Consider the following 57,671-nt stretch of genomic DNA (forward strand, 5'->3'; position numbering starts at 1 on the left):
CGTCTCGCTCGATGTGCGGCCGGGCCGCGTTCTCGGCCTGGTCGGCGAATCCGGCTGCGGCAAGACACTGACCGCGCTCTCGCTCATCGGGCTGCTGCCGCCCGGCATCCGCCCCCAGGCCGGTGAGGTGCTGTGGAACGGCCACGACCTGACTCGCCTGTCGGAGCGGGAGTTCATGCGCATCCGCGGCCGCGAGATTGCGCTGATCTCGCAGGAGCCGATGCGCGCGCTCGACCCCATGTTCACGGTCGGCTACCAGCTGGGCGGGGCGATCCGCCGGCTGCAGAAGGTCGGCCGCGCTGCCGCTCGCGCCGAGGCCGCCGCCCTGCTCGGCAAGGTCGGCATCGTCGACGCACCCACCGTGCTGCGGCTGTACCCGCACGAGATCTCCGGCGGCATGGCGCAGCGCGTGGCCATCGCGCTGGCCCTCGCCGGCAGACCTCGCCTGCTGGTGGCCGACGAGCCGACCACCGCGCTCGACGTGACCGTGCAGGCCGAGATCCTCGACCTCTTGCGCAGCATCATCGCCGACACCGGAATGTCGATGGTCCTCGTCACGCACGACTTCGGTGTGGTCGCCGACATCTGCGACGACGTCGTCGTCATGTACGCGGGTGAGGTTGTGGAGAGCGGGTCGGTGCATTCCGTTCTGGAGGGGCCGCAGCATCCATACGCCATGGCCCTGCTCGCCGCCGACCCGCACGCCGGCGTCGAGGCCGAGTCGCAGAGGCTCGCATCGATTCCCGGCCAGGTGCCGCAGCCGAAAGACTGGCCAGACGGATGCCGCTTCGCGGACCGCTGCCGCTTCTCGACCGAGGCGTGCCGACGCCCGATCGCGCTCACCCCACGCCGCTCTGCCGAGGGCGAGGTGCGCTGTATCCGCTCGGCCGAGCTGACGGCAGCCGGAGTGACGTGGGCCGCGGCACCGGCGGGCGTCGAGCCCGAACGCGTGCGCATCGAGCCCGAACGCGTGGGCGCGGCTGAGGCAGCGCAAGCCCCCACCCGCAGGGCAGAGCCAGAGGAGGCACGACTGTGACCATTCAGAAGGCGCCGGCCGCCGCTCCCGCCGCCACGGAGACGGCCCCGGCCCTGCGCGTGAGGGACCTCGTCGTGCGCTACGGCCGGGGACGGCGCGCGGCCGCCGAGCCCGCGGTCAATGGCGTGACGTTCGACATCGCCTCCGGCGAGACCGTCGGTCTCGTGGGCGAATCGGGATCGGGCAAGACCACGATCGGCAAGGCCATTCTCGGGCTGCAGCGTGTGACCGAGGGCAGCGTGCAGTACCGGGGCCGCGACATCACGCATGCATCGCTCGGCGAGCGCCGCGACCTGGGCGGCGAACTGCGCGCGGTCTTCCAGGACCCGTACTCCTCTTTCAACCCCCGGCGCACCATCGGAGCCTCGCTGATCGAACCCCTGCGCCTTCGGGGAGTAAGCAGAGCGGATGCCGTGGGCCGCGCCCGCAGCATGCTCGAACGCGTCGGGCTGCCCGCCGACGCCGTCGACCGCTACCCTCGCCAGTTCTCCGGCGGCCAGCGACAACGCATCGCCGTGGCGCGCGCCCTCATCTGCGACCCCTCCCTCGTGGTGTGCGACGAGGCGGTGAGCGCGCTCGACCTGTCGACGCAGGCACAGGTTCTCAACCTGCTGGCCGACCTGCGCGACGAGCGCGGGCTCAGCTACCTCTTCATCGCCCACGACATCGCGGTCGTGCGGTTCCTCGCCCAGCGCGTGCTCGTTCTCTACCGCGGCCAGGTGATGGAGAGCGGGCCGGCTGCCGGCGTGACGGATGCGCCCAAGCATCCGTACACCCAGGCCTTGACGGCGGCTTCGCCCGTGCCGCGCCCCACGGAGCAGGCCGAGCGCCGGGCCAGGCGGGAGGTCCTCGTGGTCGGTGGCGCGAGCGCCGCCGCGCCGACCAGTGTGGGCTGCCCGTACGCGGCGCGCTGCCCGCTCGCGACCGAGCTCTGCCGCACCGAACGGCCGGCGCTGCGCCCCATCGACGACCGGCTCGTCGCCTGCCACTACGCGAGCTGAGGCGGCACGGCGCGCCACGCGCGCTCATGAACGGCCACCCGCATCCGATCACACTTGAGGAGAAGCATGACCACCATCACCGCTCCTGACGGACCGTACGTCTTCCCGTCCTTTCGGGAACCGGCGTGTTCCGGGCGCATAGAGGTCCCTGAGGGCGCGACGGCCCACGTTGGACTGAGCTACATGCTCAGCGACGGCTATCGCGAACTCGGGATGGACGTCTACGTTCCAAGCGATCGCACGCAGCCCGCTCCGTGCGTGATCTGGATCCACGGCGGTGCCTGGCTGAACGGGGATCGACGCTACGTGCCTGATATCTGGCCTGCCGGGGAGCCGTTCGGCTCTTTGATTCGTCGGGGATACGCCGTGGCGACGATCGACTACCGGCACTCGCGAGAAGCCGCGTTTCCCGCTCAGTTGCATGACGCGAAGGCCGCCGTTCGCTACCTGCGGCATTTCGCTGAGGAGCTCGGTATCGACCCGACGCGGCTGGCTGTCTGGGGCGAATCGGCCGGGGGCCATCTCGCCGCGTTGGTCGGGCTGGTCGGCACCCGTGCGGACCTCGAGGGTGGCGTGGGCGTCGGCGGCAAGGACAGCGCCGTTTCCGCCGTCGTCGACTGGTACGGGGTGAGCGACGTTGCGGCGATGCCGTCGCTCGTGGACTCTCTTCCGAATGACGCAATGGCTTCGAACCCCGGGGTGACGATCGAGGAGCCGATCGACGTGATGCTGGCCGGCGCACACGATCGCGCGGCCGCGGAGCGCGACTTCTCGCCGGTGAGCCACGTCTCTGCGTCTGCTCCGCCATTCCTCCTCGTGCACGGTGACGCAGACCGGCTTGTGCCGGTCGAGCAGAGCAGGCAGCTGCACGATCGCCTCCGCCAGGCGGGGGCGTCGGCCGCTCTCCACATCGTGCCCGGGGCTGACCACGTGTGGATCGGTGCCGAATTCGAACCGCTGGTCGCCGAGGCCATCGACTTCCTCGACTCTGTGCTCAGATAGGGGCTCGGACAGGGCCGCGGTCGAGCCGACCTGACCTGGCCTGCTGCGGCCGCGCGGCTACGCCGTCTGCTGCCTGACCAGGGTGCTGTAGACCCCGGCGCTCGGCTTGGCCGTGCGTTCGAACGTCTCACGGTTCACCTCGTGCAGGCCGAGCTGGCTCGAGTAGCCGGCGACCCATTCGAAGTTGTCCATCAGGGTCCAGTGGCAGTAGCCGAGCACCGGCACGCCGTCATCGATCGCCTCGAGAAGGCCGGCGAGCGAAGGCTCGATGAACGCGGCACGCACCGCGTCATCCGCGGTGCTGATGCCATGCTCGGTCACGCAGACCGGAACGCCGCTCACCTCGTGGGCGTAGCGCGCGGCGCCCTTCAGCGACTCGGCGTCGACCGCCGAGCCCATGCCGTTGAGCGTGGCGCCGGCCGCCGCCGGCAGCTGGCCGTCTGGCCCGAACCAGACGCGCTCGTAGTTCTGCACGCCGATGAAGTCGTCTTCACTCGCCAGGCGCAGCCAGTGGTCGTAGACCTCGGCACGCTTGCGATCCCGCAGCGCTTCGCCGCCGGCCGCCGCGCAGTCGTCCGAGATGGCGATCGAGAGCCCGACCTTGAGCTGTGGCCGCCGAGCCTTGATGGCGGCGCGTGCCGCACGGTGGGCCCGCGTCATGGCATCCTGCATCGCCTCGAAGTCATCGGCGACCATCACGTTGCCCGAGCGGTAGCGCTCGACTCCCGCGGCCTCGCTCGCCGCGTCGAGGGTCGCACGGGTGAGCTCGGCGACGAAGTCCGGCAGGCCGGCCCACGAGAGCATGCGCGGCAGGTTGGGCTCGTTGAACGTCACGGCCGCCGCGATCCGATCGCCGAAGCGGTCCATGACCACACCGCAGAAGCGAGCGAACAGCTCCGCCGAGTTCGGGTCGAGCCAGGCCCCGCGGGAGGCGAACCAATGCGGCAGGGTGAAGTGGCTGAACGTCACGAGCGGCGCAAGGCCGCGCGTGACGCATCCGTCGACGATCGCCTCGTAGTGGGCGAGTGCCTCGTTGTCGAACTCGCCTTCAGCGGGCTCGATTCTGGCCCACTCGACCGAGAAGCGGTACGCGTTCAAGCCCATGCCGGCGACGAGGTCGAGATCCTGTTCCCAGAGCTCGTAGCTGTTGCACGCAGGGCCGGAGGGCTCGGAGAAGACCGTGGGGGAGACGTTCTCGAGGAACCACGTGTCGCTGCCGCGATTGAAGCCCTCGCTCTGGTGGCCGGCGGTGGCGACCCCCCACAGGAAGTCTTCGGGAAAGGGGCCGAGGGCCATGGCGCACTCCTTGCGTCGATGAAAGCAGAGACCGACGGATGCGCGGGGCCGCTCACATCGTCGGGGAGACCCCTCCACCCTCGCCGAGGCCACCCCCGCCCCGCAGCAGGGTTTCCGCCCAATGGAACGCCGCTCTGCGGGTTGAAGAAGCGCGAAGCGCTGTCTCGAAACCCTGTCGGCGGATAGGGTTTCGAGACGCCGCTTCGCGGCTCCTCAACCCGCTTCGCGGTTTCGAGACGCCGCTTCGCGGCTCCTCAACCCGCTCAAGGCGCGGCGGCCGCCTCGCGCACGATGGCGACGAACGTCGTGAGCGCGCTGCCGGCGAACGCGTCGCTGCGCGTGCACAGCACGAAGCGCGAGGGCGCCAGATCGTCGATCGGCACGAAAGCGATGCCCGGCCTCGAGTACGCCTCGCGCACGGCCGCGCCGGCGATGTTCACCCCGACGCCGGCCGCGCAGAGCTCGATGATGCCCTCGATGTCGGTGGCCTGCGATCCCATGCGCAGCCGGGTGCCGTCCGGCCGAGGGTTGACCAGCCACGCGTCGGTCCGCTCCGGCGTCATGCCCGAGACCGTGATGTAGGTCTCGGCCGAGGTCTCGTCGAGCCGCACCGAACGACGGCCGGCGAGCGGGTGCGCGTCTGAGACCACGAGCACGCGCGGCTCGGTGTATACGACCGTCACGTCGACGTCGTGCGGGATCGGCTGCACCTCCTCGGGAATGAACACGGCGTCCACCCGTCGCTCGCGCAGCGCGTCGAGCTGGTTCACGAAGTCGAGGCGCTGCATCTCGATGCGCAGGCCCTCGATGCGCCGCGTGGCCTCGCCGATGATCCGGGTCGTCAGCGCTCCGCCCATGCCGACGACGAAGCCGAGTCGCAGCAGCGGCTGGGCCTGCCGCTCCAGCTGCTCGATCCACTCGGAGACCGCGGCGCCGGCATCGACCGCCCGCGTCGCGAGAGGCACGAGCGCGCGGCCGGCATCCGTCAGCTCGACCGCTCGTGACGTGCGTACGAAGAGCGGCCGTCCCACCTGCTGCTCGAGGCGCAGAATCTGCTGGCTGAGCGACGGCGGCGAGATGTGCAGCGCCTCGGCGGCGCGAGCGAAGTGCAGCTCGCGGGCGACGGCGAGGAAGTAGCGAAGCGCGTGTGACGAGACCTCCACGCGCCCACCTCTCTTCCGCCTCAGATGTCGAGCGCCTTCGTGCGCTCGGGCGGCGGGCCCACCACCACGACGTCGAGTTCGGCCTGCACCCGACCGAACGCCTCGCCGGGGAAGTACGGCTCGCCGCCCTCATAGTAGACGTGCTCATCGGTCGGCTCGAACATGTACTCGAAGAACTTCTCGAAGATCGCCGGCGCGAGAATGCCCACCATCTGCGTGCGGTTGCTTCCCCAGGCATACGAATGGATGGTGCCCGCTGGCGCGTGCACGAAATCCCCCTTCGTCAACAGCACCTCGCGGCCGTTCACGTGCAGCCACACCCGGCCGTCGAGGCAGAGGAAGTTCTCGGTGTGCCGGTTGTGGAAGTGCAGCGGGATGTACGGCGCCGCCGAGCCGGTGGATTGCATGGTGAAGTAGTCGGAGCCGGTGTTGCGGCCCCGCGAGAGGTACGTGTTCATCTGGTTGTAGCCGACGCGGCGGTCGCCCTCGCCCGCCGTGAGGAAGTAGGGCTCAACGCCGGCGGGCAGCTGCGCATCGTGGCTGAGGCGGGCATCCGTCTTCTCGAGGTCGGGGAACGTGACGCCGAACTCGGCTCCGGCCTCGGCGAGCTGCTCGAGGGAGACGGCCCGTTCGCTGCGCTGCGGGTGCACGTGCGCGTCGACCGGGGTGCCCAGGCGCTCGACGAGCTCGATGGCGCGGCCGGGCATCGACCATACGAAGAAGCGCGTGTAGTGGCTGAGCATGCGGTAGGCGAAGGGCGTGCCCGCGGGCACGACGACCTCGTCGCCGGCGGTGAGGATGCGGCCTTCGCTGGGCAGCCAGAACTCGAGGCGGCCGTCGAAGACGATGAACGTCTGGCTCTCGCCGGCGACGCTCGTGAACGGGATCTCGAGTCCGCGCCCTCCCGAGACGTAGGCGGCGCTGAAGAGATCGGTGTCGCGGCGGCCGGCGATGACCGTCACCAGTTGGCCGTTCAGCTCGTAGCGCGAACCCTCGCCCGCGGCCATGTAGTACGGCAGCACCTCGCCAGGGCGCTGGTTGACGATGGGGGCGGGAGGATTCGAGGACATCGGTGTCACCGGGCTTTCTATTACGGGTGGGCTGGTTGTTGCTGAGGTTGGTGTGGGTGCTACGGATGCCGCGCGAGCGCTTTCGAGAAGAAGTCGCGAATCACGTCGAGCGAGGCGGGCGGGCCGGCAGCGGCCTGCGTCGTGCCGTCATGGGCGTGCAGGATGCGGCACGCGGCATCCGGTTCGGCCTCGAGGCGGCCCGAGTCGAGAGTGATGCCGGTCTCTGGCCCTGGCTCGGGGGTGTCGGCCGGGTTGAAGAAGCCGTGGCCGAAGCCTTCGATGAGATAGAGGGTCGCGTCGTGCCCCCGCGTGGCGAGGGCGTCGAAGAGTCGCTCGCTCTGCGATGGCGGCATGAGCGGGTCCGCGGTGCCGTGCATGATGAGGAAGGGCGGCGCCGCGTCGGCGACCTGCAATGCGGGGCTCGCCTCGCGGGCGGCGGCCAGATTCTCGGCCACCGGCCCGCCGAGCAGGGCTTCCGTGGGCGGCACGGCCTGATCAGGCGTTGTGAGGTCGGCCGGCCCGTAGCCGTCGACCACCGCCTGCACGGCAGCCGAGACGTCGGTGTCGGTCTCGCCCGGCAGTGCCTGCCGCCACGAGGTCACGCCCGCGAGCGCGGCGAGATGGCCGCCGGCAGACGAACCCCAGAGACCGATGCGGTCGGCGTCGAAGCCGAGGTCGGATGCGTGGGCCCGCACCCAGCGCACGGCACGGCGCACATCGTGCAGCGGGGCGGGGAAGCGGGCCTCGCCGCTGAGGCGGTAGTCGATCGAGACCATGGCGAAGCCGTCGGCGGCGAAGTGCCGATCGAGGTGCGGGGCGCCGGTGCGGTCGCCCATGCGCCAGGCTCCGCCGTGCAGCCAGATGATCACGGGAAGGGGGCCGTCAACGTCCGGACGCACGATGTCGAGGAGCAGCCCGGGGGCGTACTCGATGCCGGAGAGTCGCGTGACCTCGTGCATGGTGCCTCCCTGCGCCGTTGCTCCAAGCGAAGCGTGCTTCGCGGGCGAAGTACAGGTCTATCTGCCAACCGAGCATGAGGAATGTCCACATGATCCCGCCGACGCATTCGGGGAGAATGAGCGAGAGCGAGCGCGCAGAGAGAGCGCACCTCAGCTCAGCCGACGCGAAGGAGCGCACGTGGAATCGCTGGCCGACGCCCGGTGGATCGAGCCGTTCGAGCCGCAAGACCCCGGAGCGGGCCTGCGGCCGGCGTATCTTCTGCGGCGCTCGTTCGTGCTGACCGAGGCCCCGACCCAGGCGCGCGTCGACGCGACGGCGCACGGCGTCTATGAGCTCTTTGTGAATGGTCAGCGGGTCGGCGATGAGGAACTGGCTCCCGGCTTCACCGCGTATCGCACCCGGCTGCAGGTGCAGTCGTGGGATATCGCCGGGCTGCTTCGGCCCGGCCACAACGTGATCGGTGCGATCCTCAGCGACGGGTGGTTCCGGGGCAGGCACGGGTTCGTCAGGCATGCCGACGGCTTCGGGGCGCGCACCGCTCTGCTTGCGGCGGTGCATGTGACGTTCCCGCGCGGAGAGACGGGCACGATCGTGACGGACGCCGACTGGCAGTCCACGCCGGGGCACATCACCCGAGCCGATCTCATGGACGGGCAGACGGTGGACTTTCGGCTCTACGACGCGTCGTGGTGCATGGCCGAGCCAGAGGGGGAGACGCAGGCGGGTGCGCTGATCTGGCATCCGGTCGCCCTCGGCGAGGGCGCGCTCTACGACGACCGCCGTCGTCTCGTGCCGAACGAGGGGCCGCGCCCGCGCCGCATCGAGACCCTCGCTCCGGCCGCCATCGCCGCCCCGCGCCCCGGCACGGTCGTGGTCGACTTCGGGCAGAACATCAACGGCTGGGTGCGGCTCGAGCGCCTCGGCCCGGCGGGAACCCGACTCACGCTCACCCACGGCGAGGCGTTGGATGCGGCCGGGCTCGTCACGACCGATCACCTGCGCGCCTTCGACTTCGCGACGGGCGCTGTGCTGCCGGCCGGCCAGGTCGACGAGGTCATCTCAGCGGGCAGACAGAGCGACGTCTTCGAGCCTCGGCATACCACGCACGGATTCCGCTACGTTCAGCTCGACGGCGTTGTGGAGGCGCCGAGCGCCGACGAGATCCGCGCCGTCGTGGTGCACACCGACCTGCGCCGGGTCGGCACGTTCGCGTGCAGCGACGCCCAGCTGAACGCGTTCCACGACGCTGCCGTCTGGAGCTTCCGGGGCAACGCCTGCGACATCCCCACCGACTGCCCCCAGCGCGAGCGCTCCGGCTTCACCGGCGACTGGCAGGTCTTCGTCGCGGCTGCGGCCCTCGTGTACGACGTGCGTGCATTCTCCGAGAAGTGGCTGCGCGATCTCGCGGCAGATCAGTGGGCGGATGGCCGCGTGCCGACGATCGTTCCGAACCCCGGCGGCGACCGCCCCTCCGGCCACGCATTCGAGGACATGTCGGCCGGCTCCGCGGGCTGGGGAGACGCGGCGGTGCTCGTTCCGTGGGAGTTGTGGCGGTCGTACGGTGACATCGAGATCCTCGCCCGCCAGCTGCCGTCGATGCGGCGCTGGGTCGACTACGCGGCGGGGTGCGCGGCGTCGGCGCGTCACCCCGAGAGGGCCGCGCGGCGGCCCCATCCGTCAGATCATGAGCAGTACCTGTGGGACAGCGGGTTCCACTTCGGCGAGTGGCTCGAGCCGGGTGTCGAACCCAACCCCGACCCCACCGTGGATCACGGCATCGTGGCGACGGCGTTTCTGCACCGCTCGGCGCACCTCGTCGCGCGAGCGGCGGCGCTTCTCGGCGACGCGGCCACGGCGGCGCACTACGACGCGATCGCCGAGGGGGCCCGGCAGGCGTGGCGAGCAGAGTACGTGCGGGCGCACGCGCGCCTCACCGAGGAGTCGCAGGCCAACTACGTGCGCGGCCTCGCGTTCGGCCTCTTCCCCGAGCGCCAGGCCCGGGAGGCTGCCGCACGCCTCGCGCAGCTGATCGCCGAGAACGGTGGCCGGCTCGCGACAGGGTTCCTGAGCACGGGGCAGCTGCTGCAGGCGCTCGCCGACAACGGCCAGGAGCGCACCGCGTTCGAGGTGCTGCGCTCGCGGGGGGTGCCGTCGTGGCTCGGCATGCTCGAGCGCGGGGCGACGACCATCTGGGAATGGTGGGACGGCGTCGACGGCGACACGGTTCGCGGCTCGCTCAACCACTACAGCAAGGGCGCTGCGATGTCGTTCCTCTACACGCACATCGCAGGCATACGGATGCGGGCAGAGCCCACGCCGCTCGAGGCCGGCTACCGTCGCGTCACGATCGCGCCCCTCGTGGGTGGCGGCCTGACGTGGGCCAGCGCCTCCGTCGAGACGGAGCACGGCCTCGTGTCGTCCGCCTGGCGCCTCGAGGGCGACACGCTGCGCCTCGAGGTCGAGATCCCGCCCGGCTGCACGGCGGAGATCCGCCTGCCCGATGGCAGCCCCCGGCCGCTGCGGCCAGGTCAGCACACCCTCACTCTTCCCGTGTAGCTTGACGGCAGCTTGTTTACGGCGTGCCGTGGGTCTCAGACGGTTATACGTTGGGCGTTGGGGTGGCAGCGAGGCTGCCGAGCAGTCGCACTCTTTCTTCGGAAGGTGAGCCGGGTTCGGTCGTGTAGGCGAACATTTCCCAGCCGGGGTGGGCGGGGAGCTCCATCGCTTCGAAGGTGAAGGCGAGGTCACCGACTGCGGGGTGGCGGATGCGTTTGGTGCCGACTCGGTGGTACCTAACGTTGTGGGCGGCCCAGCGAACGCGGAAGCCGTCGCTGCGGGTGACGAGTTCTCCGATGAGATCGGTGAGGGGCTTGTCGTGTGGGTTCTGGCCGGCGTAGCTGCGGAGAGTGGCGACGATGCTGTCGGCGCCCTGTTCCCAGTCGGGGTAATAGAGGCGCGCTGCGGGGCTGAGGAAGGTGAAGCGGGCATTGTTGCTGCCGCTGGCTGGGTCGTCGATGATCGGCGCGAGTAGAGCCCGGCCAAGGTGGTTGGTGGCAACGACGTCCATGCGCCGGTTTCTGACCCAGACGGGGGTCTGCGTCACGGCGTCGAGGAAGCGCTGCAGACTGGGGGTGACCTCGTTCCTGATCGAGCGGATGCGCCGCCGGGCGCGTCCGGGGGCCGCGCTGGCGGCGAGGTCGTGCAGGTGCGCTGCTTCGGCGTCGTCGAGGCGGAGAGCTCGGGCGACGGCGTGAAGGACCTCGGAAGAGACACCGGCGAGGTTGCCGCGTTCCATCTTGGCGTAGTAGTCGGTGCTGACTCCGGCCAACATCGCCACCTCTTCGCGGCGCAGCCCTGCGACGCGGCGGCGTCCGCCGCTGATGAGGCCAGCCTGATCGGGGGTCAGTCGCTCGCGGCGGGTGCGAAGGAAATCGCTCACCTCGTCCTGAGTGCTCATGCTTTCACCATACGGCGGAGCCCACGTGTTATCCGTGCTCTGGCTGTACGTGGATGACCCCGCACTCCCTCCGCTCGCGAGATAGGCGTGCAATGGATGTAATGACTACCGCAGAAGGAGCCCACATGCAGACCCTCACATTGAACAATGGCGTGGAGATGCCGATCCTCGGCTTCGGCGTCTACCAGATCCCGGCCGAGGAGACCGAGCAGGCGGTGCTTGATGCGATCAAGGCCGGATACCGCCTGATCGATACCGCCGCCTCCTACGGCAACGAGGAGGCCGTCGGCCGGGCGATCGCCGCCAGCGGCATCCCGCGCGAGGACCTGTTCATCACCACGAAGCTGTGGATCCAGAAGCGTGGCGAACAGGGTGCGCTCGACGCGTTCGAGACGTCGATGAAGAAGCTCGGCCTCGACTACCTCGACCTGTACCTGATTCATCAGCCGTTCGGCGACTACTACGGTGAGTGGCGCGCGATGGAGAAGCTGTACAAGGACGGTCGTATCCGCGCAATCGGTGTCTCAAACTTCGCATCCGACCGCCTGGTCGATCTGATCGCTTTCAGTGAGGTGGTGCCGGCGGTCAACCAGATCGAGACGAACCCGTTCCAGCAGCAGGCCGACTACCAGGAGCTGTTGAAGTCTGAAGGCGTGCAGATCGAGGCGTGGGCGCCGTTCGCCGAGGGTAAGAACGACCTGTTCAGCAACCCGGTCCTGACCTCGATTGGGCAGAAGTACGACAAGTCGCCGGCTCAGGTGGTGCTGCGCTGGCTCGTGCAGCGAGAGGTGGTCGTCGTGTCGAAGTCAACCAAGCCGGAACGGATGCAGCAGAACATCGACGTGCTCGACTTCGAGCTCACCGACGACGACACGACTCAGATCGCCTCCCTCGACCAGGGCGAGTCGCAGTTCTTCTCCCATGTCGATCCGGAGATGGTGCGCTGGCTGACTGGCCGCGCCGAAGCCTAACCGAAAGGAACACCATGAAGTACACACGACTCGGCAACTCAGGACTCAAGGTCAGCCGCATCGCCCTGGGATGCATGAGCTTCGGCGATCCCTCCAGCGGGCACCTCTCGTGGACGCTCCCGCAGGACGACGCCCTGCCGTTCTTCGAGCAGGCGCTGGAGAAGGGCATCACCTTCTGGGACACCGCCAACGTCTACTCATACGGCGACTCCGAGCGGATCGTCGGCGAGGCGCTGCGCCGCTTCACCCACCGGGAAGAGATCGTGCTGGCGACCAAGGTATTCATCAAGGTCGGCGAGGGGCCAGGAGATAGCGGTCTCTCGCGCAAGGCGATCATGCAGCAGATCGACGCTTCCCTCAGCCGCCTCGGCACCGACTACGTGGACCTGTACCAGATTCACCGCTTCGACCCTGAAACCCCGGTTGAGGAGACGATGGAGGCGCTGCACGACCTGGTGAAGGCCGGCAAGGTCCGCTACATCGGCGCGTCCGCGATGTGGGCGTGGCAGTTCGCCAAAATGCAGCACGCCGCCGACCTGCACGGCTGGACCCGATTCGTCTCCATGCAGGACCAGTACTCCCTCCTCTACCGTGAGGAGGAGCGGGAGATGTTCGGCCTGCTCGCCGACCAGGGCGTCGGCAGCATCCCCTATAGCCTTCTCGCTAAGGGACGAGTCGCAAGGCCCGCCGGTGAGGCAACTAAGCGCTCTTCCGACGATCCCGTGGGCAACAAGTTCTTCGCCGACGCTGACCGCGACCGGCCCGTCATCAACGCCGTGCAGCGTATCGCCGAGTCACGCGGCGTCGCCATGGCGCAGGTCGCCATGGCCTGGGTGCTGAGCAACCCCGTCGTGACCGCACCCATCGTTGGCGCCACCAAACCACACCACCTCGAAGACGCAGCCGCATCCGTCGACCTCGAATTATCGGACGATGAACTCGGGAGGCTGAACGAGCACTACCGCGTCCGCGACGCCGGCGGCTTCTGAGCAGAGGGGCGACGTGCCGAAACAGTCAGAATAGCGTCGGCGCCAACGGCCTGCTGAATTTCGAGTGAGGCGCGAGCGGACGAGGTGGCACTCAGAGGCCGAGGGCGCGGAAGCGGCGGTGACGCTCCGCGAGCCGCTCGTGCGAGCGCATGTCGCCGAGTGCGTGCAGCGCGTGTTCGAGTGCCTGGCCCGTGCGCCGGCAGAAGGCGCGCGCCTCGTCCGCGGCATCCGGTGTCTCGGGCACGATTGCGTCGACGATGCCCGCGCGAAGCAGAGCGGATGCGCCGATTCCCTGCGCCTCGGCCAGTTCGGCGGCGTGCGTCGTGTCGCGGAACAGAATGGCGCTCGCGCCCTCGGGCGGCAGCGGCGACAGCCAGGCGTGCTGCGCGGCGAGCGTGCGGTCGGCGGGAAGCAGCGCGAGCGCCCCGCCGCCCGAGCCCTCGCCGAGTATGAGCGACACGGTCGGTGCCGCGAGCGCCACGAGGTCGCTTAGGCAGCGGGAGATCTCGCCGGCGAGCCCGCCCTCCTCGGCCTGTTGCGAGAGGGCGGCTCCCGGTGTGTCGATCACCGTGACGAGAGGCAGCCCCAGCTCGTGCGAGAGCCGCATACCGCGCCGCGCCTCACGCAGGGCGGCCGGGCCGAGGGGTCCGGCCGAGCGCTGCGTCTGCCTGTCCTGCCCGAGCACGACGCAGGGCGCGTCGCCGAATCGCGCGAGCGCGAGCAGCAGGCCCGGCTCGTTCTCGCCCTGCCCGGTGCCGTTGAGAGGCAAGACGTCGGATGCCGCGTGCCGCAACAGTGCGCGAAGGCCCGGCCTGTCCGGGCGTCGCGAGCGCTCGACGGCCTCCCACGCCGCCACGCCCGTGCCGGGCGGGAGCGTCGGCGGCTCGGGCGAATCCGCTGTCACGGTCGAGGCCACGGATGTGGTGCGCGGGGCGAGCAGCACGTTCAGTGCGCGGTCGATGATCTCGGGCAACTGCTGCGGTTCGAGCACGCCGTCGATCAGCCCGTGCCGATACAGGTTCTCCGACGTCTGCACGCCCTCGGGAAATGGCGCGCCGTAGATCGCCTCGTACACGCGCGGGCCGAGAAAGCCCACGAGCGCGCCCGGCTCGGCCACGGTCACGTGCCCCTGGCTCGCCCACGACGCCATGACACCGCCGGTGGTCGGGTGCCGCAGGTAGACGAGGTAGGGCAGGCCCGCGCTCTTGTGACGGCCGATGGCGGCCGAGATCTTCACCATGGCGACGAACGCGGCCGTTCCCTCCTGCATGCGCGTGCCGCCGGAGGCCGGCCCGGCCAGCAGCGGGATCCCCTCGCGTGTTGCTCGTTCGATCGCGAGCGTCAGGCGCTCTGCCGCCGCGCGCCCGATCGAGCCGGCCATGAACGCGAACTCGCTCGCGACGAGCGCCACCCGGCGCCCGCGCACCAGGCCCTCGCCCGTGAGCACCGACTCGTCGACGCCGCTGCGCTCCCGCGCCCGCTGCAGGGCGGCCGCGTAGGCCTCCTCGGGGTGGGTGTCGAGCGGCTCCTCGTCCCACGAGACGAACGACCCGTCGTCGCACAGCAGCGCGATCAGCTCGCGTGCGCCCGGCATCAGCAGGCCTCGGTCGAATCCAGCCACGCCATGACGGATGCCGCGTGCTGGTCCAGCGTCGGAGGGCTGTCATGCCGTCGGCGCGTGGTCTCCACCTCGCCCTCGCCCGCCGTCTGGAAGAACCGCAGTGGCGAGCCGGGAAGCGTGATCGGCCCCAGCACCGGATGCTCGACGTCGACCAGCAGCCCCTGCGACGCCACCTGGTCCCACGCGTACACCTCGTCGAGGCTGCGAACCCGCCCGGCGGGAATGCCCGCCTCGGCGAGCCTGGCCAGCAGCGGCTCGGGCGCGTAGCCGGCGAACGCCCGCTCGACGACCCGGATCGTCTCCTCGCGGTTTCCGACGCGCTCGGCGTTCGTCGCCATCCCCGTCGCCGCCGCATCGAGCCCGAACGCGTCGCAGAACCGCCGCCACAGCGTCTCGCTGCCCACGCTGATCTGCACAGACCCACCCTGGCAGGCGAAGAGCCCGTACGGCGCGATCGACGGGTGGTGGTTGCCCTGCGCCCGGGGCACCTCGCCCGCCACCGTCGCGCGGGTGCCCTGGAACGCGTGCACGCCCACGAGTGCCGCGAGCAGCGACGTGCGCACCACCTCGCCGCGGCCGGTCGACTCGCGCCGGTGCAGGGCCGCGAGCACACCGTATGCGCCGTAGATTCCAGAGAGCAGGTCGCCGATGGGCACGCCCACGCGTTGCGGGTCGTCGGGCCCCGATCCGGTCATCGACATGAGTCCGGCCTCGCCCTGCGCGATCTGGTCGTAGCCGGCGCGGCCACCCTCCGGACCGTCGTGGCCGAATCCCGTGATCGAGAGCACGATCAGCCGAGGGTTCAGCTCGTGCAGGCGGCCCGTCGAGAAGCCGAGGCGATCCATCACGCCCGTGCGAAAGTTCTCGACGAGCACGTCGGCCCGCGCGATCAGCCGCTCAAGGGTGTTGCTGCCGGCATCCGTCTTCAGGTCAAGGCACACCGACTCCTTGTTGCGATTGCACGAGAGAAAGTAGGTGGCCTGCGGGTCGTCGGCCGGACCCACGAAGGGCGGGCCCCAGCCGCGCGTGTCGTCGCCGGTGCCCTCGGCCTCCACCTTGATCACGCGCGCGCCGAGGTCGCCGAGCATCATGGCCGCGTGCGGACCGGCGAGCGCCCGGCTCAGGTCGAGAACGACGAGACCTGCCAGGGGGCCGGATGCTGCGCCCGCATCCGCCTGCACGGTCTCTGCCGCCGCCGCAGCGCCTGATCGCGCTCGGCTCGACCACTGCCCGCTCTGTTGCACCTGTGCACTCATCGCCTGGCCCATTGTTGCACGAGTTCGTGGCCGTAATCGTTGCCGTTCGGGGTGCGCAGCACCGTGTGGATATGGAAGTCGGCGGGCTCGGTGTTCGCGAGGAACACGCCGCAGTGGTGGTCGAGCTCGGCGATCACCACCGGGCTCTGGATGCGGTAGTAGAAGGGCTCGTCGCCCTGCCAGCCGCCGATCCATGAGAAGAAGGTCTCGTCGGCATGCTGCTCGATCTCCCGCAGCCGGGCGCGGGCCGGGCCGTCGGGCAGCAGTACGAGGAACGCCCGCAGAATGTCGGCGACGAGCGCGCGCTGCGCCTCGCCCAACGCGCTCAAGCGAATTCCCTCGTACGGGATCACCCGGTTGTCCTGGAAGCAGCCGGCGAGGTGCCGCTCGTCGCCGGGGTGAACGCGGCCGGGCGGCATCTCGCCGTCGACCATGTGCCGGTACACGATCACCTGGTCCCGCTGCTGCTCATCGAGGCTTGCCATGAGTGCGCGGGCGGGCGCGATGCGATCGTCGAAGACGCGAAGGCCGGCGCGCGGCCCCGCGTCGACCGAGCTCGGTTCTGCGCCGAGAAACACGGGGGCGACGACCAGCTGCCCGTCGACGACGAGGGCGTTGACCGCCACATGGTGGCCGAACAGCTGCCAGCCCCACGGCTCCCTCGCCGACGGCTCGCCGAAGACAGCCACGTTGTAGCTGAACTTGTTCATGATGAGCGGCAGGTCCACGACCTCGCCGAGAAACCCGTTGATGTACATGCAGTCCCGCACGAGGGCGTAGCCGCGCTCGCCGAGGCTGGCACGCACGAGCGCCATCGCAGCGGCACGCACGGGCTCGTCCACCTCGTCGAGCCGCAGCCCGGTGTCGTGCTGCATGAACTCGGGGTTGGCCCAGCTGCGCCACTCGTCGGCGTCGAGCGGGTAGCGCAGCTGCTGGAGCTGCTGGGGGGTGAGGGTCGTGAAGAGCGCGAGTGCGGCATCCGTCATTGACGTCGCCGGCGCGGCCTCGCCGTCGGCGGGGCGCTCGAGCCGGTAGAGGCCGCTCCGCACGGTGCCGTCGTTGGTGATGCCGCGGAACGGCTGCGGGTACAGCGGCGCCCAGCCGGCGATGAGACCGCCGGTGAACGAGTCGCCCTTGGCGTGCTCGGCGTACTGCCGGGCATCGAGCCCGCGGATGTCGGCCACGCGCGGGTGCTCCGGCGCATACACGACCTCGCGAAAATCACGCGGAGACATCGGTGAGGCTCCCTTCCGGTTCGATCGTCGCGGCACCGCCGACGCCGATCGCGAGAGCCGTCGCCGCGCCGGCGGGTGCGTAGCCGCGCCAGGCGACGTGCTCGTCTGGACGCACCAGCACGGCCGCCGCCTGCCACAGCGAGGCCGCGGACTGGCCGGCCTCGAGCGCAGCCTCGCCGCTCGACCCCAACAGCACGATGCGCAGGGGGATGCCGTGACGCTCTGCCGCCCCGCTCACGAGCGGCAGCTGCGCGAGGGCGCCTGCCCCCATCGCGTCGGCGTCGACGAGCAGGGTGAAGCCAGGGCCGAGCAGGTCGTACACGCTGCGGGCGTCGGCGAGCCACGCATGCGGCAGCAGCGAGCCGGGGTGCGCCGACGGCGTGTACTCGATGGGGTCTTCGTGCGGCGCCGGCGTGCCGTCGCCGACCACGAGGGGCGAGGCCGGGTACTGGTAGCCGAGCACGAGCCCGAGCGAGTGGAACTCGCTGCTCTTCACCTCGAGCGCCTCTCTGACGAGGCGACGCGCCTCGGCCCCCGCCGGCGAATCCTCCCCGAGCAGCCCGTCGGCGAAGTGGTACGCGAGCGCCGTTCCGTTGAGCCCGGCGTCGTGAATGGTGCGGGCCGCAACCGGGCGCCGCTCGAGCTCATAGCTGTCGAGCAGCCCCTCGCCCGCCCAGCCCTGCAGGCTCGCGGCGAGCTTCCAGCTCAGGTTCGCGGCGTCGCCGATGCACGTGTTGAAGCCGTGTCCGCCCCACGGCGGGTTCAGGTGGGCGGCGTCGCCGAGCAGGTACACGCCGTCGCCGCCGTAACCGTCGGCGAGCAGCATGCGCGCCGTCCACGGATCGGTCTCGATCACCTCGAACGCGAGCTGCTCGCCCACGAGCGCCGCGAGAAGCTGCTGCGCATCGAGGTCGTCGCGGTCGGGGTCGACCCCCTGCACGATCGCCCACCACGTGTCGTCCCTGTCGAGACGCCCCACGATGCCGGATGCCCCCGGGGCCATCACCCAGTACTGCACGGCGGGGTCGAGCGTCACGCGCTCGCCGAGTTGCGGCGCGCGGAACAGCACGTTCAGGTTCGAGCGCTCGGCCGAGGATCCGCTCAGCGCGATGCCGAGGCTGCGCCGCACCATGGAGCCGCTGCCGTCAGCGCCGACCACGTATGAGGCGTGGATGCGACGGGTCGCGCCCGCGGCATCCGTTACCTCGATGCCGCGCTCGCCCTCGTCGCCCGGCACGACCGCGGTCGCAGTGAGTCCCGTTGCGAGCGTCGCGAGAGGAGAGGCGGAGACGGCCTCACGCAGCACGGTCTCGACCGTGGGCTGGGGAACCTGCTGACCGGCCTCGGGCTGGGGGCCGTATCGGGCAGCCGACAGCTGGAAGGCCTGCTCGAAGCGCGTGACCTCGAAGCCGGTCAGGCTCGAGCAGAAGATGACGCACTCCGAGTAGTCGAGGCTGAGCGGGGATGCGGCGCGCAGGGTGTCGGCGAGGCCGAGCCGGCGCAGATGCGTCATGGTGCGGGCGTTGGTGGTCTTGGCGCGTGGGCGATTGGCATCGATGTGTTCGCGCGTCTCGATGACCAGACTGCGCACGCCGCGATACGCGAGGTCGAGCGCTAGGAACAGCCCGCTGGGGCCGCCGCCGACAATGACGACGGGAACATGATCGGGCAGCGCAGCGAGGTCGCCCGGTGGGGTGGCGCCCATCAGGCGTCCGCCCGCGCGTCGGGGCCGGCGATGGGCGTGACGAGCGTGCCAAGGCGGTCGACCTCGACTTCGACCGTGTCGCCTGGCTGCAGCAGCCACGGCGGAGTGCGCACGTAGCCGACGCCCTCCGGGGTGCCGCTCACGAGCACGTCGCCAGGGTGCAGGGTCATCGTGCGGCTCACGAGGGAGAGGATGTGGCCGACCGAGAAGATCATGTCGCGCGTGTTGCCGTTCTGCACCTCGACGCCGTTGACGCGCGTGCGCACCTGCAGGCCGTCGCGCAGGTCGCCGACCTCGTCGGCCGTGACGAGCGGGCCCATCGGGCCGCTTCGGTCGCCGTTCTTGCCGAGCGTCCACTGGGCGGTGAGCTTCTGCGCGCGTCGGCAGGTGAGGTCGTTGAACGTGGCGTAACCGAACACGCTCTGCGCCGCCGTGCGCTCGTCGGCGTTCTGGATGCGGCGGCCCACGACGGCGGCGATCTCGCCCTCCCAGTCGAGGCCGGCCTCGCCGTCGGGAACGGGCGCGGCGACCCCGCCCACCGAGAGCGAGGCCGTCCAACGGCCGAAAATGGTGGGGTACTCGGGAACCTCGAACGAGCCCTCGGCGGCGTGTGCGCGGTAGTTGAGGCCCACGCACAGCACGCGGGCGCTGGCGGGTATGAGGGGCGCCTGCGTGACATCAGCCAAACGGATGCGCTTGGCGGGTTCCGTACCGCCTGGCGCCTCGGCCGTGCCGCCCGCCAGCCGTGCCGCAGCCCGCTCCCGCCACAACGCCGCGTCGGCCCAAAACTCATCGACAGCTGCGAGGTCGACGACCTGGTCGTCCGAGACCGCGGCGACGCGCCGGCTCGTCTGCGTCGTGATGCCGATGAACTTCATGCGTGCCCTTCGTCGATGCGTCTTCGCAGTGCAAGTCTGCGAGGGCGAGCGGGCGCGCTGACACGTCGTTTCCGTTCAATGGAACAGCGGCGACAGCGAGGGCCGATGGGCTCAGTCGGCCTCGAGGTCGGGGCGAATGTGCACCCCATCGAACTTCTCGTGTCGGTAGCCGAGGGTGCGCGAGATGGCACGAGCCGTCGCGCGAACGGCCGGCGCGATCGCCTGGGGCGAGGTCGAACCGTCTGGCACGAGAATCGACAGCGCCGCGACCGTTCGCCTGTCGGCGTCCTGAACGGGCGAGGCGACAGAGACAGTGGCGGATGGCGCGCTTCTGTGCACCACGGCGAGACCCGTGCGCGCAACATCGACGAGTTGCCTCCGAAGCTCGTCGGGCGTGAACGTGGCCATCCCGGGCTCGAGCTCGGGAGGCTCGCTCACCATCTCATCCTGAAAGCGACGGGTCGCTGCAGCCAGCAGCACGAGCCCGACCGCTGTCTGGGTGAGGGGGAGCCGGCCACCGACCCGGTAGGCCACGCTGGGAGCGTTCCTCGACGAGAGTCGCTCGATGAGAACCGCATCGCGCCCGTCGCGCACGGCGAGCAGCACATGGTGGCGCGTGACCTCGTAGAGGTCCTCCATGAACGGCAGCGCGATCTGCCGCACGCCGTGGCCGCGCGGCGACAGCGACGCGATCTCCCACAGGCGCACCCCCACGACGTACCGGCCATCGTCGAGGCGCTCGAGGGCGCCCCACTCGACGAGCCGAGCGGCGAGGCGCAGGGCCGTCGTCACCGGCATCTCGGCGTTTCGGGCGAGCTCGGAGAGCGTCATCGAGCGCCGTCGGTCTGTGAACGCGCCGAGCAGGCTGAGCGCACGGTCGACCACGGGCTGCCCCTGCGGCGGCCGCTTGCCTCGAACGGGCCCGGTGCTCTCGCTGCTCATGATGGGCAGTCTCGCACACGCTGGTGTGCCGGGTTTCGAGACAGCCGGCCATGCCGGCTTCCTCAACCCGCTTGGTGCGTCGGCTTCCTCAACCCGCTTGGTGTGCCGGCTTCCTCAACCCGCTCGGTGTGCTGGGTTTCGAGACAGCCGGCTGTGCCGGCTTCCTCAACCTTCGAATGCTATGCGGCCTCGCGCACGGTGCCGTGCTTGATGTGCAGGCGGCGCTGCGCCCGCTTCGCCACCGCCGAATCGTGCGTGACGATCACGAGCGTCAGGCCGCGATCCCGCCACATCCCCTCGAGCAGGTCCATGATCTCGTCGCGTGTCTCCTCGTCGAGGTTGCCCGTCGGTTCGTCCGCGAGCAGCACGCGCGGCTGCTTCACGAGCGCCCGTGCGATCGCCACCCTCTGCTGCTGCCCGCCCGAGAGCTCGGCAGGCAGGTGACTGCCACGGTCGGCGAGCCCGACCGACGCCAGCGCCTCCGCGGCCCGCTGCCTGCTCTCTGCGCGAGCCAGGCCGAGCGGCGCGAGCGCCGTCTCCACGTTCTCGTTGGCGCTCAGCGTCGGAATCAGATTGAACCCCTGGAAGACGAAGCCGATCTCTCGGGCACGCAGGCCGGCCAGCTTGCGATCCGGCAGCGCGGACAGTGCCGCATCCGCCAGCAGGACCTCCCCGGAACTCGGCCGGTCGAGTGCGCCGAGCATCTGCAGCAGCGTGGATTTTCCCCCGCCCGTCTGCCCCTGAATCGCGACCAGCTGCCCGTCGGGTATGGCGAGCGTCACGTCCTTCAGCGCGGTGATGGTGCGCTTCGACTGCACGTAGGTCTTGGTGACATTGGTAAGCGTGTACATGGTGTTCCTTTTCGTTGAAGGATGCCGGTTCGTCCGACGGCTCAAGCCACGGATCGCAGCGCCGCCGCGGGCCGCAGCCGGGAGGCCCGCCATCCGCCGATCGCGCCGGCGATGAGGCCGCCGAGCACCGCGAGCCCGACCGCGATGAGAATGACCCACAGCGTCACCGGCGCGTTGAGCACCACGTCGGTGCTCGCGGCCGCCTGCCTCGTGAAGCCGCCGGGACCTGCGCCCGTGAAGGCGCCGCCGCCGCCGAAGCCGCCGGCCGAGGCGCCACCCGCGCCGGTCGTGCCCGCGGCACCGCCGAGCCGCCCGAGGCGGCCGGCGGCATCCGCTGTGCTGTTCTGACCGAGCGTGCCCGAGAGCGTTGGCGCGAGCAGGTTGACCACGAGGATGCCGATGAGGCCGACCGCGATGCCGATGACGCCGCCGATGAGGCCCTGCACGACCGACTCGCCTGCGACCTGGCCGACGACGCGGCGGTTGCTCCAGCCGATGGCCTTCAGCGTGCCGAACTCGCGGGTGCGGCGGGTCACGCCCGAGATCGTGAAGAGGATGGCGATGAGGAACGCCGCGGCCAGCACGATCAGCGACAGCCAGGTGCCGAGGCCCGCAACGAGTTCGCCCGCGCTGCCGAGGGAGCCCGAGACCGTCGACGCGAGGTCGGCCTGGGTGCTCACGGTGGTGCTGGGCAGCTTCTTCTCGAGAGCGGTCTTGACCTGCGCGATATCGTCAGCGGATGCCGCCGTCACGTAGATGGTGCTGATCTTGCCGGCATTGCCGGAGAGCGTCTGCGCCACGTCGAGCGGAACGTAGACGTTCGACGCCGTGGTCGCATCGGAGCCGCTGGCCGAGACGAGGCCGACGATCGTGAAGTCAGTGCCGCCAACGGTGATGGTGTCGTCGAGCGCGAGATCGGCGGCCTTCGCGTAGCTGGTGTCGAGCACCGCAACATGCTTGCCGGTGTCGGACTTCGTGAAGGCGCGACCCTTGGCCAGCGTCGTCGCGGAGAGGGGACCGACGTCGCTGCCCGCGGGGTCGATGCCGAGAACGGAGAAGCTCGACACGGTGAACGAGCTGCCTCCCGCGCCGTCGGCGCCGCCCGTCGGTGCGGGCGTCGATGCTGCGGCCCCGCTGCCGCCACGGTCTTCGCGGGCCTCGCGCAGCTGCTGGAAGTTCGGCAGGGTGCCGTCGAAGGTGGAGTTCGTCAGCGAGAGCACGCCGGCGGCGGCTGCCACGCCGGTGACGCTCTTCGCCCTGGTCAGGGCCGATGAGGCCATGACGGGCGCATCCGGCCTCGACTCAAGACGGGATTGATGCACCTCACGGCTGCCAGTCGAGGAGTCTGCGTCGCCGGAATCGGCGCCGAAGTCGAAGCGGCCGCGGCCCGGGCCGTTCGCGGTTGTGCCCTGCCCGGGCGCCTGCGCCGGCTTGGTGACGGTGATGTCGGTGCCGACCCCGTAGACGCTCTTGAGCACGGCGGCCTGGGCGTCTTTGACGCCGGCAGACACCGAGTTGACGACGATCACCAGGGCGATGGCGAGGGCCATTCCGATCGCGATGATGATCGACTGCTTGCGCCGATTCGTGAGCTCGCGGCGAAGGTATGTAGCGAACATGTCTCTCCAAGCACGGCGGCCCGCACGCGCCTCTCGTCGGTGACGGGGCGGTGGCTGCCAGGCCGAAGCTAGGCGCGGTGGCTATGCCGGTGCTTGCCCGCGTCTATGGATCGCCTGAGGGCACGGCGAACCTGCGCCGCTCCCTCCCCGCTCCCGCGCTCCCGTCGCACCTGCCTGCCTGCTTGCCTGACGCTCCGACTGCCACTCCACCGTCCCCTCACCTGCGGTTCAACAGGAGGAATCGGTCGACATGCCGCTCGCGCCACGGTCGCGGGCGGCGTGTCGTCACACTTCTCCTGCAGAACGACACCGGTATGCGGGTGCCGGACCTCTCGCACAGCCGCCGCATAGGCTTCTCAAAGCGACTCACAGGCATCCGCGCAGACAATGGGAGCGTGACCATGAACGACCGTGCCCAGCAGAGCCAGACCAGCCCGTCCGCGCAGAAGACGGTGCTGCGCCGCCCCGACGGCAGCCCGATTCGCGTGCTCGTCGTCGACGACGAGACCACGCTCACCGACCTGCTCTCGATGGCGCTGCACTACGAGGACTGGGAGGTGCGCACGGCGGCGACCGGCCACGAGGCACTCACGAGAGCCCGCGAATTCTCGCCCGACGTCATGGTGCTCGACGTGATGCTGCCCGACATCGACGGCCTGCAGGTGCTCGGCCGCCTGCGCGCCGACGGCTACGACGCGCCCGTGCTGTTCCTCACCGCCAAGGACTCGCTCGACGACCGCATCGCGGGCCTCACCGCCGGCGGCGACGACTACGTCACCAAGCCGTTCAGCCTCGAGGAGCTCGTCGCCCGCCTGCGCGGCCTGCTTCGCCGCTCGCGCGCAGCGATCGTCGACTCGTCAGACCCGCGCCTCATCGTGGGCGATCTCATGCTCGACGAAGACAGCTACGAGGTGCAGCGCTCGGGCGAGAACATCTCGCTCACGGCCACGGAGTTCGAGCTGCTGCGCTTCCTCATGCGCAACCCGCGCCGCGTGCTGAGCAAGGCGCAGATTCTCGACCGGGTCTGGAGCTACGACTTCGGCGGCTCCTCGAGCGTCGTCGAGCTCTACATCTCGTACCTGCGCAAGAAGATCGACGCCGGCCGCGAGCCCATGATCCACACGGTGCGCGGTGCCGGCTATATGGTCAAGGCCGCCACATGAGCGACGCCGCCGGGGGCGACGAGCGCCCTGGCGAACGGCACGCGGATGGGCGGGCCGCGCGAGTACTCGCGCGCATCCGCCCCTTGCGTTCCGTCTCGCTGCGCACCCGTCTGGTTGTCGCCGTCGTCGCGCTGCTCGCGATCGTGAGCGTGTTCGTCGGGGTTGCCAGCGTGCTCGCACTGCGGTCGTCGCTGATGAACCGGCTCGACGAACAGCTCGACGGGGTGATCGGCCGCGCGCAGAACGTGGTGCAGCACGACCCGGGCAGCTTCGGCGGCAACCCGAGCGCGCCCATTGGCGGGCTCGTGGGCGCACGGGGCCAGCCGACGGGCACGTTCGGCGCGCTGATTACGCACGGCAACATTCTGATCCAGGGGTATTTGGACCCCTCGGCGACCACGAAGATCGTGGTCAAGGACCTCTCGCGGCAGCTGCTCGCGCTGCCCGTCGACTCGACGCCGCGCACGGCCGACCTCGGGGCGGGGCTCGGCCAGTACCGGGTGGTCGCGACGCCGCTGCAGACCGGCGACGAGCTGGTCGTCGGCCTTCCCATGCGTGAGCTGAGCACGACGGTGTCGCAGCTCGTCTTCGTGATCGTCGTGGTGGCGATCGCCGGCCTCGCCATCGCCGCTGCCGCCGCCACCGTCATCGTGCGGCTCGCGCTGCGACCCCTGCAAAGCATGGCGGCCACGGCGCAGCAGGTCTCCGAGATGCCGCTCGAGCGCGGCGAGGTGGCGCTCGCTGTCCGCGTTCCCGAATCGGCGACCGACACGCATACCGAGGTCGGCACGATGGGAGCCGCACTGAACCGCATGCTCGGGCACATCGCATCCGCTCTGAGTGCCAGGCAGGCGAGCGAGCAGAAAGTGCGGCGCTTTGTCGCGGATGCAAGCCACGAGCTGCGCACGCCCCTCGCGTCGATACGCGGCTACGCCGAGCTGACGAGGCGCGGCCCGCATGAGCTGCCGCCCGATGTCACCCGCTCGGTGTCGCGCATCGAGTCGGAGGCCACGCGCATGACCACGCTCGTGGAGGACCTGCTGCTGCTCGCCCGGCTCGACGAGGGCCGCGACGTGAGCCGCGCGAACGTGGATGCGACCAGCCTCATCGTCGACGCCGTCAGCGACGCGCATGTGGCCGGCCCCGACCACGAGTGGAAGCTCGAGCTGCCCGAGGAGCCTGTGGAGGTCTACGGCGACGGCCCGCGGCTGCACCAGGTGGTGGCGAACCTGCTGGCGAACGCGCGCGTGCACACCCCGGCGGGCACGACGGTGACGGCGTCGATCGAGGTGGAGCACAGGCCAGCGGATGCCGGTGGTGCCCCACCCACCGGTGCAGCCGGTCTCGTCAGCGGCCCCGCTGCCGTCATCACGATTGCCGATGACGGCCCCGGCATCGACCCGGACCTGCTGCCGAACCTGTTCGAGCGCTTCGTGCGCGGCGACAGCTCGCGCTCGCGGGCCACTGGCAGCACGGGCCTCGGCCTCGCCATTGTGCGCGCCGTGGTCGACGCGCATGGCGGCAGCGTCGAGGTCGTCAGTGAGCCGGGCGCCACCGCGTTCCACGTGCGCCTGCCCCTGGCCCCGCCCGAGCCCCCGCCCACCGCAGCGCCCGCCCCGCCGCCCGAGTAGCGTCGAAGACGCCACCCCGCCGGTCGAGTAGCGTCGAAGACGCGTATCGAGACCCCCGCCCGCAAAGGAGCACACGCATGAGAATCGCCCTCACCGGAGGCTCGGGAAAGCTCGGCCGTACCGTTCTGCGCGTGCTGCGCGAGCATGGCCATGAGGTCACGAGCCTCGACATCGCCGCGCCCCGCGAGCCCGGCGCGCTGCGCGTCGACCTCGATGACTACGGCCAGGTCGTCGACGCGCTCTTCGGCGTGCGCGACGGCAACGACGGCGCGGGCCCCGAGACAACCCCGTACGACGCCCTCGTGCACCTCGCCGCCATCCCGGCGCCCGGCATCGCGAGCGACGTCGCCACCTTCCACAACAACATGCCGGCGACGTTCAACGTCTTCCAGGCGGCGCGTCGCACCGGCATCCGTACCATCGTTTACGCCTCGAGCGAGACGGTTCTCGGCCTGCCGTTCGACGTGCCGCCGCCCTACATTCCGGTCGACGAGGAGTACCCCGCGCGTCCCGAAAGCGTCTACTCGCTCGTCAAGCACCTCGAGGAGCAGATGGCGATCCAGCTCACCCGCTGGGACCCGCAGCTGACGATCGTCGCCCTGCGCTTCTCCAACGTCATGGACCCAGACGACTACGCCGACTTCCCCGGCTACGACGCCGACCCGCGCACCCGCAAGTGGAACCTCTGGGGCTACATCGACGCCCGCGACGGCGCCCAGGCCGTCGAGAAGGCGCTCGAGTACGACGGCACCGGCTTCGAGCGCTTCATCATCGCCGCCGCCGACACCGTCAGCTCACGCCCCAACGACGAGCTCGTCGCCGAGGTCTTCCCGGGCGTGCGCCTCACGCGCGATCTGGGCGAGCACGACACCATGCTCTCCATCGACAAAGCCAAGCGGATGCTGGGCTACGCCCCCGAGCACAGCTGGCGAACCGTAGCGGGTTGACGAGCGCCCCAGGCGCGTCTCGAAACCGCGCGTCCCAAGACCCTCACCCAAGCTCATTGATGCGCGCCAGCAGCTCCCCGAGCTTCTCCAGATCCTGCTGCGACCACTCGCCGAGCCCCTCGCGGAGCTTGCGGCGCTCGTCACGGTGCACGGCGCCCACCCGCTCGAGCGCGTGCGGCGTGGCCACGAGGTAGGCGGCGCGCCGATCCTCCTCGTCGGCCTCGCGCACCACGAGCCCCAGCTCCTCGAGCTGGCGAAGCTGCCTGCTCACGATGCTCTTGTCGAGCTCGAGGGTCTCGGCGAGCACCCGCGCGTGCACGGGGGCGAGGCGAACGATCGCGTTCAGCATTGAGAACCCGAGCGGGCTGAGCGCCGGGTCCACGCGCAGGGCACGCTCGCGCATCCCTCTCTTCACGTGTGAATACAGCTGCGAGAACTGCTCCTCGACCCCCGCGATCGCCTGCTCGAGGCCGTCGTGCGTCATGACCGGCATCATAGGCCGTCGATCAGTCGCGATTCTCGTCGCGGGCGGTATCCGCGAGATCCGCGTCGAGCGGGCGGGCGCCGATCATGGCGTCGGCGACGTCGACGAGCGTCTCCTCCGCATGCTCCGCAGCGTTCCCGTGCGCGACGGCGAACCCGGCTGCGCTCGCGCCGCTGGCAGCAACCGCGACGTGGGCGCCCGCGGGCACCGGGGCAGCGGATGCGGCATCCGTCTTCTCGGCAAGACGCTGCAGCGTGGTCTTCGAGCCGAGCGGCATGTTGGGCAGGAACGCGACCGCGATGAGGGTGACGAGAGCCAGCGGCGAGGCGATGAGGAAGATCTCGGCGACCGACTGCCCGTAGATCGACTCGACGATGATGCGAACGCCGTGCGGCAGCTCGCTCACCTTCGGAATGGTGCCGCTCTGCATCGCCTGCGCGATCTGCGCACCCCCCTCGCCGAGCTTCATGATGGCGGCCTTGAGGGCATCCGCCTTGTCGATCATGAGGTTGGCGACGCTCGTGCCGAGCACTGAGCCCATGACCGAAACGCCGATCGTGCCGCCCAGGCTGCGGAAGAACGAGACGGCCGCGCTCGATGCGCCCATCTGCTCTGCCGCCACCGTGTTCTGCACGATGAGCACGAGGTTCTGCATGACCATGCCGACGCCGGCTCCGAGCACGAACATGTACACCGAGAGCACGACGTAGTTCGTGTCGTAGCTGATGGTGCCCATGAGGAACATGCCGACCGTGAGCATGGCGGCGCCGAGCACCATGTAGCCCTTCCACTTGCCGAAGCGGCTGATCAGGTTGCCGATCAGGGTGGAGGAGACGAGCAGCCCGCCGATCATGGGCAGCGTGAGCAGGCCCGACTCGGTGGGCGTCGCGCCTCGGGCCAGCTGCATGTACTGGCTGAGGAACACGGAGGTGCCGAACATGGCCACGCCGACCGAGATGCTGGCGACGACCGCGAGAGTGAACGTGCGGTTGCGGAACAGGCCGAGCGGAATGATGGGCTCGGCGGCCTTCACCTCGACGATGATCATGGCGGCGAGCATCAGAACGGCACCGCCTACCATCCAGAGCGTCGTCCAGCTCATCCACTCGAACTGGCTGCCGCCCATGGTCACCCAGATCAGCAGCAGCGAGACGCCGCCGGCCAGCAGGGCAGCGCCCGCGTAGTCGACGCGGACCTTGCGGCCGCTCAGCTTCGGCAGGTGCAGGGTCTTCTGCAGCAGGATGATCGCGATGATCGCGACGGGCGCGCCGACGAAGAAGTTCCAGCGCCATCCGATCGAATCGGTGATGAGGCCGCCGATCAGTGGGCCGCCGACGGTGCCGAGCGCCATGATGCCGCCGAAGAGGCCCATGTAGCGGCCGCGCTCACGCGGGCTGATGATGTCGGCCATGATGATCTGGCTGAGCGCGGTGAGGCCGCCGGCGCCGAGGCCCTGCAGCACGCGGAAGAGGATGAGCGTGCCCGTGTCCTGCGAGAAGCCGGCGAGGGCGCTGCCGAGCACGAAGACGAGCAGCGAGAGCTGAATGAGCAGCTTGCGGCTGACGAGGTCGGCGAGCTTGCCCCAGATCGGCGTGGAGACGGTGGTGGCGAGCAGGGTCGACGTGACGACCCAGGTGTAGGCGGTCTGGTCGCCGCCGAGGTCGGAGATGATGCGGGGCAGCGAGGTGCTGACGACGGTTCCGGCGAGGATCGAGACGAACATGCCGAGAAGCAGTCCGGAGAGGGCCTGCAGCACCTGACGGTGCGACATAGCGGATGCCGCGGGCGTGTCGCCGGCGGTAGGCACGCTCGTGCCCTGGGTTGACGTGGATGTCACGGGTGGTGTTTCTCCTGAAGACGAAGCGGGTGAAGTCGAAAGTTGTATTCGTCAACTATACATATTAGTTGATGTAGCGCAACTATCGCCGCGGCGTCTCTCTGCACGCGACGCGCCCCGCGCATCCGCGCCGTGAATCGCCGGCCTCGCCTGTCGTGGCGGCCCTGGAAGCCCCGGGGTAGCGTCGAAAACGGCGACAGGGGGCGCGATGGCGACGACAGATCAGAAGGCGATCTCCACCAGGATTCCCGCGCGAATGGACCGGCTGCCGTGGTCGCGCTGGCACTGGATGGTCGTGATCGGCCTCGGCACCGTCTGGATCCTCGACGGGCTCGAGGTCACGATCGTCGGCTCGATCGGCTCGCGTATCACCGAGCGCAGCAGCGGGCTGGGCCTCACCGCAGCGGAGGTGGGCCTCGCCGCGGCCATCTACGTCGCCGGCGCCTGCTGCGGATCCCTCGTCTTCGGCTACCTCACCGATCGCTTCGGCCGCCGCAACCTTTTCATGATCACGCTCGGCCTCTACCTGCTTGCCACGGTCGCCACGGCCTTCTCGTTCACGCCCCTCTTCTTCTTCGTGTGCCGCTTCTTCACGGGCGCCGGCATCGGCGGCGAATACTCGGCGATAAACTCGGCGATCGACGAGCTCATCCCCGCCCGTCGCCGCGGCGTGGTCGACCTCGCGATCAACGGCTCGTACTGGCTGGGCACCGCGTGCGGCGCCGTGCTGACGGTGTTCCTGCTGAACAAGGACATCTTCGCCGCAGACATCGGATGGCGCCTCGCCTTCGGGCTCGGCGCGCTGTTCGGACTCATCATCCTGGTGGTTCGCCGCAACGTTCCCGAGTCTCCGCGCTGGCTCTTCATCCACGGCAGAGACGAGGAGGCGGAGAAGCTCGTCGGCGACATCGAGCAGCAGGTCGAGGAGTCGACGGGCGAGCAGCTCGAGGCGGTGCCGAAGGACAAACAACTCGAGATCCACCAGCGCAAGACCACGAGCTTCTTCGAGATCATCCGCGTCGGCTTCACGGTGTACCCGAAGCGGTCGGTGCTCGGCCTCTCCCTGTTCATCGGGCAGGCGTTCCTCTACAACGCCGTCTTCTTCACGTATGCGCTCGTGCTGACGAAGCTGCTCAACGTGCCGGACTCGGTCGCCCCGTGGTCGCTCGTGCCCATCGCCGTCGGAAACTTCCTCGGCCCCGTGCTGCTCGGCCCGCTGTTCGACAGCGTCGGCCGAAGGATCATGATCAGCGGCTCGTACATTCTCTCCGGGTTGCTGCTCGTGGGCACCGCGCTTCTCTTCGGCGGGGGAGTGCTCGACGCCACCTGGCTCACCGTGTGCTGGGTCATCGTGTTCTTCTTCGCCTCCGCCGGGGCGAGCTCGGCCTACCTGACGGTGAGCGAGATCTTCCCCATGGAGACCAGAGCCATGGCCATCGCGTTCTTCTACGCGGTCGGCACCGGGCTCGGCGGCATTATCGGGCCGCTGCTGTTCGGTCGGTTCGTCGACCAGGGGGTCGACGCCGTGGTAGTGGGGTACTACATCGGCGCCGGTCTCATGATTGCCGCTGGCCTCGTGGAGGTGTTCCTCGGCATCGACTCGGAGCGCAAGTCGCTCGAGGACATCGCCGACCCGCTCTCCAAGAAGAAGGAGAACGCGCCCGCGGGAGCGAAGTGACGGGCAGAGCGGGTTGAGGAGGCGCGAAGCGCCGCGGGAGTGGGTTGAGGAGGCGCGAAGCGCCGTCTCGAAACCCCGTTCGCTCAAGGGTTTCGAGACGCGGCCGTCGGCCGCTCCTCAACCAGCATTGGGGGTTTCGAGACGCGGCTCTCGGCCGCTCCTCAACCGGCAGGCCGATTTGCGGATCGCCCTTCTGCTCACGTACTCTGTACGAAGCCAAAGACCGCTGGTTATCGGTGCGCGCGCGCAAGCTGGGCGCATCCGATCGAAGGTTCGAGTATGAACAACCCGCGCAGGTGTATGTGAACTTTTCTCGCGGTCATTCGCGAATCGAGCTCCATGCCCTGCGCATGGAGCTTTTTTCATGCCCGGGCCCGGGGCTGCCGGCACAGAAATATTGAGGAGTGGCCATGGCGAACAAGGAAGCCACGGTTGCCGAGCTCACGGAGAAGTTCCAGAGCTCGAGCGCCGTTCTGCTGACCGAGTACCGCGGCCTCACTGTTGCGCAGCTCAAGCAGCTGCGTCGAAGCATCAGTGCGGACGCGTCGTACGCCGTGGTGAAGAACACGCTGACCAAGATCGCGGCGAACAAGGCAGGCATCTCGTCGTTTGACGACGAGCTCGTCGGCCCGTCCGCGATCGCGTTCGTGCACGGTGACCCTGTCGCCGTCGCGAAGGCTCTTCGTGACTTCGCCAAGGCAAACCCTCTTCTGGTAGTCAAGGGCGGCTATTTCGATGGCAACCCGCTGACCGCCGCAGAGGTAGGCAAGCTCGCCGACCTCGAGTCCCGTGAGGTGCTGCTGGCCAAGCTGGCCGGCGCCTTCAAGGCCTCGCTGTTCGGAGCCGCATATCTGTTCAACGCACCGCTGTCGAAGGCCGTTCGCACGGTCGACGCGCTGCGCGACAAGCAGGAGTCCGCAAGCTAGTCGGCCGAGAGGTTGGTCCCCCCGGCAGGGTGCGCAGCATCCGTCGCCGAGGGCATGCACGCGGTGAGTACATCAGAGATACAAGGAGAAGAAACAATGGCAAAGCTGTCAACCGACGAGCTGCTGGACGCCTTCAAGGAGCTCACGCTCATTGAGCTCAGCGAGTTCGTGAAGAAGTTCGAGGAGACCTTCGAGGTCACCGCCGCCGCTCCCGTCGCGGCCGCCGCAGCTCCGGCTGCCGGTGGTGCCGCGGGTGGTGCCGAAGAGGTTGAGGAGAAGGACTCCTTCGACGTGATCCTCGAGGCCGCCGGCGAGAAGAAGATCCAGGTCATCAAGGAGGTGCGCACGCTCACCAGCCTCGGCCTCGGTGAGGCGAAGGCCCTCGTTGACGGCGCCCCCAAGCCTGTGCTCGAGGGTGTCAACAAGGAGGCCGCCGACAAGGCCAAGGAGCAGCTCGAGGGTGCCGGCGCGACCGTCACCGTCAAGTAATCTGCGCATCTCGTAGGTTCTCTTCGAAAGGGCGCCGACCCGCAACTGCGGGCGGTGCCCTTTTGCGCGCCTACCGCCGCCCCACCGCCGACACCGCGGCCCCCGCCGCCGCCCTGGCGATCAGCAATGTCGCTCTGCAGGAAGAATCGGCAGACACGCCGCCGAAGATCGCTGCAGGCACGGGGTGTCGGCCGAATCTTCCTGCAGAGCTGCGCGCCCGGGCTACCGCCGCCGCCCCACCGCCGCCATCGCCGCCGACCTCGGAGACGCCGGATTGGATTTAGTTAGGCGGGCTATATATAATAGAGACATGCCAACCCAAGAAATCCTTACTTCGGCGCGCCCGGACGCCGACACAGCAAGTAGCAACACAGCAACCAGCCAAACTGCAGTCAGCAATAGTGCGCACAGCAACACTGCGCACAGCAACACTGCGCACAGCGCCGACGGCGCCAGCGGCCTGCAGCGCACCCTCAGCGATCTCGTGCAGACCAGCCACCGGCTCACCCGCCTCGCCGCCCACGTGAGCGGTAACACCGAGTCACCAGCCACGTGGCGCACCATCAGCGTGCTGCAGAGCTTCGGCGCCATGCGCCTCGGCGAACTCGCCACCCGCAGCCGCGTCTCCCAGCCCACCATGACCAAGCTCGTACGCAACCTCGTGGAGCGCGAGTGGGTCAAGCGCATCGCCGACACCGATGACGCCCGCGCCTGGCAGATCGCCAGCACCCGCAAGGGCGAGGCCGCGCTGCAGCAGTGGCGCGACACCATCGCGACGGCCCTCGTTCCCCTCTTCGAGGACATCACCGACGACGAGGCCGAGGTTCTGCGTCGCGCGGTCGACATCATCAGCTCGCGAGAGAGACTCACGGATGCCGCATCCGCTGCCCTGCTCGACGGGGCCGCCCGATGAGCCGCACCGCCACGGCGCCCCACGCCTCGTCGTCGGGCTCGGCCAGCATCCTCAAACAGCCGACCGCCGTGTGGGCGGTCGCCTTCGCGTGCGTCATCGCCTTCATGGGAATCGGCCTCGTCGACCCCATCCTGCCCGCCATCGCGGGGGAGCTGAAGGCCACGCCTACCGAAACGGAGCTGCTGTTCACGAGCTACCTCGTGATCACGGGCGTCGCCATGTTCTTCACGAGCTGGCTCTCCAGTCGCATCGGCGCCAAGAAGACCCTGCTCATCGGCCTCGCGCTCATCGTGATCTTCGCGGCCGCGGCCGGGCTCTCGCAGAACGTCGAGTCGATCATCGGCTTCCGCGGCGGGTGGGGGCTGGGGAACGCGCTGTTCATCTCGACGGCACTTGCCACGATCGTGGGTGCCGCCTCGGGCGGCACCTCATCCGCGATCATTCTGTATGAGGCAGCGCTGGGTCTCGGCATTGCGGTCGGCCCGCTGCTCGGCGGGCTGCTCGGCGGCATCAGCTGGCGGGGGCCGTTCTTCGGCACGGCCGTGCTCATGGCGGTCGGTTTCGTTGCGATCGTCACGCTGCTGAAGAAGGATCCCGAGAGCCCGCAGCCGACGCCGCTCTCGGCGCCGTTCCGCGCGCTCGCCAGGCCGGCGCTCGCGGTTATGGCCGGCGCCGCCCTGTTCTACAACATCGGCTTCTTCGTGCTGCTCGCCTACACGCCGTTCGCCCTCGTGCCGCTCGGTCTCTCGAGTGCCATGACGCTCGGGTTCATCTTCTTCGGCTGGGGCGTCGCGGTCGCCGTGAGTTCCGTGTGGCTCGCGCCGCTGCTGACGTCGCGCATGCGACGCACCCGCGTGCTCTGGACCATGCTGCCGGTGCTCGCGGCCGACCTCCTGGTCGCGGGGCTGCTGATCCACTCGGCCGCGGGGCTCATCGCGTGCGTGATCGTGGGCGGGCTGTTCCTCGGCATCCTGAACACGGTGCTCACCGAGAGCGTGATGGAGGCGACGGATCTGCCGCGCTCTGTCGCGTCGAGCGCCTATTCGGGCGTCCGCTTCCTCGGCGGCGCCATCGCCCCGCCGCTGGCCACCGTACTCGCCGACACCATTGCGCCGTCGACGCCGTTCTTCATGGCGGCTGTCTCAGTGCTCATCGCGGCGGCGCTCGTCATCGCCGGCTCGCGCGCGCTGCGCCGTGCCGACGGCGGGCACGAGAGCCAGCTCGAGGAGGCCGAGGCGATCTCGCTCGCCGACGCCAGCTGAGGCCGCGTCGATTGCCGCCCTCTGCACTCGCCGCGTGCGCGGCCCTCGGGCGACCCCGTGCTTTGGTTGCCAAGTTGCAACCTTAACCGGGTGCGAGTCTGTCCACCCCTCAGTAGGGTGTCAGAAAGGAACCACCTGTAAACCGGCCCTCGATGTGCCCGGCGTACCCGGCCGGCACGGCGAAGCCGGCAGCGGGTGCCCTGCTCGGCACGCTCAAAGAGGAGAGACAGATGGCAAAGGCAATACGACGTCGACTGATTCCGATCATGGCAGCCATGGGTGTCACGGCGCTCGCGCTCGGCGGGTGCTCGTCCGGGGGTTCCGACAACTCCGGCGGGGGCGGCAATTCGTCCGGCGGCAGTGAGCTGAAGGGCGTGACCCTCAACGTCGCGGCGGACTGGTCGGGCGCCGAGCAGAAGAACTTCGAGAAGGTACTCGCGCAGTTCGAGAAGGAGACCGGAGCCAAGGTCAACTACACCAGCTACGGCACCAACGTCGCGACCACGCTGAACACGAAGGTCGAGGGCGGCGACCCGCCTGACGTCGCGGTCATTCCGCAGCCCGGGCTGCTCACCTCGCTCGCCAAGGCCGGCAGCCTGATCGAACTCGACAGCGCGACGCTCGACGAGGTCAAGGCCAACTTCGCCAAGACCTGGGTCGACCTCGGCAGTGTCGACGGCAAGGCGTACGGCATCTGGTTCAAGGGCTCGAACAAGTCGACAGTCTGGTACAACACCAAGGTCTACGACCAGGCCGGCGCGACGGTGCCCAAGACGTGGGACGAATTCATGAAGACGCTGAAGCTCATCTCCGACTCCGGCACGTACGGGCTCTCCATTGGTGCGGATGCCGGTTGGCCGCTCACCGACTGGTTCGAGAACGTGTACCTCCGCACCGCCGGCCCTGACATGTACGACAAGCTCACCAACCACGAGATCCCGTGGACCGACCCGTCGGTGACCAAGGCGCTCACACTCCTCGGCACCCTGTGGGGCGACAAGGCGATCGTGGAACCGGGCACCGCACAGCGCACCTTCGGCGACTCGGTCACCGAGGTGTTCGGCGCAACCCCCAAGGCAGGAACGGTCTACGAGGGCGACTTCGTGGCAGGCAACATCGCCAGCAGCACCAAGTCGAAGGTCGGTGAGAACGCGAAGTTCTACGACTTCCCCTCGATCGACGGGTCTGAGCCCGCGGTCGTCGGCGGTGGAAACGCGGCCATCCAGCTGAAGAAGAACAAGGGTGCTGCCGCGCTCATGAAGTACCTCGCCGGGCCCGAAGCGGCAACCATCTGGGTCAAGCTCGGCGGATTCACCTCGCCGAACAAGAAGGTCGACATGTCGGCATACCCGGATGCCACGTCGAAGCAGATCGCCGAGGCGCTGGTGAACGCGAAGACGTTCCGGTTCGACATGTCTGACTCGGCGCCGAGCGCATTCGGTGGAACGAAGGGGTCGGGTGAATGGCAGATTCTGATCGACTTCTTCAACAACCCCACCGATGTGCAGGGCACGCAGCAGAAGCTCGAGGCGGCCGCCGTGCAGGACTACAAGTAACCGGCAGAGGTCGACGCCATGACAACCGCTCCGGTTGCCGAGCGCACACGCACCGAGGGGGAGGGCGCCTCGCGCCCTCCCCGTCGGGCGCGCACGCGCCGCACCATCTACACGGCGCTCGCGTTTCTCGCGCCGGCCCTCGTGCTGCTCGGCGTTCTGGTGGCCTACCCGGTCATCTACTCGATCTGGCGTTCCCTGTACGACGCGGCGGGCACGAACTTCCTGGGGCTCGGCAACTACGCCACGATGTTCACCGATCCGGCCACGTTCGTCGCCATTCGCAACAACATCATCTGGGTCGTCGTGGTGCCGGTCAGCGTCACGATCCTCGGCCTGATCTTCGCCGTGCTCATGGACAAGATCAAATGGGGCATCGCGTTCAAGCTGATCGTGTTCATGCCCATGGCCATCTCCATGGTCGCGGCCGGCGTCATCTTTCGCACTGCGTTTCAGGAGAACCCGCAGCTCGGCTCAGTGAACGCCGGCCTGGTCGCCATTCACGACGCCTTCGCCCCCAACTCGTCGTACCCGAACGCCCGACCGCGGCCTGACGCCGGCATCACGCAGGCGAAGAGTGGCGCCATCACGTCGAACGACGCGGTGCAGGCTGGCGGCGAGGCAAACTTCCCGCTCCTGGCGATCAACCAGGAGAACGTGCCGGCCACCGCGAAGACCGGCGCGCCCGCGCCTGCGGCGAAGTCGGATGAGATCACGGGCACGGTCTGGCTCGACTTCGTGCGCGGCGGCGGCGGCCAGAACGGCCAGCTCGGCGACGGCAAGAAGGGGTTGCCGGGTGTCGAAGTCGACGCAGTCGACGCATCCGGTGCCGTGGTAGGCAAGGCGACGACGGATGCGGACGGCACCTACGCGATCGCCTCGCTCGCGTCGGGCAGCTACACCGTCACCCTGCCTGCGTCGAACTTCCAGGCCGCCTACACCGGAATCTCGTGGCTCGGCCCGACGCTCGTGACCGCCGTGGTCATCCTCAGCTACGTCTGGATCTGGGCCGGCTTTGCCATGGTGATGATCGCATCCGGCTTGTCTGCCATGGACCGCTCTCTGCAGGAGGCGGCGCGCATGGACGGGGCGAACGAGTGGCAGGTGTTCCGGCGCATCACGGCGCCTCTGCTCTCGCCCGTGCTCATCGTGGTGTTCATCACCCTCATCGTGAACGTGCTGAAGATCTTCGACCTGGTCTACGTGATACCCCCTGCCTCATCGTTGCCGGATGCGACGGTGATCGCCGTGCAGATGTGGTCGGTGTCGTTCGGCGGCGGCAACGACCAGGGCCTCGGCAGCGCACTCGCCGTGCTGCTGCTGATACTCGTGCTGCCGTTCATGATCATCAACGTGCGCAGGTTCAGGACGGAGAGGGAGCAGTGACCACGACCGATCTCAGCATCGTCAGGGGCAAGCGCAGCGCCGCCGGCCGTGTCGTCGACTTCTTCGGCAAAGGTGTCGTCAACCTGGTGCTGCTGATCGTCGCGGTCTTCTGGCTCGTGCCGACCGTGGGCCTCTTCCTTTCGTCGCTGCGCTCGAGCACCGACAACGGGCAGAGCGGCTGGTGGACGGTGTTCACGGCACCGGCCCAGTTGACCCTGAAGAACTACGAGAACCTGCTGGGCAATGCGCAGTTCATGGGTTCGTTCTGGAACACCATCGTCATCACGGTGCCCGCGACGATTCTGGTGGTCGTGATCGGTGCGCTGGCGGGCTACGCGTTCGCGTGGGTAAAATTTCCCGGTCGCGACTGGCTGCTGATCGCGGTCATCGTGATGCTCGCCGTGCCCGTGCAGGTGGCGCTGATCCCGATCGCGAAGCTCTACGGCTCGCTCGGGCTGTTCGGCAGCATCATCGGCGTCATCCTGTTCCACACGGCGTTCGGCCTGCCGTTCGCCATCTTCCTGCTGCGCAACTTCTTCACGCAGGTTCCCGGAGAGCTGATGGAGGCGGCCCGGCTCGACGGCGCGAGCGAGATGCGCATCTTCTCGCGCATCGTGCTGCCGCTCGGCATGCCCGCCGTCGCGTCGCTCGGCATCTTCCAGTTCCTGTGGGTGTGGAACGACATGCTCGTCGCGCTGATCTTCACGAACGCGTCGTCGCAGCCGGTGACGGTGGCGATCCAGAGCCAGCTGCGGCAGTTCGGGGCGAACATCGACGTGCTGTCGTCGGGAGCGTTCCTGTCGATGATCATTCCGCTGATCGTGTTCTTCGCGTTCCAGCGCTACTTCGTCACGGCGCTGCTGGCCGGCTCGCAGCGCTGAGGCTGTGCCTGAACCGCGACCGGCGCCAGCGGGCCGCGAGCGCGATTAGGCTCATCGGGTGAGCAATGTGCGCGGCGGCGGGCGAGGTCGCGTGTCGGGCGGCGACTACGCCGCTCAGCGCGCTGCTAATGCCGAGGCTCCGCGCATCCGCAATCTGGGCCGCCGCATCGCTCGGCTCTTCGCGCCGCACAAGGCCGCGCTCATCGTCACGGTCGTGCTCGTGCTCGCGGGCGCCGCGTTCACGGTCATTCCGCCGCTGCTGACCAAGCGCGCGTTCGACGAGGGGCTCTTCGCCCGCGGCGGGCCGAACCTGCCGGTGCTCGCGGTCATCGTGGGGTTCATGATCGCGGTGTACGTGTCGTCGGCGCTGCTCGGCGTGTGGCAGACGTATCTGACGGCGTCGGTCGGCAATCGGGTCATGGGCGACCTGCGCGTGCGCCTGTTCACGCACCTGCAGGCCATGGAGTTGAGCTTCTTCACACGCACGAAGACGGGCATCATCCAGTCCCGGCTGCAGAACGACGTGGGCGGCGTGGCCAGCGTGCTCACAAACACGGTCTCGAGTGTGCTCGGCAACACGGTCACCGTGATCGCCGCGTTCATCGCCATGCTGCTGCTGGATTGGCAGCTCACCGTCGTCGCGGTCGTGCTCATGCCCTTCCTCGTCATCGCGCAGCGCCGTGTCGGGCAGGTGCGTGCGCGCATTGCGACCAAGACGCAGGAATCGCTCTCCGACATGACCGCGATCACGCAGGAGACCCTGAGCGTCTCCGGCATCCTGCTCGCGAAGAGCTTCAACCGGCAGGGCTCCGAGATCGCGCGTTACGCGGGCGAGAACGAGAACCAGATCGGCCTGCAGCTGCGCCAGGCGATGAGCGGGCAGTGGTTCTTCGCCATGGTTAACGTGTTCCTCTCCAGCATCCCCGCGGTGGTCTACCTGGTGGCGGGCTGGCTGCTCGTGGGCGGCGCTACCGGTATCTCGGCGGGCACGATCGTGGCGTTCACCACGGTGCAGGCCCGGCTGCTGTTCCCGCTGCTCGGCATCATGCGGGTGGCCCTCGACCTGCAAACCTCGGGAGCGCTCTTCGCCCGCATCTTCGAGTACCTCGACCTGAAGCCCGCCATCGCCGACCGAGCGGATGCGCGCGACGTCGCCCCTGGCGAGGCCCGCGGGCGGTTGCAGTTCGACGACGTGACCTTTTCGTACCCGGATGCGCGCGACGGCGAGCGGCCGACCCTCGACGGCGTCTCGTTCACCGTCGAGCCAGGCCAGTTCGCGGCGTTCGTCGGGCCGTCGGGCGCCGGCAAGACGACCGTGTCGTACCTGGTGCCGCGCTTCTACGACGCGACGGGCGGCCGCGTGCTGTTCGGCGGCACGGACGTGCGCGAGTTGCGTCAGGAGTCGCTGGTTGAGCACATCGGCGTGGTGAGCCAGGAGACGTATCTCTTTCATGCGTCCATCGCCGAGAACCTGCGCTACGCGAAGCCGGACGCGACCCAGGAGGAGCTGGAGTCGGCGGCTCGGCGCGCGAATATCCACGAGACGATCGCGAGCTTTCCCGACGCGTACGACACGCTCGTGGGGGAGAGAGGCTACAGGCTCTCGGGTGGCGAGAAGCAGCGCATCGCGATTGCGCGCGTGCTGCTGAAGGACCCGGAAGTGCTCGTGCTCGACGAGGCGACGAGCGCGCTCGACTCCATCTCGGAGCACGTGGTGCAGCAAGCGCTCGATACGGCCGCGCGAGGGCGCACGACGATCGCCATCGCGCACCGGCTCTCGACGATCATCGCGGCCGACGTGATCTTCGTGGTCGAGCGCGGCCGCATCGTGGAGCGCGGCACGCACGGGCAGCTTCTCGCCGCCGGCGGCAGCTACGCGCGCCTGTACGCGCAGCAGGTTGACGGCACCACCAGCGCCACGGTGGTCGAGTAGGCCGCCCCGCGGTCATATCACGGTGGTCGAGTAGGCCGCCCCGCGGCCGTATCGAGACCCCCCGAACCAAAACGACGGAGTAAGCCGGTCTCAGGGGCGTTTTTCGCGCCGACGGGGCCGCATCCGTCACAATGTCCGTCGTTTTCGTTCGGGGCGGCTGCCGCTCCGGCGGGACGGTGGCCGCGCGCCAGCGAGGGCTAGCAGCGAAGCCCAGAATTGTTAGGCTGGTCTAACACTTGCGGATGCGCGCAGTCACCCGCGGCGAGACTTCGAAGGGCGAGGTGATGGCGAGCGACGTGAGCGACGTGAGCGTTGAGCAGGTGAAGCGTACGTCGGCGCGGCTGCTGACGCTTCTCGGCCCGGCGTTCGTTGCCGCCATCGCCTATGTCGACCCCGGCAATGTCGCCGCCAATCTGACCGCCGGGGCCAAGCATGGCTACCTGCTCGTGTGGGTTCTCGTGATGGCGAACGGCATGGCGGTGCTCGTTCAGTACCAGTCGGCACGGCTCGGCCTCGTCACGGGCCGCAGCCTGCCCGAGTTGCTTGGCGAGCGACTGCGGCCGGCCGCGCGCCGATCCTTCTGGGTGCAGGCCGAGCTCGTGGCCGCCGCCACCGACCTCGCCGAGGTGATCGGCGGCGCCCTCGCCCTGCGCATGCTCTTCCACGTGCCCCTTGTGCTCGGCGGGGTCATCGTGGGGGCCGCGTCCATGGTGTTGCTCATCGTGCAGTCGCGCGGTGGCCAGCGCCCGTTCGAGGCCGTGATCCTCACGCTGCTCGGGGTCATCACGGCCGGCTTCATCGCGGGCTTGTTCATCACCGGCGTCGATTGGCCGGCCGCGGCGGGCGGGCTCCTGCCCCGCTTCGATGGCGGCGGCAGCGTGCTGCTGGCCGCGAGCATGCTCGGGGCTACCGTGATGCCGCACGCTATCTACCTGCACTCGGCGCTGGTCCGCGATCGTCACGGCAGGCAGACGGATGCCGCGAAGCTCTCGCGCCTCATCACCGCGACGCGCTGGGACGTCGGCACGGCCCTGGTGATCGCCGGCGCCGTGAACATCGCCATGCTCCTGCTGGCCGCGGCGAGCCTCGGCGGCGCCTCGGGGACCGACACGATCGAGGGAGCGCACGCGGCGATCACGCACGCGCTCGGCCCCGTGATCGGCGTCGCGTTCGCGGTGGGGCTGCTCGCTTCCGGCCTTGCCTCGACGTCGGTCGGCAGCTACGCGGGTGCGAGCATCATGGCCGGGCTGCTGCGAGTGCGCGTGCCTCTGCTCGTGCGACGGGTCATCACGCTGCTGCCCGCGCTCGCGATCCTCGCGTTCGGCGCGGATCCCACGTGGGCGCTCGTGCTCAGCCAGGTGTTCCTCAGCCTCGGGATCCCGTTCGCGGTCATCCCGCTCATGACGCTCACGGGCGACCGCGCACTCATGGGGAAGCACGCGAACGGGCGCTGGATGCGCGCGGTCGGCTGGCTGGCGGTCGCGCTGATCGTGTGCCTCAATGTCGCGCTCATCGTGCTGACGATCCTGGGGCAGAGCACGTAGCGGTCCCGCGACCTTCGTGCAGCCCGGGACCTTCGTGCAGCCCCGGCGCCCTCGTGCAGCCCCGGACTCAGACGGCGGCGACCCAGACGGCAGCGACCTGCGCCGCGCTGAGCTCGACGGGCGCGGTACCGGCGACGCACGCCAGCCCACCGGCATCCGCTGCTCTGTATTGCACGGTCAGCCCCGCGCCGGGTCGGATGCCGAGGCGGCCGACGCTGGCGAGCACAGCGTGGTCGGCGTCAGAGACGCGCTCGACGGCGAGCTCGGTGTCGGCCGGCGCGTCGGCAAGCGGGATCGCGTTCGGGCGGTGCGGGCGGCCGTCGGCAGTGGGGATCGGGTCGCCGTGCGGGTCGCGCAGCGGGTGGCCGAGCCGGGCGTCGATGCGCTCAACGAACGCGTCCGACACGGCGTGCTCGAGAACCTCGGCCTCGTCGTGCACCTCGGTCCAGTCGTAGTCGAGCAGTTCGACGAGGAACGTCTCGAGCAGCCGGTGCCTGCGCACCATGCTGACGGCGTGCACCCGGCCCTCCTCGGTCAGCTCGATGCTGCCGTACGGTTCGTGCTCGAGCAGCCCTTTGTCGACCAGACGACGGATGCCGTCGGACACCGTCGCCGCGCGTACCCCCATGCGCTCCGCCAGTTGCGTGACCGTGATCGGAGTCGGCGACCATTCGGTGGCGCTCCAGATGGCCTTCAGGTAGTCCTGTGCGGCGTTCGTCAGCTGGGAGACGGACATACCTCCATCCTAGGAGGGGGTGCTGCCTGCCATCCGAATCTCGTCGGCTACGCTCACGCCGCTCTGCTCGAGGGTCGCGGGACCCGAAAGCGCATGCCGGGACCCTATATAACTGGTCCGCCGAGCGTGTTTTGGGTCCCGAGAACCGGATTCGTCAGCCCCTGAGTCCCGGAGCGTCATGTCGCCGACACTCCTAGGCTGGCGGCATGGTCTCGCAGTCGATCGGGTGGGTCGCCGAGCTTCTGCGCCCGAAGCCCGCGCCGATCCCGTGGCCGCGGGTGCTGCGCACTGCAGTAGCCGTGGCGACGCCGGTGAGCGTGGGCATGGCGATCGGGCAGCTCGGCGGCGGGCTGGTGTGCTCGATCGGCGCGCTCGCCGCATCCATCGCTGATAAAGAGGGGCCGTACCGCGCGCGCATCAGCCGCATCGGAATCGTCGCGGCGTCCGGCTCGACCGGCTTCGCCCTCGGCGGCCTCGCATTCGGCCACCCCCTCATCACGCCGTTGCTCGTGTTGGCGGCGGCGCTCGTCTCGGGTCTCGCCAGCGTGCTCGGCAATGTGGCATCGGTCGCAAGCCTGCAGTTCCTCATCTACGTGATCGTCGCGTCGGGCGTGAGCTTCGGCAACGGGCCCGCATGGATGCCGCCGCTGCTCTACTTCACCGGTGCGGCGTGGGCGTTGCTGCTGTCGCTCTCTGGCGGCATCGGTCGCACAACGGCGCCCGAGCGGCTCGCGGTCGCCGAGGTGTACCGCTCCCTCGCCGTGCTGATGGAGATGTCGGGCGGCAGCCGTGGCGAGGAGGCCCGCAGGGAGCTGACGAACGCGATGAACACCGCGTACGACACGGTCGTGTCATATCGGGCCGCGGTCGGCGGCCGCGAGAAGCGCGTGCGACGGCTCGCCGCCCTGCTGAACGCGGCCACGCCCCTTGTCGAACAGACGGTCGCGCTCGTTCGCTCCGGCGTCGACATTCCGCTTCGTCTCTCGGGAACCGTGCGCTCATTCGCCTTCGCCATTCAGCAGGGCACCTGGCACGGCCGCAACCCCGTTGAAAGCACAGCGGATGCTGTCGGCACCACCTCGCGCGGCCCGGAATCCGCCGAGCTGGCCGGCCTGAAGAAGAGCCTCGACGCGATAGGGGCCATCATCGTCGACGGCAAGGAGGCGGAGGACGACGCCGCGCGCACTCCGAGCGGGGGCGACCGGCTGGCGGCGCTGCGGGACGCCGTTGCGGGCGGCCGTGGAACGTGGCTGCCGATCATCCGCCTGGTCATCTGTCTCGGCATCGCCCAGCTGGCCGGCCTCTTCGTGCCGGCCGAGCGACCGTACTGGATCGCGCTGACGGTGGCGGTGACGCTCAAGCCCGACTTCGGTTCGGTGTTCGCGCGCGCCGTACAGCGCGGCATCGGAACGATCGTCGGCGTGCTCATCGGCACGGCGCTGTTGACCCTCGTACCGCGCGGCGTCCCGGTGCTGGCGGCGATCGCGCTCTTCGCCGCCGCACTGCCGGTCGTGCAGCGCCGCAACTACGGTCTCTTCGCCACGCTGCTGACGCCCGTCATCGTGCTGCTGCTCGACCTCGGCCACGGCCCCGACGAACAGCTCGTCGTCAGCCGCCTGCTCGACACGAGCATCGGCTGCGCCATCGTGCTCGCCTTCGGCTACCTGCCCTGGCCCGCCACCTGGCGCTCGGGGGCCCACATGGCCGGCAAGGTGGCCGACGTGGCCGACGACGTTCGGCGTTACGTTCGCGTCGCCCTCGCCACACACGACCACGACCGCCGCGCCGTGCGCCGGCACACCTACCGGCGCCTCGCCGACCTGCGCGTCGCGCTGCAGCAGGCGCTCGCCGAGCCACCGCTCGTCAGCAGGCAGGCCGCGGTGTTCTGGCCGGTCATCGTCGCGCTCGAGCGCGTCACCGACGCCGTGACGGCGTCGGTCATCCGCTCTGGGTACGGTTCGCCGCCGGCCACCGACCGGGGCGTCGAGCAGGTGGTCGCGTACCTGCGTGAGTTCGCGTCTGCCATACGTGAAGGCAGGCCAGCGGATGCGAGCCCGCTGCCCGACGAGCCCGCCCTCGACGGCGTGGTCGCCGAACTGCGCGCGGCCGGTGCCGTCATTCAGGGGCCGCATGAGAGCGTCGGCGGCCCACGCTAGGCTGGGTTGCATGTCGCAGCTCTGTTGTCGTCGCTGAGTCTCCAGGTCTCGATACGCGCCTTGGCGCTACTCGACCACCGGGCCGTCCATCGCCATCGCGCGTGCAGGGCCACTTCGCATCAGACGACATGACAACGTAAGGAACGCAACGACATGAAGTACGCCGAGACCATTCTCGATCTCATCGGCAACACGCCGCTCGTCAAGCTCAACGCCGTGGCCGAGGGCATCGCGGCCACGGTGCTCGTGAAGGTCGAGTACCTGAACCCGGGCGGCTCGTCGAAGGACCGCATCGCCACGCGCATCATCGATGCCGCTGAGCGCGAGGGCAAACTGCGGCCCGGCGGCACCATCGTCGAACCGACGAGCGGCAACACCGGCGTCGGCCTCGCGCTCGTCGCACAGCAACGCGGCTACCGCTGCGTGTTCGTGCTTCCCGACAAGGTGGGTGAGGACAAGCGCAACGTGCTCACGGCCTACGGCGCCGAGATCGTCGTGACGCCGACCGCGGTCGCGCCGGAGGATCCCGACTCGTACTACAGCGTTTCCGACCGTCTGGTCGCCGAGATCCCCGGAGCATTCAAGCCGAACCAGTACGCCAACCAGAACGGGCCGCTCAGTCACTACGAGACCACGGGGCCCGAGATCTGGCGCGACACCGAAGGCCGCATCACGCACTTCGTCGCGGGCGTCGGCACGGGCGGAACCATCAGCGGAACCGGTCGCTACCTTAAAGAGGTATCGAACGGCGAGGTGCGCATCGTCGGCGCCGACCCCGAGGGGTCGGTGTACTCGGGCGGGACCGGGCGGCCATACCTGGTCGAGGGCGTCGGCGAGGATTTCTGGCCTGCCGCCTACGACCCGAGCGTGGTCGACGACGTCATCGCCGTCTCCGACGCGGAGGCGTTCGCCATGACGCGTCGGCTCGCCCGCGAAGAGGGGCTGCTCGTGGGGGGCTCCAGCGGCATGGCGGTGGTGGCGGCGCTGCGTGCCGCGGCATCCCTCGGCGCTGACGATGTCGTGGTGGTGCTGCTGCCCGACGGCGGGCGCGGGTACCTCGGCAAGATCTTCAACGAGAAGTGGATGCGCTCATACGGCTTCAGTGACGTGCCCGACGAGTCCACGGTGGGCGACGTGATCAAGACGAAGAGCGGGCAGCTGCCGTCTCTCGTGCACGCGCACCCCAGCGACACGGTGCACGACGCCGTCGCGATCATGACCGAGTACGGCGTCTCGCAGCTGCCGGTGCTCTCGGCCGAGCCGCCCGTCGTGCTCGGCGAGGTCGTGGGGGCGATCGAGGAGCGCGATCTGCTCGAGAAGGTCTTCAGCGGGCAGGCGGCCATGGGCGACAAGGTGCAGGGCTTCGCCGGCGCGCCGCTGCCGCTCATCGGCATCAACGAGTCGGTGTCGGCGGCCCGCGCCGCGCTGGCCGGTGCGAACGCCCTGCTCGTGACCGACGGCGGCAAGCCCGTCTCGGTGCTCACCCGCCACGACCTGCTGACCTACCTCAGCGCCTGAATTGACCCACGACTACGCAAGGAGCACCCGTTGACTGAAGGATTCGCCACCCGCGCCATCCATGCCGGGCAGGAATTCGACCCGACCACCGGCGCGGTCGTGCCGCCCATCTACCAGACCTCCACGTTCGTGCAGGACGGCATCGGCGGGCTGCGTGGCGGCTACGAGTACGGGCGCAGCGCGAACCCCACGCGCGACTCGCTGCAGACGCTGCTCGCCTCGCTTGAAGGCGGCCAGAAGGCGTACTCGTTCTCGTCAGGCCTTGCGGCAGAGGATGCGCTGCTGCGCGCCGTACTCACCCCCGGCGACCACGTGGTGCTCGGCAACGACGTGTACGGCGGAACCTACCGGCTCATCAACCGCGTTCATGGCGCGTGGGGCGTGCGCAACACCCCGGTGGACCTCGCGAATCTCGACGCTGTACGCGAGGCGCTCGGCATTCAGCGCACGCGCATCCTGTGGATTGAGACGCCGAGCAACCCGCTCATGAAGATCAGCGACATCGCCGCCTTGGCGGCCCTCGGCCATGAGGCCGGCGCGCTCGTCGTGGTCGACAACACGTTCGCCTCGCCCGCGCTGCAGCAGCCGCTGTCGCTCGGGGCCGACGTGGTGGTGCATTCGACGACGAAGTACCTGGGTGGGCACTCAGACGTGATCGGCGGCGCGCTCGTCATGCGCGACGCCGAGCTGGCCGAGAAGGTCGGGTTTCTGCAGTTCGCGGCGGGCGCCATCTCGGCGCCGCTCGACGCGTGGCTCACGGTGCGCGGCATCAAGACGCTCGCGGTGCGCATGCAGCGGCACAGCGAGAACGCGCAGGCGATCGCGGAGCACCTGCTCGAGCACCCGGCCGTCGAGGCGGTCTACTACCCGGGCCTGCCGTCGCACCCGGGCCACGAACTGGCGGCCCGGCAGATGAGCGGCTTCGGCGGCATGCTCTCGCTCGCGCTCGCCGGCGGGGCGGATGCTGCGCAGCACCTCGCCGAGTCGACCCACGTGTTCCAGCTCGCTGAGTCGCTCGGGGGAGTCGAGTCGCTCATCGGCTACCCGTCCGAGATGACGCACGCCTCGGTCAAGGGCACGCCGCTTGCCGTGCCCGAGAACGTGGTGCGGCTCTCGGTCGGCATCGAGGAGGTCGGCGACCTCATCGCGGACCTCGACCAGGCGCTCGCCGGCCGCTGACGCGCCGCGGCGCCGGCCTGGGCAGGGCACGGAGCTCGACGCTGGCCCGCCTGCCGCCTGCCGCCTGCCGCCTCGCCTGCCTGCCTGCCTGACCGACTGCTTGCTTGCCTAGCTGCCTGGCCCGTTTGCTTGCTTGCTTGCTTGCCTGCCTGCCTGCCTGCCGCCTGCTCGGGCGGCCCCAGTGGTTCGGCACGCTAGCGACCCGAACAAAAACGACGGACATTCCGATCGAATCGGTCGAGAGTGCGGCCGATATCGCGTTTTGCGACGATATCGCCGTCGTTTTCGTTCGGGGGCCGGATCTGACGTTCGTGGGCGGATCTGGCAGTTCGCAGGGCGTGGTCTGGCCGATCGGACCGATCGGGCAGGCGTGGTGGCCGGGCAGCGGATGCGCTAATGTGAGAATATGTCATGTTTGCCGGGCGGCCTTCGGTCATGACGCCCGAGGCCGCCGCCGCCATCCTGAACGTCAGCGTCTTCGCCTCACGGGCTGAAGTCGCGGAGGCGTTCCTGCGGCGTGCCCGGCTGACGCATCCCGACCGATTCGCCGGGGCCCCGGCGAGCGATCTCGCGGCGGCGGCGGCAGAGTTCGTACGGGTCTCAGCCGCACGGGAGCTTCTGCTGACGAGAGCAGCCGTGACCGCCGCCACGTCGTCGCGACAGGCGACGGCGCGGATGGCGGCATCCGTGCCGTCGGTGGCCGGCGCCCGTCAGCGGGCACTTTTCGACTCGTGGCCGGTGCCGCGCGCCTCGCACGTGTGGGTCGCATAGCCCGCGCACGCACAGATTGCGTAGCCGGCGCACGCACAGATTGCGCGACCCGCGCACGTACAGATTGGGCAGCCGGCGCACGCGCAGATCGACCACGCCGCTTACCGGGATCGCGTAAGCCCCGCACCTCGTCGGTCCGAGGCACGGGGCGAACGCTCGGCAGTGGAGCGCGGGAGTGGGTTACAACCGGGTCACGCAGCGCTCGTCGCGTGCTCCGAGCGGCGCACCGACGGTGACGGCTGCGGCTCGGAGAAGATGACGACCACGATGACGGCGGCCCCGACGATAATGTGCGGCAGCCACGCGTTCGGGGCCTCGCTGATGAAGCCGAACACGAACGGCGACACGATGAGCACGATGGACGCGACGACGTCGACGACCAGGTGCACGGGCATGGGGACCAGCCGGAACGCGCCCAATTCATACCGCGTGAACAGGCTGTAGACGATGAGGCCGACACCGAGAACGATCGGGATGACGACGGCCGCGCCGCCAAGGTCGGAGAATCCGAAGATCAAGGGCGCGAAGATCAGCGCGATGGCGACAACGTAATCGAGAACGCCGTGAACCTTGGTGGGGATGAATCGCATGATGAGCTCCTACTCACAGATGGTGCGGAACCGCGGCCGATCTGACCGCTCAGTAATGGTTCGGACCCCCTGCCGGAATCGGATTGCACCAACTTCTCATGGCCGCGACGGCAGAGGGGGAGAGCCGGACATGCGGCGCGCACTCCGTCCCGATGTGACTGTCACATTCAGCGAAGGCGGATGCTGCCGTTGCGTGCATAATTGAGAGTGATTCAGGCATGTGAACGCACACAACGCAGGTGGAACGGGGCTTCGGTGACGACCGAGACGCAGAAGACGCGGGCTCCCAGCATCCGCGACGTCGCGCGCCTCGCCGGGGTTTCGCACCAGACGGTCTCTCGGGTGCTGAACCAGCACCCGAGCATCCGAGAGTCGACCAAGCAGCGCGTTCTCGAGGTCATGGAGGAACTGCAGTACCGGCCCAACCGTGCGGCGCGGGCGCTCGTGACCAGCCATTCGCGCACCATCGGCATTCTGGCGGCCGCGTCGGGCTCGTACTACGGGCCGGCGAGCAGCATCCATGCCATTGAGGATGCCGCGCGTGACGCCGGTTACTACGTGACCGTCTCGAACCTGGCCGCCACCGACAGCGGCTCGATCGAGGCCGCGCTCGAGCACCTCATGTCGCAGGCCGTCGAGGGCGTTGTCGTGATCGCGCCGCAGACGCGGGTGTTCGACGCGATCGCCGACCTGTCGATCTCGGTGCCGTTCGTGACCATGCAGGCCACGGGCCGGCTGGCCGATCATTCGCTGTGGGTCGACCAGATCGCGGGAGCGCGGCTGGCGACGAGGCACCTGATCGAGCTCGGCCACCGCAGCATCTACCACCTGGCGGGCCCGCAGGACTGGATCGAGGCGGAGGCGAGGATGCGCGGGTTCCTCGATGAGCTGAATGCGCAGGATGTGCCGACCACCGCGCCGATCCTGGGGGACTGGACCGCCGACTTCGGGTACCGGGCGGGGCGCGAGCTGGTGCGAATCCGCGACTTCACGGCGGTGTTCTCCTCGAACGACCAGATGGCGCTCGGGCTTATGCATGCGTTTCGGGACGCCGGCATCGATGTGCCGGGGGACATCAGCGTTGTCGGCTTCGACGACGTGCCCGAGGCGCGGCATTTCTGGCCGCCGCTGACGACCGTGCGGCAGGACTTCGCCGAGCTCGGGCGGCGCTGCATCGGGCTGCTGCTGAGCAGTATCGGGGACAGGGTCGCGCCCGCGAGCGGTCTGCTCACCCCCGAGCTCGTTGTGCGCGGGTCGACCGCGCCTCCCTCCTTCTGAGTCTGGTGGGCGCGTCGATCGAGGGTGCCTCGGGGAACGAGGGTGCGTCGGGGCATATGTGGGGTTTGCCGGCCTGGGACTCGCGATCCGGCCCGACTCGGTGCTGGTGGTGGCGGAGTCGACGCCGGATGGCGGAGTCGACGCCGGATGGCGGAGTCGAGGCCGTGGTGCGGGCGCGCACGCGCCGTTACCGAAACGAGACAGAGTCGACTTGACAGTGTGCGCGCCCGTATCGGTAACATGAGGTCGCAAATGTGAACGGTCACATTGGACGTCACACGAGCACACTCAGCAGCACGAGTACCAGCACAGGCACCACAAGCACGGCACAAGCGCCACAGGCAAGACGACGAGCAAGACAAGGGAGTCGCAGTGAGTTCAGAGCGGTCAGAGACCCGCGACGCCGAGCAGCCTGCGACCGACGCCGAGCAGCCTGCGACCGACGCCGAGCAGCCCGAGCAGTACACGATCGGCGTCGACTACGGAACCCTCTCCGGCCGCGCCGTCGTGGTGCGGGTGCGCGACGGCGCTGAGCTCGGCTCCGGCGTCTACGAATACCCGCATGCGGTGATGGACACCACACTCGCCGCGACCGACGCGCCGCTGCCGCCCGACTGGGCCCTGCAGGTGCCGTCCGACTACGTCGACGTGCTCAAGCACGCCGTGCCCGAGGCGCTGAAGGACGCGGGCATCGACCCCGCCCAGGTCATCGGCATCGGCACAGACTTCACCGCGTGCACCATGGTTCCGACCATCGCCGACGGAACCCCGCTCAACGAGCTGCCCGAGTACGCCGACCGCCCGCACGCCTACGTCAAGCTCTGGAAGCACCACGCCGCCCAGCCCCACGCCGACCGCATCAACGCTCTCGCGGCCGAGCGCGGCGAGAGTTGGCTGCCCCGCTACGGCGGCCTCATCTCAAGCGAGTGGGAGTTCGCCAAGGGCCTGCAGCTGCTTGAAGAGGATCCGGAGCTCTACAACCGCATGGAGCACTGGGTCGAGGCGGCCGACTGGATCGTCTGGCAGCTCACCGGCCGCTACACCCGCAACGCCTGCACGGCAGGCTACAAGGGCATCTATCAGGATGGCGTCTACCCGAGCCGCGACTTCCTCGCCGCGCTGAACCCCGAGTTCGCGGGCTTCGCCGAGACGAAGGTGGCACACGAGATCGGCCAGCTTGCGGCATCCGCTGGCACGCTGACCGCTGAGGCGGCGGCCTGGACCGGTCTTCCCGAGGGCATCGCGGTGGCCGTCGGCAACGTCGACGCGCACGTGACCGCACCCGCCGCGCAGGCGGTGCAGCCCGGCCAGATGGTCGCGATCATGGGCACCTCGACCTGCCACGTCATGACAAGCGACACGCTTGCCGACGTTCCCGGCATGTGCGGTGTGGTCGACGGCGGCATCGTGGCCGGGCTCTACGGGTACGAGGCCGGGCAGTCCGGCGTTGGCGACATCTTCGCCTGGTACGTCAAGAACCAGGTGCCCGCGCGCTACGCCGAGGCGGCCGAGGAGGCCAGCCTCAGTGTGCACCAGTACCTGACGGAGCTCATCAAGGACCAGCCGGTCGGCGCCCACGGGCTCATTGCGCTCGACTGGCATTCCGGCAACCGCTCGGTGCTCGTCGACCACGAACTCTCGGGCGTTGTCGTCGGCGAGACGCTGACCACGCGCACCGAAGAGATCTACCGCGCCCTGCTCGAGGCCACCGCGTTCGGCACCCGCACCATCGTCGAGGCGTTCACCAACGCAGGCGTGCCCGTCACCGAATTCATCGCCGCGGGCGGCCTCGTGAAGAACACGTTCCTCATGCAGGTGTACTCCGATGTGCTGCGCATGCCCATCACGACCATCGCCAGCGATCAGGGCCCCGCGCTCGGGTCGGCCATCCACGCGGCCGTGGCCGCCGGCGCGTACCCCGACGTTCGCGTCGCAGGCGATGCCATGGGCAAGGTCAACCGCAACGTCTTCACGCCGAACCCGACGAACGCCGCCGCCTACGACCGGCTCTACGCCGAGTACACCGCGCTGCACGACTACTTCGGGCGCGGCGGCAACGATGTGATGCACCGGCTGCGGGCCATCCGGCGGGATGCGATCGTCGGCGCTGCCGAGGCAGCACTGGGGGCGCAGGCATGAGCACATTCGAACCCGAGGTCGAGGTCGCCATCGCCAGAGTGCGAGCGGATGTCGCTCGCCTGCACGGCGAGCTCACCCGCAACGGGCTCGTCGTCTGGACCGGTGGCAACGTCTCCGGCCGCGTGCCCGGGGCCGATCTCTTCGTGATCAAGCCGAGCGGCGTGGACTACGACGAGCTCGCGCCCGAGAACATGATCCTCTGCACGCTCGATGGCGACGTCGTGCCCGCGACGCCCGGTTGTGAACGTTCACCCTCGAGCGACACCGCGGCCCACGCATACGTGTACCGCAACATGCCCGAGGTCGGCGGCGTCGTGCACACGCACTCCACCTACGCGACGGCCTGGGCTGCCCGTGCCGAGCCGGTGCCCTGCGTGCTCACCGCGATGGCCGACGAGTTCGGCGGCGAAATTCCCATCGGCCCGTTCGCGATCATCGGCGACGACTCCATCGGCCGCGGCATCGTCGAGACGCTGCAGGGCCACCGCAGCCGGGCGGTGCTCATGCAGAATCACGGCCCCTTCACGATCGGCAAGGATGCCCGCGACGCCGTCAAGGCCGCGGTCATGGTCGAGGATGTCGCCCGCACCGTGCACATCGCGCGGCAGGCCGGCGATCTCGTGCCGATCCCCGCCGAGGCGATCGATCGGCTCTTCGACCGCTATCAGAACGTGTATGGGCAAGCGCCGAAAGGCACGCTGTCGGGTCTCGATACGCTGCGCTACTCGACCATCGACAGTGACGGAGAGGAACTCAACGCATGACCACCCTCACCACCTCCCTCGAGCAGTACGAGGTCTGGTTCCTCACGGGCAGCCAGGGCCTCTACGGCGAGGAGACGCTGCGCCAGGTCGCCGAGCAGTCGCGCGAGATCGCGCGCACGCTCGACGCGGCAGCCGGCATCCCGGTGAAGATCGTGTGGAAGAGCGTGCTGACCGACTCCGCGTCGATCCGCCGTGCCGCGCTCGAGGCGAACAGCCGCGACGACGTCATCGGCCTCATCGCCTGGATGCACACGTTCAGCCCCGCCAAGATGTGGATCGCCGGCCTCGACGCCCTGCGCAAGCCGCTGCTGCACCTGCACACGCAGGCCAACGTCGAGCTGCCCTGGGCCGACATCGACTTCGACTTCATGAACCTCAACCAGGCCGCGCACGGCGACCGCGAGTTCGGCTACATCCAGTCTCGGCTCGGCGTCGCGCGCAAGACCGTCGTCGGCCACGCGACCAACCCCGCGGTCACCGCACGAATCGGCACCTGGATGCGCGCGGCGGCCGGCTGGGCCGCCACGCACGAGCTGAAGCTCGCTCGCTTCGGCGACAACATGCGCTACGTGGCGGTCACCGAAGGCGACAAGACCGAGGCCGAACTGCGGTTCGGAGTGCAGGTGAACACCTGGGGCGTGAACGAGCTCGCCGAGGCGGTTGAGGCCGCATCCGCTGCCGATATCGACGCGCTCGTCGCCGAGTACGAGGACCTTTACGACGTGGCGCCCGAGCTGCGCCGCGGCGGCGACCGGCACGCGAGCCTGCGCGACGGCGCGGCCATCGAGCTGGGCCTGCGCTCGTTCCTCGAGGCGGGCGACTTCGGGGCCTTCACCACGAGCTTCGAAGACCTGGGCGCGCTCAAGCAGCTGCCCGGTCTCGCGGTTCAGCGGCTCATGGCCGACGGCTACGGCTTCGGCGCCGAAGGCGACTGGAAGACGGCCGTGCTGGTGCGTGCCGCCAAGGTCATGGGTGCGGGCCTGCCGGGCGGGGCATCCCTCATGGAGGATTACACGTACGACCTCACGCCGGGTGACGAGCGCATTCTCGGCGCGCACATGCTCGAGGTCTGCCCGAGCCTCACCACGAGCCGCCCGAGCCTCGAGGTCCACCCGCTGGGCATCGGCGGCCGCGAGGATCCGGTACGTCTGGTCTTCACAGCGGATGCCGGCAGTGGCATCGTCGTCGCCCTGAGCGACATGCGCGAGCGGTTCCGCCTCGTGGCCAACGTGGTCGAGGTCGTCGAGCCCAGTGCCCCGCTGCCCAAGCTTCCGGTCGGCCGCGCCGTGTGGAAGCCGGCCCCGGACTTCTCCACCTCCGCCGCCTGCTGGCTGAACGCCGGCGGCGCCCACCACACCGTCATGTCGACCCAGGTCGGCATCGAGGTGTTCGAAGACTTCGCCGAGATCGCACGCACCGAGCTGCTCACGATCGACGGCGACACAACACTTCGCGGCTTCGCGAAGGAGGTGCACTGGAACCAGGCCTACTGGCGCCTGGCTCAGGGCTTCTGAAAACACGAGGTCCCGGTCGACATGGACGCGGCCGGAACCACTACCAGTACGACAACGACGTCCACTTTGCACTACGGAAGGAAACACAGTGAAGACACGCAAGGTTCTTCTCGGCATCGCTGCCGCGGGTCTCGCGCTCTCGCTCGCGGCCTGCTCCGGCGGTCGCGGCGGCACGGGCAGCGACGACAACAAGCAGGGCGACAACAAGGGCGCCCTCGTGGGCGTCGCGATGCCCACCAAGACCTCGGAGCGTTGGATCAAGGACGGCGACGCCGTCAAGGCCGACCTCGAGAAGCTCGGCTACAAGGTCGACCTCGAGTACGGTGACGACAAGATCCCTCAGCAGGTGCAGCAGATCAGCAACATGATCACCAAGGGCGCCAAGGTGCTGATCATCGCGTCGATCGACGGTACCGCGCTGACCGACCAGCTCGAGGATGCGGCCAAGGCCGGCATCAAGGTCATCGCGTACGACCGCCTCATCAACGGCACGAAGAACGTCGACTACTACACGACGTTCGACAACTACCAGGTGGGCGTCGACCAGGCCACGAGCCTGCTGACCGGCCTCGGGGTCGTTGACGCCGACGGCAAGAAGACCGGCGAGAAGGGTCCCTTCAACGTCGAGCTCTTCGCCGGCAGCCCGGATGACAACAACGCCACGTTCTTCTACAACGGAGCGATGGACACGCTGAAGCCGTACTTCGACGACGGCACGCTCGTCGTCAAGAGCGGCCAGACCGGCTTCACCCAGATCGCAACCCTGCGCTGGGACCCGGCCACCGCGAAGAAGCGCATGGAGAACCTCATCGCGTCGACCTACTCGGACGGCACGACCAAGGTGCAGGGCATCCTGTCGCCGTATGACGGCCTCTCCATCGGCATCATCTCGGCACTCACGGCGGCGGGCTACCCGACCGACGCTCTGCCCGTCATCACGGGTCAGGATGCCGAGGCGGCTTCGGTCAAGTCGATCATCGCCGGCCAGCAGTACTCGACGATCTACAAGGACACTCGTCTGCTGGGCAAGGAGGCCGTGAAGATGGCCGACGATCTGCTCAACGGCAAGAAGCCCGAGGTCAACGACACGAAGAGCTACGACAACAAGGTCAAGGTCGTCCCGACCTACCTGTTCCAGCCGACTGTCGTGACCAAGGACAACTACAAAGAGGTCCTGATCGACTCCGGTTACTACACCGAGGCCGACCTGAAGTAGGCAGGCCTTCAGCGGTGGCGGCGGGGTCACCCGTCGCCACCGCCATCCGATTGTCATACCGCTACCGGAAGAAGACACGGTGACATCAAACATTCTCGAGATGCGCGGCATCACGAAGACGTTCCCCGGCGTGAAGGCGCTGCAGGATGTCTCGATCGAGGTCAAGCGCGGCCATGTGCACGCCATCTGCGGCGAGAACGGCGCGGGCAAATCCACGCTCATGAAGGTTCTCAGCGGCGTCTACCCCGCGGGCACGTACGAGGGGCAGATCGTCTTCGAGGGCGAGGAGATGGAATTCAAGTCGATCAACGACTCGGAGGCCGCCGGAATCGTCATCATCCACCAGGAGCTCGCGCTCAGCCCGTACCTCTCTATCGCCGAGAACATCTTTCTCGGCAACGAGCAGCAGTCGGGCGGCTGGATCGACTGGAACAAGACCAACCTCGAGGCGGGCAAGCTGCTGGCACGCGTGGGGCTTCGTGACAACCCGATCACGAAGATCATGGATATCGGCGTGGGCAAGCAGCAGCTCGTCGAGATCGCCAAGGCGCTCTCGAAAGAGGTCAAGCTGCTCATTCTCGATGAGCCGACCGCGGCGCTCAACGACGACGACTCGGCCCACCTGCTCGACCTGATCAAGCACCTGCAGGAGCAGGGGATCACGTCGATCATCATCAGCCACAAGCTCAACGAGATCAAGGCGATCGCCGACGACGTCACGATCATTCGTGACGGCAAGGCCATCGAGACTCTCGACATGGTGGCCGACGAGATCACGGAAGACCGCATCATCAAGGGCATGGTCGGCCGTGACCTCGAGCACCGCTACCCGGACCACACGCCGCACATCGGCGACGAGCTGCTGCGCGTCGAGGACTGGTCGGTGTACCACCCGCTCGACCGCGAGCGCCAGGTCGTCAAGGACGCGAACATCATGGTGCGGGCCGGCGAGATCGTGGGCATCGCGGGCCTCATGGGCGCGGGTCGCACCGAGCTGGCCATGAGCATCTTCGGGCACAGTTACGGGCACAACATCACGGGCCGCGTGTACAAGCGCGGCGAGGAGATCAAGACGAACACGGTCGCCGCGGCCATCGACAACGGCATCGCCTATGCCACTGAGGACCGCAAGCGATACGGGCTCAACCTGATCGAGGACATCAAGCGCAACATCTCGGGCGCATCGCTGCAGAAGCTCACCAAGGGCGGCTGGGTCGACGGCAACGAGGAATACGTGGTGGCCGAGGGCTACCGCAAATCCATGAACATCAAGGCGCCGTCGGTTGCTGCCATCACGGGAAAGCTCTCGGGCGGCAATCAGCAGAAGGTCGTGCTCTCGAAGTGGATGTACGCCAACCCTGACGTGCTCATTCTCGACGAGCCCACCCGCGGCATCGACGTGGGCGCCAAGTACGAAATCTACGGAATCATCAACAAGCTCGCAGACGAGGGCAAGGGCATCATCGTCATCTCGTCGGAGCTGCCAGAACTGCTCGGCATCTGCGACCGCATCTACGCGCTCTCGGAGGGTCGGATCACCGCCGACGTCCCGCGCGAGCAGGCGACCGCGGAATATCTCATGCAGCACATGACCCAGGAAAGGGAGAGGGATCACACATGAGTGACCTGACCACGGCGCGCACCAGCGATGCGTCGCGCGGCACCGAAGGCGGCGTGCCGCCGACACCGAACCAGCGCGGCGGAGCCATCGGCACTGCGCTCAAGTACCTCACGGGGCAGCTGCGCCAGATCGGCCTGTTCATCGCGCTGATTGTCATCGTCATCTTCTTCGAGGTGGCGACGGACGGCATCACGCTGAAGCCCATCAACGTGTCGAACCTGGTGATTCAGAACAGCTACATTCTGATCCTCGCCATCGGCATGGTGATGGTGATCATCGCGGGCCACATCGACCTCTCGGTCGGCAGCGTGGTGGCCTTCGTCGGCGCCATGTCCGGCGTCATGATCACCCAGTGGAACCTGCCCTGGTGGGTGGCGATCATCCTCTGCCTCGCTCTCGGCGTTCTGGTGGGCATGTTCCAGGGGTTCTGGATCGCCTACTTCGGCATACCGGCGTTCATCGTGACGCTGGCGGGCATGCTGATCTTCCGTGGTCTCACGCAGATCGCCC

47 protein-coding genes (2 of these 47 only partly in view) are annotated in these 57,671 nt (G+C 68.8%); 30 read left to right on the forward strand and 17 right to left on the reverse strand.

What is annotated here, in order from left to right; all coding sequences use genetic code 11:
• The 3 genes from OSC27_RS00555 to OSC27_RS00565 all read left to right on the forward strand — a co-directional run.
• Positions 1–1,036, forward strand: partial view of a dipeptide/oligopeptide/nickel ABC transporter permease/ATP-binding protein gene (locus OSC27_RS00555; protein WP_267179477.1) — the 3' portion only. It extends 1,007 nt beyond the left edge of the window; the window shows 1,036 of its 2,043 coding nt (coding positions 1,008–2,043); its start codon lies off the left edge, out of view; it ends in the stop codon at positions 1,034–1,036.
• A 2-nt stretch (positions 1,037–1,038) separates the two neighbouring features.
• Complete coding sequence (locus OSC27_RS00560) at positions 1,039–2,037, forward strand: oligopeptide/dipeptide ABC transporter ATP-binding protein (RefSeq protein WP_267180379.1); 999 nt, start codon at positions 1,039–1,041, stop codon at positions 2,035–2,037.
• Positions 2,038–2,103: 66 nt separating this feature from the next.
• Positions 2,104–3,039 carry an alpha/beta hydrolase gene (locus tag OSC27_RS00565; protein ID WP_267179478.1) on the forward strand — a complete coding sequence of 312 codons (936 nt, stop codon included), beginning with the start codon at positions 2,104–2,106 and terminating at the stop codon, positions 3,037–3,039.
• Positions 3,040–3,096: 57 nt separating this feature from the next.
• Here the strand turns inward: OSC27_RS00565 and OSC27_RS00570 are convergent, their stop codons facing one another.
• The 4 genes from OSC27_RS00570 to OSC27_RS00585 form a co-directional block, all read right to left on the reverse strand.
• On the reverse strand, positions 3,097–4,335 hold the full coding sequence (locus OSC27_RS00570) for a glycoside hydrolase family 1 protein (protein WP_267179479.1): 1,239 nt from the start codon (positions 4,333–4,335) through the stop codon (positions 3,097–3,099).
• Between the two features lie 263 nt (positions 4,336–4,598).
• A complete protein-coding gene (locus OSC27_RS00575) occupies positions 4,599–5,498 on the reverse strand; it encodes a LysR family transcriptional regulator (protein WP_267179480.1) in 900 nt (299 codons plus the stop codon).
• Positions 5,499–5,518: 20 nt separating this feature from the next.
• Positions 5,519–6,568, reverse strand: coding sequence for a quercetin 2,3-dioxygenase (locus OSC27_RS00580; RefSeq protein WP_267180380.1), 1,050 nt, complete (start codon positions 6,566–6,568; stop codon positions 5,519–5,521).
• Between the two features lie 59 nt (positions 6,569–6,627).
• The gene (locus tag OSC27_RS00585; protein WP_267179481.1) at positions 6,628–7,527 is read right to left on the reverse strand and encodes an alpha/beta hydrolase; all 900 of its coding nucleotides are present in this window, start codon (positions 7,525–7,527) and stop codon (positions 6,628–6,630) included.
• Positions 7,528–7,705: 178 nt separating this feature from the next.
• Between OSC27_RS00585 and OSC27_RS00590 the strand changes: the two genes are divergently transcribed.
• The gene (locus tag OSC27_RS00590; RefSeq protein WP_267179482.1) at positions 7,706–10,084 is read left to right on the forward strand and encodes an alpha-L-rhamnosidase; all 2,379 of its coding nucleotides are present in this window, start codon (positions 7,706–7,708) and stop codon (positions 10,082–10,084) included.
• A gap of 43 nt (positions 10,085–10,127) precedes the next feature.
• Here OSC27_RS00590 and OSC27_RS00595 read toward each other — a convergent pair whose 3' ends face one another.
• Positions 10,128–10,985, reverse strand: coding sequence for a helix-turn-helix transcriptional regulator (locus OSC27_RS00595; protein ID WP_267179483.1), 858 nt, complete (start codon positions 10,983–10,985; stop codon positions 10,128–10,130).
• A gap of 125 nt (positions 10,986–11,110) precedes the next feature.
• On the opposite strand from OSC27_RS00595, the gene OSC27_RS00600 reads away from it, so the two are divergent.
• Complete coding sequence (locus OSC27_RS00600; protein WP_323373860.1) at positions 11,111–11,956, forward strand: aldo/keto reductase; 846 nt, start codon at positions 11,111–11,113, stop codon at positions 11,954–11,956.
• 14 nt (positions 11,957–11,970) lie between these two features.
• Positions 11,971–12,945: an aldo/keto reductase gene (locus OSC27_RS00605; RefSeq protein WP_267179485.1), complete on the forward strand. Its 975-nt coding sequence runs from the start codon at positions 11,971–11,973 to the stop codon at positions 12,943–12,945.
• A 91-nt stretch (positions 12,946–13,036) separates the two neighbouring features.
• Here OSC27_RS00605 and OSC27_RS00610 read toward each other — a convergent pair whose 3' ends face one another.
• The 8 genes from OSC27_RS00610 to OSC27_RS00645 all read right to left on the reverse strand — a co-directional run bounded on the left by OSC27_RS00610 (position 13,037) and on the right by OSC27_RS00645 (position 23,052).
• Positions 13,037–14,539 (reverse strand): acetyl-coenzyme A carboxylase carboxyl transferase subunits beta/alpha, encoded by a 1,503-nt coding sequence (locus OSC27_RS00610; RefSeq protein ID WP_267180381.1) that lies wholly within the window; start codon positions 14,537–14,539, stop codon positions 13,037–13,039.
• Positions 14,539–15,822 carry a CaiB/BaiF CoA transferase family protein gene (locus tag OSC27_RS00615; RefSeq protein ID WP_267179486.1) on the reverse strand — a complete coding sequence of 428 codons (1,284 nt, stop codon included), beginning with the start codon at positions 15,820–15,822 and terminating at the stop codon, positions 14,539–14,541. The genes OSC27_RS00610 and OSC27_RS00615 overlap by 1 nt, the downstream gene beginning before the upstream one ends.
• On the reverse strand, positions 15,819–17,057 hold the full coding sequence (locus tag OSC27_RS00620) for a DUF3500 domain-containing protein (RefSeq protein WP_267179487.1): 1,239 nt from the start codon (positions 17,055–17,057) through the stop codon (positions 15,819–15,821). The genes OSC27_RS00615 and OSC27_RS00620 overlap by 4 nt, the downstream gene beginning before the upstream one ends.
• Positions 17,044–18,762, reverse strand: coding sequence for an FAD-dependent monooxygenase (locus OSC27_RS00625; RefSeq protein WP_267179488.1), 1,719 nt, complete (start codon positions 18,760–18,762; stop codon positions 17,044–17,046). Before OSC27_RS00625 ends, OSC27_RS00620 begins: the two co-directional genes overlap by 14 nt.
• Positions 18,762–19,640 carry a fumarylacetoacetate hydrolase family protein gene (locus tag OSC27_RS00630; protein ID WP_267179489.1) on the reverse strand — a complete coding sequence of 293 codons (879 nt, stop codon included), beginning with the start codon at positions 19,638–19,640 and terminating at the stop codon, positions 18,762–18,764. Before OSC27_RS00630 ends, OSC27_RS00625 begins: the two co-directional genes overlap by 1 nt.
• A gap of 111 nt (positions 19,641–19,751) precedes the next feature.
• A complete protein-coding gene (locus OSC27_RS00635) occupies positions 19,752–20,582 on the reverse strand; it encodes an IclR family transcriptional regulator (RefSeq protein WP_267179490.1) in 831 nt (276 codons plus the stop codon).
• Between the two features lie 179 nt (positions 20,583–20,761).
• Positions 20,762–21,433 (reverse strand): ABC transporter ATP-binding protein, encoded by a 672-nt coding sequence (locus tag OSC27_RS00640; protein ID WP_267179491.1) that lies wholly within the window; start codon positions 21,431–21,433, stop codon positions 20,762–20,764.
• Positions 21,434–21,474: 41 nt separating this feature from the next.
• Positions 21,475–23,052: an ABC transporter permease gene (locus tag OSC27_RS00645; RefSeq protein WP_267179492.1), complete on the reverse strand. Its 1,578-nt coding sequence runs from the start codon at positions 23,050–23,052 to the stop codon at positions 21,475–21,477.
• Positions 23,053–23,453: 401 nt separating this feature from the next.
• On the opposite strand from OSC27_RS00645, the gene OSC27_RS00650 reads away from it, so the two are divergent.
• The 3 genes from OSC27_RS00650 to OSC27_RS00660 all read left to right on the forward strand — a co-directional run bounded on the left by OSC27_RS00650 (position 23,454) and on the right by OSC27_RS00660 (position 26,793).
• Positions 23,454–24,215 (forward strand): response regulator transcription factor, encoded by a 762-nt coding sequence (locus OSC27_RS00650; protein ID WP_323373951.1) that lies wholly within the window; start codon positions 23,454–23,456, stop codon positions 24,213–24,215.
• Entirely contained in the window at positions 24,212–25,846 is a 1,635-nt protein-coding gene (locus OSC27_RS00655; protein ID WP_267179493.1) for a sensor histidine kinase, read from the forward strand. The genes OSC27_RS00650 and OSC27_RS00655 overlap by 4 nt, the downstream gene beginning before the upstream one ends.
• 77 nt (positions 25,847–25,923) lie before the next feature.
• Positions 25,924–26,793, forward strand: a complete 870-nt coding sequence (locus tag OSC27_RS00660; protein WP_267179494.1) for an NAD-dependent epimerase/dehydratase family protein — start codon at positions 25,924–25,926, stop codon at positions 26,791–26,793.
• 43 nt (positions 26,794–26,836) lie between these two features.
• Here OSC27_RS00660 and OSC27_RS00665 read toward each other — a convergent pair whose 3' ends face one another.
• A complete protein-coding gene (locus OSC27_RS00665) occupies positions 26,837–27,277 on the reverse strand; it encodes a MarR family winged helix-turn-helix transcriptional regulator (protein WP_267179495.1) in 441 nt (146 codons plus the stop codon).
• Positions 27,278–27,299: 22 nt separating this feature from the next.
• Positions 27,300–29,048 carry an MDR family MFS transporter gene (locus tag OSC27_RS00670; protein WP_267180383.1) on the reverse strand — a complete coding sequence of 583 codons (1,749 nt, stop codon included), beginning with the start codon at positions 29,046–29,048 and terminating at the stop codon, positions 27,300–27,302.
• 274 nt (positions 29,049–29,322) lie between these two features.
• Between OSC27_RS00670 and OSC27_RS00675 the strand changes: the two genes are divergently transcribed.
• From OSC27_RS00675 to OSC27_RS00720, 10 genes are all read left to right on the forward strand, one after another.
• Positions 29,323–30,792, forward strand: a complete 1,470-nt coding sequence (locus tag OSC27_RS00675) for an MFS transporter (protein ID WP_323373863.1) — start codon at positions 29,323–29,325, stop codon at positions 30,790–30,792.
• A 410-nt stretch (positions 30,793–31,202) separates the two neighbouring features.
• Positions 31,203–31,718: a 50S ribosomal protein L10 gene (gene rplJ / locus OSC27_RS00680; protein ID WP_267179496.1), complete on the forward strand. Its 516-nt coding sequence runs from the start codon at positions 31,203–31,205 to the stop codon at positions 31,716–31,718.
• A 96-nt stretch (positions 31,719–31,814) separates the two neighbouring features.
• On the forward strand, positions 31,815–32,207 hold the full coding sequence (gene rplL, locus OSC27_RS00685; protein WP_267179497.1) for a 50S ribosomal protein L7/L12: 393 nt from the start codon (positions 31,815–31,817) through the stop codon (positions 32,205–32,207).
• A gap of 310 nt (positions 32,208–32,517) precedes the next feature.
• Positions 32,518–33,120 carry a MarR family winged helix-turn-helix transcriptional regulator gene (locus tag OSC27_RS00690; protein WP_267179498.1) on the forward strand — a complete coding sequence of 201 codons (603 nt, stop codon included), beginning with the start codon at positions 32,518–32,520 and terminating at the stop codon, positions 33,118–33,120.
• The gene (locus tag OSC27_RS00695; RefSeq protein WP_267179499.1) at positions 33,117–34,382 is read left to right on the forward strand and encodes an MFS transporter; all 1,266 of its coding nucleotides are present in this window, start codon (positions 33,117–33,119) and stop codon (positions 34,380–34,382) included. Before OSC27_RS00690 ends, OSC27_RS00695 begins: the two co-directional genes overlap by 4 nt.
• A gap of 230 nt (positions 34,383–34,612) precedes the next feature.
• A complete protein-coding gene (locus OSC27_RS00700; protein WP_267179500.1) occupies positions 34,613–35,938 on the forward strand; it encodes an ABC transporter substrate-binding protein in 1,326 nt (441 codons plus the stop codon).
• A gap of 18 nt (positions 35,939–35,956) precedes the next feature.
• Positions 35,957–37,321 carry an ABC transporter permease subunit gene (locus OSC27_RS00705; protein ID WP_267179501.1) on the forward strand — a complete coding sequence of 455 codons (1,365 nt, stop codon included), beginning with the start codon at positions 35,957–35,959 and terminating at the stop codon, positions 37,319–37,321.
• On the forward strand, positions 37,318–38,202 hold the full coding sequence (locus OSC27_RS00710) for a carbohydrate ABC transporter permease (RefSeq protein WP_267179502.1): 885 nt from the start codon (positions 37,318–37,320) through the stop codon (positions 38,200–38,202). Before OSC27_RS00705 ends, OSC27_RS00710 begins: the two co-directional genes overlap by 4 nt.
• Before the next feature lie 67 nt (positions 38,203–38,269).
• Positions 38,270–40,135 (forward strand): ABC transporter ATP-binding protein, encoded by a 1,866-nt coding sequence (locus OSC27_RS00715; RefSeq protein WP_267180385.1) that lies wholly within the window; start codon positions 38,270–38,272, stop codon positions 40,133–40,135.
• A gap of 284 nt (positions 40,136–40,419) precedes the next feature.
• Positions 40,420–41,679 carry an Nramp family divalent metal transporter gene (locus tag OSC27_RS00720; RefSeq protein WP_267180386.1) on the forward strand — a complete coding sequence of 420 codons (1,260 nt, stop codon included), beginning with the start codon at positions 40,420–40,422 and terminating at the stop codon, positions 41,677–41,679.
• Positions 41,680–41,746: 67 nt separating this feature from the next.
• Here OSC27_RS00720 and OSC27_RS00725 read toward each other — a convergent pair whose 3' ends face one another.
• Positions 41,747–42,415, reverse strand: a complete 669-nt coding sequence (locus OSC27_RS00725; RefSeq protein WP_267179503.1) for a metal-dependent transcriptional regulator — start codon at positions 42,413–42,415, stop codon at positions 41,747–41,749.
• A gap of 206 nt (positions 42,416–42,621) precedes the next feature.
• On the opposite strand from OSC27_RS00725, the gene OSC27_RS00730 reads away from it, so the two are divergent.
• From OSC27_RS00730 to OSC27_RS00745, 4 genes are all read left to right on the forward strand, one after another.
• Positions 42,622–44,571, forward strand: a complete 1,950-nt coding sequence (locus OSC27_RS00730) for an FUSC family protein (RefSeq protein WP_267179504.1) — start codon at positions 42,622–42,624, stop codon at positions 44,569–44,571.
• A gap of 153 nt (positions 44,572–44,724) precedes the next feature.
• Positions 44,725–46,089 (forward strand): cystathionine beta-synthase, encoded by a 1,365-nt coding sequence (locus OSC27_RS00735; protein ID WP_267179505.1) that lies wholly within the window; start codon positions 44,725–44,727, stop codon positions 46,087–46,089.
• A gap of 30 nt (positions 46,090–46,119) precedes the next feature.
• On the forward strand, positions 46,120–47,268 hold the full coding sequence (locus OSC27_RS00740; protein ID WP_267179506.1) for a cystathionine gamma-synthase: 1,149 nt from the start codon (positions 46,120–46,122) through the stop codon (positions 47,266–47,268).
• Between the two features lie 411 nt (positions 47,269–47,679).
• Complete coding sequence (locus OSC27_RS00745; protein WP_267179507.1) at positions 47,680–48,039, forward strand: J domain-containing protein; 360 nt, start codon at positions 47,680–47,682, stop codon at positions 48,037–48,039.
• Positions 48,040–48,230: 191 nt separating this feature from the next.
• On the opposite strand, the gene OSC27_RS00750 is transcribed toward OSC27_RS00745, so the two are convergent.
• Entirely contained in the window at positions 48,231–48,629 is a 399-nt protein-coding gene (locus OSC27_RS00750; RefSeq protein ID WP_267179508.1) for a hypothetical protein, read from the reverse strand.
• A gap of 255 nt (positions 48,630–48,884) precedes the next feature.
• Between OSC27_RS00750 and OSC27_RS00755 the strand changes: the two genes are divergently transcribed.
• From OSC27_RS00755 to mmsB, 7 genes are all read left to right on the forward strand, one after another.
• Positions 48,885–49,907, forward strand: coding sequence for a LacI family DNA-binding transcriptional regulator (locus tag OSC27_RS00755; protein WP_267179509.1), 1,023 nt, complete (start codon positions 48,885–48,887; stop codon positions 49,905–49,907).
• Positions 49,908–50,375: 468 nt separating this feature from the next.
• Entirely contained in the window at positions 50,376–52,046 is a 1,671-nt protein-coding gene (araB, locus tag OSC27_RS00760; protein WP_267180387.1) for a ribulokinase, read from the forward strand.
• A complete protein-coding gene (locus OSC27_RS00765) occupies positions 52,043–52,810 on the forward strand; it encodes an L-ribulose-5-phosphate 4-epimerase (protein ID WP_267179510.1) in 768 nt (255 codons plus the stop codon). The genes araB and OSC27_RS00765 overlap by 4 nt, the downstream gene beginning before the upstream one ends.
• Positions 52,807–54,324: an L-arabinose isomerase gene (gene araA / locus OSC27_RS00770; RefSeq protein WP_267179511.1), complete on the forward strand. Its 1,518-nt coding sequence runs from the start codon at positions 52,807–52,809 to the stop codon at positions 54,322–54,324. The genes OSC27_RS00765 and araA overlap by 4 nt, the downstream gene beginning before the upstream one ends.
• 88 nt (positions 54,325–54,412) lie before the next feature.
• Positions 54,413–55,540, forward strand: a complete 1,128-nt coding sequence (gene chvE / locus OSC27_RS00775) for a multiple monosaccharide ABC transporter substrate-binding protein (RefSeq protein ID WP_267179512.1) — start codon at positions 54,413–54,415, stop codon at positions 55,538–55,540.
• Between the two features lie 79 nt (positions 55,541–55,619).
• Positions 55,620–57,161 carry a multiple monosaccharide ABC transporter ATP-binding protein gene (mmsA, locus tag OSC27_RS00780; RefSeq protein WP_267179513.1) on the forward strand — a complete coding sequence of 514 codons (1,542 nt, stop codon included), beginning with the start codon at positions 55,620–55,622 and terminating at the stop codon, positions 57,159–57,161.
• On the forward strand, positions 57,158–57,671 hold the beginning of the coding sequence (gene mmsB, locus OSC27_RS00785) for a multiple monosaccharide ABC transporter permease (RefSeq protein WP_267179514.1). It continues 749 nt past the right edge of the window; 514 of the gene's 1,263 nt are visible here — the first part of the coding sequence; the start codon lies at positions 57,158–57,160; the stop codon falls past the right edge of the window. The genes mmsA and mmsB overlap by 4 nt, the downstream gene beginning before the upstream one ends.

This window comes from Microbacterium sp. STN6, assembly GCF_026410545.1.
Classification (GTDB): Bacteria; Actinomycetota; Actinomycetes; order Actinomycetales; family Microbacteriaceae; genus Root112D2.

Bases quoted from the DNA above. Each gene is read 5' to 3' on its own strand.
- OSC27_RS00565 (WP_267179478.1), top strand. From the start codon at position 2,104: ATGACCACCATCACCGCTCCTGACGGACCGTACGTCTTCCCGTCCTTT.
- OSC27_RS00570 (WP_267179479.1), bottom strand. From the start codon at position 4,335: ATGGCCCTCGGCCCCTTTCCCGAAGACTTCCTGTGGGGGGTCGCCACC.
- OSC27_RS00580 (WP_267180380.1), bottom strand. From the start codon at position 6,568: ATGTCCTCGAATCCTCCCGCCCCCATCGTCAACCAGCGCCCTGGCGAG.
- OSC27_RS00585 (WP_267179481.1), bottom strand. From the start codon at position 7,527: ATGCACGAGGTCACGCGACTCTCCGGCATCGAGTACGCCCCCGGGCTG.
- OSC27_RS00595 (WP_267179483.1), bottom strand. From the start codon at position 10,985: ATGAGCACTCAGGACGAGGTGAGCGATTTCCTTCGCACCCGCCGCGAG.
- OSC27_RS00600 (WP_323373860.1), top strand. From the start codon at position 11,111: ATGCAGACCCTCACATTGAACAATGGCGTGGAGATGCCGATCCTCGGC.
- OSC27_RS00605 (WP_267179485.1), top strand. From the start codon at position 11,971: ATGAAGTACACACGACTCGGCAACTCAGGACTCAAGGTCAGCCGCATC.
- OSC27_RS00610 (WP_267180381.1), bottom strand. From the start codon at position 14,539: ATGCCGGGCGCACGCGAGCTGATCGCGCTGCTGTGCGACGACGGGTCG.
- OSC27_RS00615 (WP_267179486.1), bottom strand. From the start codon at position 15,822: ATGAGTGCACAGGTGCAACAGAGCGGGCAGTGGTCGAGCCGAGCGCGA.
- OSC27_RS00620 (WP_267179487.1), bottom strand. From the start codon at position 17,057: ATGTCTCCGCGTGATTTTCGCGAGGTCGTGTATGCGCCGGAGCACCCG.
- OSC27_RS00625 (WP_267179488.1), bottom strand. From the start codon at position 18,762: ATGGGCGCCACCCCACCGGGCGACCTCGCTGCGCTGCCCGATCATGTT.
- OSC27_RS00630 (WP_267179489.1), bottom strand. From the start codon at position 19,640: ATGAAGTTCATCGGCATCACGACGCAGACGAGCCGGCGCGTCGCCGCG.
- OSC27_RS00635 (WP_267179490.1), bottom strand. From the start codon at position 20,582: ATGAGCAGCGAGAGCACCGGGCCCGTTCGAGGCAAGCGGCCGCCGCAG.
- OSC27_RS00640 (WP_267179491.1), bottom strand. From the start codon at position 21,433: ATGTACACGCTTACCAATGTCACCAAGACCTACGTGCAGTCGAAGCGC.
- OSC27_RS00645 (WP_267179492.1), bottom strand. From the start codon at position 23,052: ATGTTCGCTACATACCTTCGCCGCGAGCTCACGAATCGGCGCAAGCAG.
- OSC27_RS00650 (WP_323373951.1), top strand. From the start codon at position 23,454: ATGAACGACCGTGCCCAGCAGAGCCAGACCAGCCCGTCCGCGCAGAAG.
- OSC27_RS00655 (WP_267179493.1), top strand. From the start codon at position 24,212: ATGAGCGACGCCGCCGGGGGCGACGAGCGCCCTGGCGAACGGCACGCG.
- OSC27_RS00660 (WP_267179494.1), top strand. From the start codon at position 25,924: ATGAGAATCGCCCTCACCGGAGGCTCGGGAAAGCTCGGCCGTACCGTT.
- OSC27_RS00665 (WP_267179495.1), bottom strand. From the start codon at position 27,277: ATGACGCACGACGGCCTCGAGCAGGCGATCGCGGGGGTCGAGGAGCAG.
- OSC27_RS00670 (WP_267180383.1), bottom strand. From the start codon at position 29,048: ATGTCGCACCGTCAGGTGCTGCAGGCCCTCTCCGGACTGCTTCTCGGC.
- OSC27_RS00675 (WP_323373863.1), top strand. From the start codon at position 29,323: ATGGCGACGACAGATCAGAAGGCGATCTCCACCAGGATTCCCGCGCGA.
- rplJ (WP_267179496.1), top strand. From the start codon at position 31,203: ATGGCGAACAAGGAAGCCACGGTTGCCGAGCTCACGGAGAAGTTCCAG.
- rplL (WP_267179497.1), top strand. From the start codon at position 31,815: ATGGCAAAGCTGTCAACCGACGAGCTGCTGGACGCCTTCAAGGAGCTC.
- OSC27_RS00690 (WP_267179498.1), top strand. From the start codon at position 32,518: ATGCCAACCCAAGAAATCCTTACTTCGGCGCGCCCGGACGCCGACACA.
- OSC27_RS00695 (WP_267179499.1), top strand. From the start codon at position 33,117: ATGAGCCGCACCGCCACGGCGCCCCACGCCTCGTCGTCGGGCTCGGCC.
- OSC27_RS00700 (WP_267179500.1), top strand. From the start codon at position 34,613: ATGGCAAAGGCAATACGACGTCGACTGATTCCGATCATGGCAGCCATG.
- OSC27_RS00705 (WP_267179501.1), top strand. From the start codon at position 35,957: ATGACAACCGCTCCGGTTGCCGAGCGCACACGCACCGAGGGGGAGGGC.
- OSC27_RS00720 (WP_267180386.1), top strand. From the start codon at position 40,420: ATGGCGAGCGACGTGAGCGACGTGAGCGTTGAGCAGGTGAAGCGTACG.
- OSC27_RS00725 (WP_267179503.1), bottom strand. From the start codon at position 42,415: ATGTCCGTCTCCCAGCTGACGAACGCCGCACAGGACTACCTGAAGGCC.
- OSC27_RS00730 (WP_267179504.1), top strand. From the start codon at position 42,622: ATGGTCTCGCAGTCGATCGGGTGGGTCGCCGAGCTTCTGCGCCCGAAG.
- OSC27_RS00735 (WP_267179505.1), top strand. From the start codon at position 44,725: ATGAAGTACGCCGAGACCATTCTCGATCTCATCGGCAACACGCCGCTC.
- OSC27_RS00745 (WP_267179507.1), top strand. From the start codon at position 47,680: ATGTTTGCCGGGCGGCCTTCGGTCATGACGCCCGAGGCCGCCGCCGCC.
- OSC27_RS00750 (WP_267179508.1), bottom strand. From the start codon at position 48,629: ATGCGATTCATCCCCACCAAGGTTCACGGCGTTCTCGATTACGTTGTC.
- OSC27_RS00765 (WP_267179510.1), top strand. From the start codon at position 52,043: ATGAGCACATTCGAACCCGAGGTCGAGGTCGCCATCGCCAGAGTGCGA.
- araA (WP_267179511.1), top strand. From the start codon at position 52,807: ATGACCACCCTCACCACCTCCCTCGAGCAGTACGAGGTCTGGTTCCTC.